At 68.9% G+C, this 56,561-nt stretch carries 55 protein-coding genes, 3 pseudogenes and 1 riboswitch (2 of these 59 cut by a window edge); of the genes and pseudogenes, 29 read left to right on the top strand and 29 right to left on the bottom strand.

What is annotated here, in order from left to right; genetic code table 11:
• Positions 1-1,655: the 5' portion of an MDR family MFS transporter gene (locus tag HQ306_RS14295; RefSeq protein WP_222632131.1), read on the bottom strand. It extends 61 nt beyond the left edge of the window; 1,655 of the gene's 1,716 nt are visible here — the first part of the coding sequence; its start codon is at positions 1,653-1,655; its stop codon lies beyond the left edge, outside the window.
• Positions 1,656-1,737: 82 nt separating this feature from the next.
• On the opposite strand from HQ306_RS14295, the gene HQ306_RS14290 reads away from it, so the two are divergent.
• On the top strand, positions 1,738-2,148 hold the full coding sequence (locus tag HQ306_RS14290) for a rhodanese-like domain-containing protein (RefSeq protein ID WP_027506210.1): 411 nt from the start codon (positions 1,738-1,740) through the stop codon (positions 2,146-2,148).
• Positions 2,148-3,353: an O-succinylhomoserine sulfhydrylase gene (locus HQ306_RS14285; protein WP_027506211.1), complete on the top strand. Its 1,206-nt coding sequence runs from the start codon at positions 2,148-2,150 to the stop codon at positions 3,351-3,353. The genes HQ306_RS14290 and HQ306_RS14285 overlap by 1 nt, the downstream gene beginning before the upstream one ends.
• A gap of 72 nt (positions 3,354-3,425) precedes the next feature.
• Here HQ306_RS14285 and HQ306_RS14280 read toward each other — a convergent pair whose 3' ends face one another.
• Both HQ306_RS14280 and HQ306_RS14275 read right to left on the bottom strand, forming a co-directional pair.
• Positions 3,426-4,511 carry an isochorismate synthase MenF gene (locus tag HQ306_RS14280; protein ID WP_222632129.1) on the bottom strand — a complete coding sequence of 362 codons (1,086 nt, stop codon included), beginning with the start codon at positions 4,509-4,511 and terminating at the stop codon, positions 3,426-3,428.
• The gene (locus tag HQ306_RS14275; protein WP_037186095.1) at positions 4,508-5,269 is read right to left on the bottom strand and encodes an HAD-IIA family hydrolase; all 762 of its coding nucleotides are present in this window, start codon (positions 5,267-5,269) and stop codon (positions 4,508-4,510) included. The genes HQ306_RS14280 and HQ306_RS14275 overlap by 4 nt, the downstream gene beginning before the upstream one ends.
• Before the next feature lie 163 nt (positions 5,270-5,432).
• On the opposite strand from HQ306_RS14275, the gene HQ306_RS14270 reads away from it, so the two are divergent.
• Positions 5,433-6,149: a GNAT family N-acetyltransferase gene (locus HQ306_RS14270; RefSeq protein WP_308115358.1), complete on the top strand. Its 717-nt coding sequence runs from the start codon at positions 5,433-5,435 to the stop codon at positions 6,147-6,149.
• Positions 6,149-7,348: a GNAT family N-acetyltransferase gene (locus HQ306_RS14265; protein ID WP_222632125.1), complete on the top strand. Its 1,200-nt coding sequence runs from the start codon at positions 6,149-6,151 to the stop codon at positions 7,346-7,348. The genes HQ306_RS14270 and HQ306_RS14265 overlap by 1 nt, the downstream gene beginning before the upstream one ends.
• Before the next feature lie 69 nt (positions 7,349-7,417).
• Here the strand turns inward: HQ306_RS14265 and HQ306_RS22210 are convergent, their stop codons facing one another.
• Positions 7,418-7,663 carry a hypothetical protein gene (locus tag HQ306_RS22210; protein ID WP_307109663.1) on the bottom strand — a complete coding sequence of 82 codons (246 nt, stop codon included), beginning with the start codon at positions 7,661-7,663 and terminating at the stop codon, positions 7,418-7,420.
• A gap of 54 nt (positions 7,664-7,717) precedes the next feature.
• Positions 7,718-7,822: pseudogene (locus HQ306_RS22205) on the bottom strand (DUF2510 domain-containing protein); the annotation flags it as partial.
• Between the two features lie 222 nt (positions 7,823-8,044).
• Between HQ306_RS22205 and HQ306_RS14255 the strand changes: the two are divergent.
• The 5 genes from HQ306_RS14255 (at position 8,045) to HQ306_RS14235 (ending at position 13,288) form a co-directional block, all read left to right on the top strand.
• Positions 8,045-8,956: an LLM class flavin-dependent oxidoreductase gene (locus tag HQ306_RS14255; protein WP_222632121.1), complete on the top strand. Its 912-nt coding sequence runs from the start codon at positions 8,045-8,047 to the stop codon at positions 8,954-8,956.
• Positions 8,953-10,263, top strand: coding sequence for an LLM class flavin-dependent oxidoreductase (locus HQ306_RS14250; RefSeq protein WP_222632118.1), 1,311 nt, complete (start codon positions 8,953-8,955; stop codon positions 10,261-10,263). The genes HQ306_RS14255 and HQ306_RS14250 overlap by 4 nt, the downstream gene beginning before the upstream one ends.
• Positions 10,260-11,381, top strand: coding sequence for an LLM class flavin-dependent oxidoreductase (locus tag HQ306_RS14245; RefSeq protein WP_222632117.1), 1,122 nt, complete (start codon positions 10,260-10,262; stop codon positions 11,379-11,381). Before HQ306_RS14250 ends, HQ306_RS14245 begins: the two co-directional genes overlap by 4 nt.
• The gene (locus HQ306_RS14240) at positions 11,378-12,172 is read left to right on the top strand and encodes a DUF1684 domain-containing protein (RefSeq protein ID WP_222632115.1); all 795 of its coding nucleotides are present in this window, start codon (positions 11,378-11,380) and stop codon (positions 12,170-12,172) included. Before HQ306_RS14245 ends, HQ306_RS14240 begins: the two co-directional genes overlap by 4 nt.
• A gap of 144 nt (positions 12,173-12,316) precedes the next feature.
• Positions 12,317-13,288 carry an isopenicillin N synthase family oxygenase gene (locus HQ306_RS14235; RefSeq protein ID WP_222632113.1) on the top strand — a complete coding sequence of 324 codons (972 nt, stop codon included), beginning with the start codon at positions 12,317-12,319 and terminating at the stop codon, positions 13,286-13,288.
• A 63-nt stretch (positions 13,289-13,351) separates the two neighbouring features.
• Here HQ306_RS14235 and HQ306_RS14230 read toward each other — a convergent pair whose 3' ends face one another.
• From HQ306_RS14230 to HQ306_RS14220, 3 genes are read right to left on the bottom strand one after another with little or no spacing between them, the layout of a single operon-like run.
• Entirely contained in the window at positions 13,352-13,627 is a 276-nt protein-coding gene (locus HQ306_RS14230; RefSeq protein WP_222632111.1) for an ANTAR domain-containing protein, read from the bottom strand.
• A gap of 54 nt (positions 13,628-13,681) precedes the next feature.
• The gene (locus HQ306_RS14225; protein ID WP_222632109.1) at positions 13,682-14,458 is read right to left on the bottom strand and encodes a 2-phosphosulfolactate phosphatase; all 777 of its coding nucleotides are present in this window, start codon (positions 14,456-14,458) and stop codon (positions 13,682-13,684) included.
• Positions 14,455-15,123, bottom strand: a complete 669-nt coding sequence (locus HQ306_RS14220; RefSeq protein WP_222632102.1) for a hypothetical protein — start codon at positions 15,121-15,123, stop codon at positions 14,455-14,457. The genes HQ306_RS14225 and HQ306_RS14220 overlap by 4 nt, the downstream gene beginning before the upstream one ends.
• Before the next feature lie 71 nt (positions 15,124-15,194).
• Between HQ306_RS14220 and HQ306_RS14215 the strand changes: the two genes are divergently transcribed.
• Positions 15,195-16,541 (top strand): HNH endonuclease signature motif containing protein, encoded by a 1,347-nt coding sequence (locus tag HQ306_RS14215; protein WP_222632100.1) that lies wholly within the window; start codon positions 15,195-15,197, stop codon positions 16,539-16,541.
• Between the two features lie 6 nt (positions 16,542-16,547).
• Here the strand turns inward: HQ306_RS14215 and HQ306_RS14210 are convergent.
• From HQ306_RS14210 to HQ306_RS14200, 3 genes and pseudogenes are all read right to left on the bottom strand, one after another.
• A pseudogene (locus HQ306_RS14210) lies at positions 16,548-17,466 on the bottom strand (TauD/TfdA dioxygenase family protein).
• Positions 17,467-17,479: 13 nt separating this feature from the next.
• Positions 17,480-19,300: an FAD/NAD(P)-binding protein gene (locus HQ306_RS14205; RefSeq protein WP_308115357.1), complete on the bottom strand. Its 1,821-nt coding sequence runs from the start codon at positions 19,298-19,300 to the stop codon at positions 17,480-17,482.
• Entirely contained in the window at positions 19,297-20,406 is a 1,110-nt protein-coding gene (locus tag HQ306_RS14200; protein ID WP_222632645.1) for an LLM class flavin-dependent oxidoreductase, read from the bottom strand. The genes HQ306_RS14205 and HQ306_RS14200 overlap by 4 nt, the downstream gene beginning before the upstream one ends.
• A 146-nt stretch (positions 20,407-20,552) precedes the next feature.
• Between HQ306_RS14200 and fgd the strand changes: the two genes are divergently transcribed.
• On the top strand, positions 20,553-21,566 hold the full coding sequence (gene fgd, locus HQ306_RS14195) for a glucose-6-phosphate dehydrogenase (coenzyme-F420) (RefSeq protein WP_222632096.1): 1,014 nt from the start codon (positions 20,553-20,555) through the stop codon (positions 21,564-21,566).
• On the opposite strand, the gene HQ306_RS14190 is transcribed toward fgd, so the two are convergent.
• Both HQ306_RS14190 and HQ306_RS14185 read right to left on the bottom strand, forming a co-directional pair.
• The gene (locus HQ306_RS14190; RefSeq protein WP_222632094.1) at positions 21,526-21,951 is read right to left on the bottom strand and encodes a MarR family winged helix-turn-helix transcriptional regulator; all 426 of its coding nucleotides are present in this window, start codon (positions 21,949-21,951) and stop codon (positions 21,526-21,528) included. The genes fgd and HQ306_RS14190 overlap by 41 nt on opposite strands.
• Positions 21,952-21,988: 37 nt before the next feature.
• Positions 21,989-23,440: a DHA2 family efflux MFS transporter permease subunit gene (locus tag HQ306_RS14185; protein WP_374197688.1), complete on the bottom strand. Its 1,452-nt coding sequence runs from the start codon at positions 23,438-23,440 to the stop codon at positions 21,989-21,991.
• A gap of 114 nt (positions 23,441-23,554) precedes the next feature.
• Between HQ306_RS14185 and pta the strand changes: the two genes are divergently transcribed.
• Together pta and HQ306_RS14175 are read left to right on the top strand one after the other, a co-directional pair.
• A complete protein-coding gene (gene pta, locus HQ306_RS14180) occupies positions 23,555-25,672 on the top strand; it encodes a phosphate acetyltransferase (protein WP_222632092.1) in 2,118 nt (705 codons plus the stop codon).
• On the top strand, positions 25,669-26,856 hold the full coding sequence (locus tag HQ306_RS14175) for an acetate kinase (RefSeq protein ID WP_222632090.1): 1,188 nt from the start codon (positions 25,669-25,671) through the stop codon (positions 26,854-26,856). The genes pta and HQ306_RS14175 overlap by 4 nt, the downstream gene beginning before the upstream one ends.
• On the opposite strand, the gene HQ306_RS14170 is transcribed toward HQ306_RS14175, so the two are convergent.
• From HQ306_RS14170 to HQ306_RS14160, 3 genes are read right to left on the bottom strand one after another with little or no spacing between them, the layout of a single operon-like run.
• Positions 26,857-29,178, bottom strand: coding sequence for a serine/threonine-protein kinase (locus tag HQ306_RS14170; RefSeq protein WP_051613448.1), 2,322 nt, complete (start codon positions 29,176-29,178; stop codon positions 26,857-26,859).
• A gap of 2 nt (positions 29,179-29,180) precedes the next feature.
• Positions 29,181-30,152 carry a glutamate ABC transporter substrate-binding protein gene (locus HQ306_RS14165; protein WP_027506227.1) on the bottom strand — a complete coding sequence of 324 codons (972 nt, stop codon included), beginning with the start codon at positions 30,150-30,152 and terminating at the stop codon, positions 29,181-29,183.
• Positions 30,152-31,462 (bottom strand): hypothetical protein, encoded by a 1,311-nt coding sequence (locus tag HQ306_RS14160; RefSeq protein ID WP_051613449.1) that lies wholly within the window; start codon positions 31,460-31,462, stop codon positions 30,152-30,154. Before HQ306_RS14160 ends, HQ306_RS14165 begins: the two co-directional genes overlap by 1 nt.
• 118 nt (positions 31,463-31,580) lie before the next feature.
• Between HQ306_RS14160 and HQ306_RS14155 the strand changes: the two genes are divergently transcribed.
• Complete coding sequence (locus tag HQ306_RS14155; RefSeq protein WP_056441389.1) at positions 31,581-32,273, top strand: NUDIX hydrolase; 693 nt, start codon at positions 31,581-31,583, stop codon at positions 32,271-32,273.
• A 3-nt stretch (positions 32,274-32,276) separates the two neighbouring features.
• Here HQ306_RS14155 and thiE read toward each other — a convergent pair whose 3' ends face one another.
• Complete coding sequence (gene thiE / locus HQ306_RS14150) at positions 32,277-32,960, bottom strand: thiamine phosphate synthase (RefSeq protein WP_056442251.1); 684 nt, start codon at positions 32,958-32,960, stop codon at positions 32,277-32,279.
• A gap of 105 nt (positions 32,961-33,065) precedes the next feature.
• Positions 33,066-33,173: riboswitch (TPP riboswitch) on the top strand.
• Between thiE and thiO the strand changes: the two genes are divergently transcribed.
• The 7 genes from thiO to HQ306_RS14115 all read left to right on the top strand — a co-directional run bounded on the left by thiO (position 33,166) and on the right by HQ306_RS14115 (position 39,451).
• Entirely contained in the window at positions 33,166-34,260 is a 1,095-nt protein-coding gene (thiO, locus tag HQ306_RS14145) for a glycine oxidase ThiO (RefSeq protein WP_222632086.1), read from the top strand. (Overlaps the previous riboswitch by 8 nt.)
• A gap of 9 nt (positions 34,261-34,269) precedes the next feature.
• On the top strand, positions 34,270-34,476 hold the full coding sequence (thiS, locus tag HQ306_RS14140; RefSeq protein ID WP_027506232.1) for a sulfur carrier protein ThiS: 207 nt from the start codon (positions 34,270-34,272) through the stop codon (positions 34,474-34,476).
• Complete coding sequence (locus HQ306_RS14135) at positions 34,469-35,227, top strand: thiazole synthase (RefSeq protein ID WP_027506233.1); 759 nt, start codon at positions 34,469-34,471, stop codon at positions 35,225-35,227. Before thiS ends, HQ306_RS14135 begins: the two co-directional genes overlap by 8 nt.
• Before the next feature lie 102 nt (positions 35,228-35,329).
• A complete protein-coding gene (locus HQ306_RS14130; protein WP_056442255.1) occupies positions 35,330-36,289 on the top strand; it encodes an ABC transporter ATP-binding protein in 960 nt (319 codons plus the stop codon).
• Positions 36,286-37,080 carry an ABC transporter permease gene (locus HQ306_RS14125; RefSeq protein ID WP_027506235.1) on the top strand — a complete coding sequence of 265 codons (795 nt, stop codon included), beginning with the start codon at positions 36,286-36,288 and terminating at the stop codon, positions 37,078-37,080. Before HQ306_RS14130 ends, HQ306_RS14125 begins: the two co-directional genes overlap by 4 nt.
• 25 nt (positions 37,081-37,105) lie before the next feature.
• A complete protein-coding gene (locus HQ306_RS14120) occupies positions 37,106-38,590 on the top strand; it encodes a M28 family peptidase (RefSeq protein ID WP_222632084.1) in 1,485 nt (494 codons plus the stop codon).
• Between the two features lie 42 nt (positions 38,591-38,632).
• Positions 38,633-39,451 (top strand): adenylate/guanylate cyclase domain-containing protein, encoded by an 819-nt coding sequence (locus HQ306_RS14115; protein ID WP_197027813.1) that lies wholly within the window; start codon positions 38,633-38,635, stop codon positions 39,449-39,451.
• Here HQ306_RS14115 and thiD read toward each other — a convergent pair.
• A complete protein-coding gene (gene thiD, locus HQ306_RS14110) occupies positions 39,413-40,267 on the bottom strand; it encodes a bifunctional hydroxymethylpyrimidine kinase/phosphomethylpyrimidine kinase (protein WP_027506237.1) in 855 nt (284 codons plus the stop codon). The genes HQ306_RS14115 and thiD overlap by 39 nt on opposite strands.
• A 209-nt stretch (positions 40,268-40,476) precedes the next feature.
• Between thiD and HQ306_RS14105 the strand changes: the two genes are divergently transcribed.
• Complete coding sequence (locus HQ306_RS14105; RefSeq protein WP_056442260.1) at positions 40,477-40,803, top strand: GNAT family N-acetyltransferase; 327 nt, start codon at positions 40,477-40,479, stop codon at positions 40,801-40,803.
• A gap of 87 nt (positions 40,804-40,890) precedes the next feature.
• Entirely contained in the window at positions 40,891-41,271 is a 381-nt protein-coding gene (locus HQ306_RS14100) for a GNAT family N-acetyltransferase (RefSeq protein ID WP_222632082.1), read from the top strand.
• Here HQ306_RS14100 and HQ306_RS14095 read toward each other — a convergent pair.
• From HQ306_RS14095 to HQ306_RS14085, 3 genes are read right to left on the bottom strand one after another with little or no spacing between them, the layout of a single operon-like run.
• The gene (locus tag HQ306_RS14095; protein ID WP_056441401.1) at positions 41,178-42,011 is read right to left on the bottom strand and encodes an exodeoxyribonuclease III; all 834 of its coding nucleotides are present in this window, start codon (positions 42,009-42,011) and stop codon (positions 41,178-41,180) included. The two genes, HQ306_RS14100 and HQ306_RS14095, sit on opposite strands and share 94 nt — an antisense overlap.
• Positions 42,012-42,022: 11 nt before the next feature.
• Entirely contained in the window at positions 42,023-42,946 is a 924-nt protein-coding gene (locus HQ306_RS14090; protein WP_222632080.1) for a GNAT family N-acetyltransferase, read from the bottom strand.
• A complete protein-coding gene (locus HQ306_RS14085) occupies positions 42,943-43,539 on the bottom strand; it encodes a peptide deformylase (protein ID WP_027506240.1) in 597 nt (198 codons plus the stop codon). Before HQ306_RS14085 ends, HQ306_RS14090 begins: the two co-directional genes overlap by 4 nt.
• Before the next feature lie 271 nt (positions 43,540-43,810).
• Here HQ306_RS14085 and HQ306_RS14080 point away from each other — a divergent pair, with 271 nt between their 5' ends.
• The 4 genes from HQ306_RS14080 (at position 43,811) to HQ306_RS14065 (ending at position 46,661) form a co-directional block, all read left to right on the top strand.
• Positions 43,811-44,119, top strand: coding sequence for a DUF3263 domain-containing protein (locus tag HQ306_RS14080; RefSeq protein WP_027506241.1), 309 nt, complete (start codon positions 43,811-43,813; stop codon positions 44,117-44,119).
• 129 nt (positions 44,120-44,248) lie between these two features.
• On the top strand, positions 44,249-44,725 hold the full coding sequence (locus HQ306_RS14075; protein ID WP_222632640.1) for a LytR C-terminal domain-containing protein: 477 nt from the start codon (positions 44,249-44,251) through the stop codon (positions 44,723-44,725).
• Between the two features lie 47 nt (positions 44,726-44,772).
• Entirely contained in the window at positions 44,773-45,504 is a 732-nt protein-coding gene (locus HQ306_RS14070; protein ID WP_027506243.1) for a superoxide dismutase family protein, read from the top strand.
• Positions 45,505-45,545: 41 nt separating this feature from the next.
• Positions 45,546-46,661, top strand: coding sequence for a glutamate--cysteine ligase (locus tag HQ306_RS14065; RefSeq protein ID WP_037186102.1), 1,116 nt, complete (start codon positions 45,546-45,548; stop codon positions 46,659-46,661).
• A gap of 30 nt (positions 46,662-46,691) precedes the next feature.
• Here HQ306_RS14065 and mnhG read toward each other — a convergent pair whose 3' ends face one another.
• From mnhG to HQ306_RS14035, 6 genes and pseudogenes are all read right to left on the bottom strand, one after another.
• A complete protein-coding gene (mnhG, locus tag HQ306_RS14060; protein ID WP_027506245.1) occupies positions 46,692-47,039 on the bottom strand; it encodes a monovalent cation/H(+) antiporter subunit G in 348 nt (115 codons plus the stop codon).
• Positions 47,040-47,134: 95 nt separating this feature from the next.
• Positions 47,135-47,386: pseudogene (locus HQ306_RS14055) on the bottom strand (monovalent cation/H+ antiporter complex subunit F); the annotation flags it as partial.
• Complete coding sequence (locus HQ306_RS14050) at positions 47,383-48,048, bottom strand: Na+/H+ antiporter subunit E (protein WP_261769895.1); 666 nt, start codon at positions 48,046-48,048, stop codon at positions 47,383-47,385. The pseudogene HQ306_RS14055 and the gene HQ306_RS14050, both read right to left, overlap by 4 nt.
• Positions 48,045-49,688, bottom strand: a complete 1,644-nt coding sequence (locus HQ306_RS14045) for a Na+/H+ antiporter subunit D (protein ID WP_037186104.1) — start codon at positions 49,686-49,688, stop codon at positions 48,045-48,047. The genes HQ306_RS14050 and HQ306_RS14045 overlap by 4 nt, the downstream gene beginning before the upstream one ends.
• Positions 49,685-50,254 carry a Na(+)/H(+) antiporter subunit C gene (locus HQ306_RS14040; protein WP_027506246.1) on the bottom strand — a complete coding sequence of 190 codons (570 nt, stop codon included), beginning with the start codon at positions 50,252-50,254 and terminating at the stop codon, positions 49,685-49,687. The genes HQ306_RS14045 and HQ306_RS14040 overlap by 4 nt, the downstream gene beginning before the upstream one ends.
• Positions 50,251-53,076: a Na+/H+ antiporter subunit A gene (locus tag HQ306_RS14035; protein ID WP_222632078.1), complete on the bottom strand. Its 2,826-nt coding sequence runs from the start codon at positions 53,074-53,076 to the stop codon at positions 50,251-50,253. The genes HQ306_RS14040 and HQ306_RS14035 overlap by 4 nt, the downstream gene beginning before the upstream one ends.
• A gap of 135 nt (positions 53,077-53,211) precedes the next feature.
• Here HQ306_RS14035 and HQ306_RS14030 point away from each other — a divergent pair, with 135 nt between their 5' ends.
• Positions 53,212-53,622, top strand: coding sequence for an NUDIX domain-containing protein (locus tag HQ306_RS14030; protein ID WP_222632076.1), 411 nt, complete (start codon positions 53,212-53,214; stop codon positions 53,620-53,622).
• Between the two features lie 11 nt (positions 53,623-53,633).
• Here the strand turns inward: HQ306_RS14030 and HQ306_RS14025 are convergent, their stop codons facing one another.
• On the bottom strand, positions 53,634-55,022 hold the full coding sequence (locus HQ306_RS14025; protein WP_222632074.1) for a hypothetical protein: 1,389 nt from the start codon (positions 55,020-55,022) through the stop codon (positions 53,634-53,636).
• A complete protein-coding gene (locus HQ306_RS14020) occupies positions 55,019-56,269 on the bottom strand; it encodes a hypothetical protein (RefSeq protein ID WP_222632072.1) in 1,251 nt (416 codons plus the stop codon). Before HQ306_RS14020 ends, HQ306_RS14025 begins: the two co-directional genes overlap by 4 nt.
• Positions 56,270-56,336: 67 nt before the next feature.
• Here HQ306_RS14020 and HQ306_RS14015 point away from each other — a divergent pair, with 67 nt between their 5' ends.
• On the top strand, positions 56,337-56,561 hold the start of the coding sequence (locus HQ306_RS14015; protein ID WP_027506251.1) for an isocitrate lyase/phosphoenolpyruvate mutase family protein. Its footprint extends 525 nt past the window's final position; the window shows 225 of its 750 coding nt (coding positions 1-225); the start codon lies at positions 56,337-56,339; its stop codon lies beyond the right edge, outside the window.

The following is a 56,561-nucleotide window of genomic DNA, read 5'->3' as shown; positions in this document are numbered from 1 at the left end:
GTGCGCAACGGGACCTCTTTGTAGAACAGGTTGATCACGAAGGCCAGCGCCAGCACGAACCCGGCCACGACGAAGACCGAGTCCATCGCGTCGGAGAATCCGATCTGGAACGGCGCCGCCACCGCGTCGGGCAGCTTCTGGATGAAGGACGTGTCGTCCAGGATGCCCCCGGCGGCCGACCCGTTGCCCTGCACGAGCCCCTGCGCGAGGCCGGACACCGCGGGATCGGTGCTGGACGCGGCCTGACCCACCGCCTCGCGGAACTCGGGAGTCTCCGCGGCGGAACGCAGAGCCGACGCGATGGCGTCGGTCACGCGCGAGAAGAGCAGGGACAGGAACACCGCGACGCCGATGGTGCCGCCGATCTGCCGGAAGAACGTGGCCGACGAGGTGGAGACGCCCATGTCCTGCGGCGGCAGTGCGTTCTGGATCGCGAGGGTCAGCGGCTGCATCAGATTGCCCAGGCCGAACCCGAAACCGAACATCGCGATCATGATCATCCACAGCGGTGTGTCGTACTCGATGAACGAGAACGCGAACATGCAGACCGTCATGAGAGTCGTGCCGATGATGGGATACGGACGGTAGTGGCCCGTGCGGGAGATCATCTGGCCGGAGAAGATCGACGCGACCATGATGCCCAGCACCAGCGGGAGCATCTGGAACCCGGCGAGCGTCGGCGACGAGCCCTTGACCACCTGCAGGTACTGGGGGAGCAGCGTGATGCCGCCGAACATCGCCGCACCGGTGATGACCGAGAGCACGAGTCCGACGCTGAACGTCGAGTTGCGGAAGAAGCGCATCGGGATGAGTGCGTTCGTCTTCATCCTGATCTCGATGGCGATGAAGGCCGCGATGCCGAGGACGCCGATGGCGTAGCAGATCATGGCCCGCCCGGAGCCCCATCCCCACGTGCGTCCCTGCTCGGCGATGATCAGCAGCGGCACCAGTCCGACGGCCAGCGCCGCGGCGCCGCCCCAGTCGACGACCGCGCTGCCGTGTCGACGCGGCAGATTCAGCACCTTGGCGACGACGAACAGAGCGACGATGCCGATGGGCACGTTGACGAAGAACACCCAGCGCCAGCCGGTGATGTTCAGGATCTCGGACTGGCCCGACAACACGCCGCCGATGACCGGACCGAGCACGCTGGACGTGCCGAACACGGCGAGGAAGTAGCCCTGGTACTTGGCCCGCTCCCGCGGCGGGACGATGTCGCCGACGATGGTCAGTGCGAGCGTAAACAGGCCGCCGGCACCGAGGCCCTGGAACGCGCGGAAGGCCGCGAGTTGGTACATCGACGTGGCGAAGCCGCACAGCGCCGATCCGATGACGAAGATCGTGATCGCGGTCAGGAAGAACTGTTTGCGCCCGTAGATGTCCGAGAGCTTCCCGTACAGCGGCGTGGAGATGGTGGCCGTGATCAGGTACGCCGTGGTGACCCACGCCTGAACGGAGAAGCCCTGCAGGTCGTCCGCGATGGTGCGGATGGACGTCGAGACGATCGTCTGGTCGAGCGCCGCCAGGAACATGCCGAGCATCAGACCGGAGATGATCGTCATGATCTGGCGATGGGTGAACTGCCCCGTGTCGCCGCTCGTGTCCGGCTGTGGTGAGCCGGCGCCCGTCGCAGGGCGCAGTGTGTCGTCCGTCATCGGCTCATCTTGCCCCCTCGAGGCCGTACGCTGCGACTATCGGACATATCGGGCCGAGCCGACCATGTGAGAAACTGGGGTCGTGAGCTACGCAGGAGACATCACGCCCGAGCAGGCCTGGGAACTTCTCAGCACCGATCCGGAGGCCTCGCTCGTCGACGTCCGCACCCACGCCGAGTGGAGCTACGTGGGTGTCCCGGACATCTCGTCGCTGGACAAGCCGACGGCCTTCGTCGAGTGGGTCGCCTACCCGGACGGCGCGAAGAACGAGAACTTCGTCGACGAGGTCCGTGCCGCCGGGGTCGACAAGGGCCCTGTGGTCTTCCTGTGTCGCTCCGGTCAGCGGTCCATCGGTGCCGCCGAGGCCGCGACCGCTGCGGGGCTCGGACCCGCCTACAACGTGCTCGACGGCTTCGAGGGCGCGACCGACGCCGAGGGACACCGCGGCAGTGCCGGGTGGCGCGCCGTCGGACTGCCCTGGCGGCAGAAGTGATCCCCACCGGCGGCGGGTTCTCCAAGCCCCTGCCCGACGGGGTCGGGCAGGGAACTCTCGGTGTCCGCGGCGGTCTGAACCGCTCGGGGTTCGAGGAGAACGCCGAGGCCCTCTATCTCAGTTCGGGTTTCGTGTACGAGAGTGCCGAGGCCGCCGAGCAGGCGTTCACCGGCGACATCGACCATTTCGTCTACTCGCGCTACGGCAACCCCACCGTCACGATGTTCGAGGAGCGGCTGCGGTTGCTCGACGGCGCTGAGGCGGCCTTCGGCACCTCCAGCGGGATGTCCGCGGTCTTCACCGGGCTCGGCGCCCTCCTGAAGGCCGGTGATCGACTCGTCGCGGCGCGGAGCCTGTTCGGCTCGTGCTTCGTCGTGTGCAACGAGATCCTGCCGCGCTGGGGAGTCGAGACCGTGTTCGTCGACGGCGACGACCTCGACCAGTGGGAACAGGCGCTCGCCGTACCCACCACCGCGGTGTTCTTCGAGACGCCGTCCAACCCGATGCAGTCGCTCGTCGACGTCCGGCGCGTGACCGAGATGGCGCATGCGGCCGGCGCGAAGGTCGTGCTGGACAACGTCTTCGCGACGCCCGTGCTGCAGCGCAGCTTCGACCTCGGTGCCGACGTGGTGGTGTACTCGGGGACCAAGCACATCGACGGACAGGGGCGCGTGCTCGGGGGCGCCATCCTGGGATCGAAGGAGTACATCGACGGTCCTGTGCAGACGCTCATGCGCCACACCGGTCCCGCGCTGAGCCCGTTCAACGCCTGGACTCTGCTGAAGGGTCTCGAGACGATGCCGCTCCGCGTGCGGCACATGAACGCCTCGGCGCTGGCCGTCGCGGAGTTCCTCGAGGCGCAGCCGGGTATCGGATGGGTGAAGTACCCGTACCTGCCGTCGCACCCCCAGCACGATCTCGCGGTCTCGCAGATGAGCGGCGGCGGTACCGTCGTCACGTTCGAGCTCGAGGGCGGCAAGGCGCGCGCCTTCGAGTTCCTGAACAAGCTGCGCATCATCGACATCTCCAACAACCTCGGCGACGCGAAGTCGATGACGACGCACCCCGCCACCACCACCCACCGGGCCATGGGTCCGGAAGGCCGTGCGGCCGTGGGCATCACGGACGGAGTCGTGCGCATCTCCGTGGGCCTGGAGGATCTCGAGGACCTGCTCGGCGATCTGGCGGGAGCGCTCGCCCGGTAGAGCCGAGTGCATCAACGGCCGGCTTCGGTGCGCTGAGCCGCGGTATCCGCGGCTCGGCGCACCGGATCGACGTCAGAGGCCGAAGGGCCTGAGCACCGTCGCGAACTTCGCTGTCGTCTCCTCCAGCTCGGCGCTCGCGTCCGAGGCGGCGACGATGCCGCCACCCGCGGTCGCGACCCCGCTGAGGCCGTCGGCGGCGATGTCCAGGCAGCGGATGGCCACCATCCACTCACCGTCGCCCGACGCGTCGCACCACCCCACCATGCCGGCGTAGAAGTCGCGGTTGCGTCCGGACTCCAGCAGATCGATGGTCTGGAGCGCCAGGTCGGTGGGGCTGCCCGCGACCGCGGGTGTCGGGTGCAGTGCGAGCGCGAGATCCAGTGCCGTGGTGGCGGGGTCGGCCAGTGTCGCGGTGATCGGGGTCGCCAGATGCCACACGGCCGGCGTGCTGGTCAGCGTCGGCCCGTCGGGGACGGACACCTCCGAGCACAGTGGCGCCAGGGCCTCGGCGATGGCGTCGACGACGAAGCGGTGCTCGGCCAGGTTCTTGGCGCTGGCGAGCAGGTCGGCGCCCGCCTGCTCGTCCGCCACCGGATCCTGTTGTCGTGCAGCAGTTCCGGCGAATGGTCGGCAGATCACCTCGGTTCCGGTGCGCCGCACCAGCAACTCCGGCGACGAGCCCACCAGGTGGCGGCCGAAGTACGGACCACCCGCCGCGGTGAGATCGACGGCGAAACCGTTGTGCATCGGATTCGCCTCGATGAGCGTGTCCGCGAACGCTGTCGGGGACAGCGGGGCATCGAACACCAGCGTGATCGACCGCGCGAGAACCACTTTGCGTAGTGCGGATCCGGGATGGTTCAGCACCGTCAGGGCACGCTGCACCCGCGCGACGTGCTTGTCGGGTGGCGGGTTCTGGGAGGCGATCACAGCTCCGGGCAGGGTGCTCTGCTCCGGTGTCCGCGGCTCGTCGCGACGGTCGAACGTCGACGGTTCGACGAGTGCACACCGCGTGGACGCTTCGAACCCGATGGCTCCCACTAGAACCCGCGCCGACACGTCCTCGAGAGCCTCGCGCGCGTCGTCGATGTGATCGAACGCCTGCCGGGTGCCCGTCGCCTCGACGCTGCGGTCGGGCCGGGAGTAGACGAATCTCATCCGAACGGGTTCGCGGTGTGCCCGATGAGGTCGGCGACCGACTCGATGACACGGGTGGGGCGGAACGGGAACATCTCGACGCTGGCGGGGGTCGAGATACCGGTGAGCACGAGGATGGTCTGGAGACCGGCTTCGAGCCCGGACACGATGTCGGTGTCCATGCGGTCACCAATCATCAGCGTGTTCTCCGAGTGCGCGCCGATGGCCCGCAGAGCGGACCGCATCATCAGCGCGTTCGGCTTGCCCACGTAGTACGGCTCACGTCCGGTCGCGCGCGTGATGAGCGCGGCGACGGATCCGGTGGCGGGCAGCGATCCCTCGCGTGACGGGCCGGTGGCGTCGGGATTGGTGGCGATGAAACGGGCTCCGCGTTCGACCAGCCGAATGGCGGTGGTGATGGCCTCGAAGGAGTACGTGCGGGTCTCGCCGAGCACCACGTAGTCGGGATCGATGTCCGTGATGATGTAGCCGATGTCGTGCAGGGCCGTCGTCAGGCCGGACTCTCCGACCACGTAGGCGGTACCGTTCGGCCGCTGGTTCCCCAGGAAGGTGGCGGTGGCGAGTGCCGACGTCCAGATCGACTCCTCGGGGATCTCGAGGCCGGTCCGTCGCAGGCGTGCCTGCAGGTCGCGACGGGTGCGGATCGAGTTGTTCGTCAGGACGATGAACGGGGTGTTCGTGTCCTGTAGTTCCTTCAGGAAGCGGTCCGCTCCGGGGACGAGGTGCTCCTCGTGCACCAGGACACCGTCCATGTCCATCAGGTACGTCCACGGGGGTGTCCCCGTCGTGGACGGAGCATCGTCAGGTCGCACGGCGTCGTCAGGACTCACTCTGTCGGGGCTCACGACACCATTCTGCCCCTCCGGAATCGTCGCGAGTACAACGCGCCGCGGCGTCGGAGCCGACCCTTACAGTGGCCTGGTGCAGTGCGACGACCGAGTTCCGGTGATCCCGACCCTCCCCGACGCGCATCCGCTGGACGATCCCATCCGATCGTCCCTCGTCGGCGCCCACTCCCGGTTCGCCGAATGGCGGGGCCGGATCGCGCGCTACCACCCCGAGGTGGCCGGGTTCTTCGGTCACCCCGAGGACATGACGGCGGAGGACTGGGCGGATCTCGGCGCCCTGCTCCCGGTGGGTGAGCAGGCTGCACTGCGGGGCGACGGCATCACCCCGCCCGCCGGGTGGCGCGTTCTCGACCGCATCGGGCTGCTGCAGTTCGACGGATCCGCGCTGGTGGTCGAGCCGGAACCGGCCGCGCAGGTGCTCACCGCCGACGACGTGCCGGAGATGCTCGATCTCGTGCACCGCACCCGGCCGGGACCGTTCCGCTCGCGGACCGTCGAGATGGGCACGTACCTGGGCGTCCGGGACGGGTCGCGGCTCATCGCCATGGCCGGGGAGCGCATGCATCCCGACGGCTGGACCGAGATCAGCGCCGTGTGCACCGACCCCGAGTACCGAGGGCAGGGCCTGGCCACCCGCCTCATCCGCGCTGTCGGGTACGGCATCCGGGAGCGGGGCGAGGTGCCGTTCCTGCACACGAGTGTGACCAACACCCGCGCCGTCGCGCTCTACGACACCCTCGGATTCGTGCTCCGCCGACAGACCACCCTGACGATCGCCGAGGTCGCCTGATGGTCGACATCCGCATTCTCGAGTCGCGGTCCGACCTGCTGGAATCGCAGCGCGTCTTCCGTGCCGCGATGGTGGGACTGCCCACGCTGCAGGTCACCGAGGACGAGATCGCGAGTCTGCGCGAGCCCGGTCGGACCTACGGCGCCTTCGACGGCGATCGACTCGTCGGGACCACCGATTCGGCCCGCGGAACCCTGACGCTGCCGGGCGGCGCTCGGGTTCCCCACCTGGCCGTCACCCATGTCGGGGTGTTGCCGACCCACACCCGCCGCGGTGTCGTGTCCGCTCTGCTGCGGCGCCAGCTGCGGGACGCGCGCGATGCCGGGGACGTCGTCGCCACGCTCCGTGCGTCGGAAGCTGTCATCTACGGCCGCTACGGCTACGGCGTCGCCACCTCGTCCGTGTCCGCGGAGGTCGTCTCCGCCCGTGCGTCGGTGCGGGAGGAGGCCGTGTCCAGCGGCACCGTCCGCCTCGTCGACGACGGGGACGTGTTCGACGTGCAGGCCGGCATCGTCGCGTCGCACCCGTCGAGTCGACCGGGCACCATCACCCGACTGCCCGTCTGGTGGAACGCGTCGAGGCTGCGTGGGCGGACCGACACCGGTCCGGTGTGGAACGCGGTGCACTCCACCGGCGGGGTCGACGACGGATACGTCCGGTACCGCCCGCGCGACCCGCGGACGTGGTGGTCCGGGAACGACCGTCGGGTGGTCGTCGAGGACCTCCATGCGCCCGACGACGCGGTGTTCGCCGACCTGATCCGCTTCCTCCTGCGACTCGACCTCGTCGACCGCATCACGTTTCCCGCACTGCCCGTCGACACCGTGCTGCCACTGCTGATGCACGATCGCCGATCCGTACGGCTCGATCGCACCGAGGACGAGACCTGGCTGCGCATCCTCGACGTGTCCGCGGCACTGTCCGCGCGCACGTACGGGCCCGGGGACGCTGTGACCATCGCCGTGCAGGACCCGGACCTGCCGGAGAACGCCGGGACCTACGCCGTCGCACCGGACGGCGTGCGGGTGGTCGACGCGGCGCCGGATCTGACGGTGCACGTCCGAGATCTGGCGTCGGTGCTGCTCGGCGGGACGTCGTGGGCGGCTCTGGTCACCGCCGGTCTCGCGGAGGGTGAGGCATCGGCTGCCGACGAGCTGTTCCGGACTCCGCAGGCCCCCTTCGCCGGAGTGGGCTTCTGACCTTCCGGATCTTGGTGTTCGGTTCCCGTCGCCAGTACGGCGTGCCCTACACACCGACGTGAGGGTCGATTACTGATCGAACACACGCGACAGTTCGCCGCGTCTTTCCGACATCTCGTTCTCGATAGTCACTGCGTTCACTACACCCAACACCAGAGCTAACACCGCGAGAAGGCGCACGATCGTTGAGGCTCCAAGGAAGAAGGCCAGAGCCGTTCCCACAGCGATGACCGCGACACCTGTCCAGATGGGCCCGGAGCCGGTGAGGAGGCTCACCGATTGCATGGACATGAGTAGCCCGATGGCGACGAGCACGAAAGCACCGAAGTTGGCGGCTGCCCTACGGCCCTTGCCTGTCGGGCCTGCTGCTGCTGGACCGGCGGGCCCCACCCACGAACGTCCATCCCAGTACATGTGGCGACTCGCGTCGGATGGATCGGGATACCACCCTGGTGGTGGAGGGGCTGGGTTCATCGGCTGAGATTATCAAGATGACCGCCCGGTTTATTCGCAATCCGAACACGCCCGGGCTTCGATTCGAGGCGCCACTGAGCGCAGCGGAGCACTGTCGTCGAGTGAGTTCATAACGAACAGGTGGCGAAGCATTCCCCTCCGATCTCTGCGATTCCAACCCGTGTGCCGGGTGGGGATCCCTCCTAACCTCGGGTGTCCGGGGGCGATACGAGGGAGCGCACGATGACCAGGACGGTGACACTCGGCTTCGACGTCGGGGTCGGTTCGGCCGACGGACGAGCCGTGGCCGCCACGGTGACCGCGGCCGAGAACGCAGGATTCGGCTACGTCACGTTCGACGACGGCGATCTGGCGACGGGTGGTGTCGACGCCGTCACGCGCGCGGCCTTCGTCGCCGCGACCACCAGCACGGTGGGCCTCGTCGCCACCGCCAGCACCACCTACGCGGAACCGTTCCATCTGTCGTCGCAGCTCGCTTCGCTGGACTACGCGTCCCGCGGCCGGGCGGGATGGGTGGCGGCCCGGTCACTGACACCCGACGTCGCCGCAGCATGGGGCCGTGAGGTCGTTTCGACCGACGTCGATCTGGCGCGCGAGCAGCGTGATTCGGTGACGGTGGCGCGCGGGCTGTGGGACTCGTGGGAGGACGACGCGGTGATCCGCGACTTTCCGACGGGGCGGTTCCTGGACCAGCAGAAGCTGCACTACGTCGACTTCGTCGGGGAGAAGTACTCGGTGAAGGGCCCCGCGATCGTGCCTCGCCCGCCGCAGGGTCAGGTGGTGGTGTTCGGCCGGTTCGGCGAGATCGACACCGACCTGCTCGACGTCGTCCTGGTGGAGACCGAGGTGGACGCGCGCGCCGTGACCGGGGCGCACGTCGTTCTCGACGTCGAGGCCCCCGGAAGCCCGGCGGCTGCAGCGGCTCTCGTCGAGCGCATCGCTGCCCTCGACGACGCGATCGGCGGGATCAGGTTGCGTCCTGACCTGATCGACGACGATCTCCGCGTCGCCGCACGCTACGTCCTTCCTCAGCTGTTCGAGCGGGACCTGGCCCTTCGGCCGGTCCCGGCCACGACGCTGCGTTCCACTCTGGGCCTGGCCCGCCCCGTCAACCGATTCGAGGCTGCGCGATGACCGCTCACTTCCGTCCCGACGCCACCGTCCACCTGGGTGTCTTCTTTCAGGGCGTCAACCACACGACGATCTGGTCGGACCCGGCCAGTGGCTCGCAGATCGACTTCGAGACGTTCCGTCGTCTGATCACGACCGCCGAGCGCGGACTGTTCGACGCCTTCTTCCTCGGTGAAGGGCTGCGGCTACGCGAGCAGGGCGGCAAGATCCTCGACCTGGACATCGCCGGTCGTCCCGACGCCATCACACAGTTGGCGGCGCTCGCCGGCATCACCACGAACATCGGACTGGTGGCCACCCAGAACACCACCTACAACGAACCGGTGGACCTCGCGCGTCGACTGTCGGGACTGGACGTGCTGTCCGGTGGTCGCGTCGGCTGGAACGTCGTCACGACCGACAACGCGTGGACCGGCGAGAACTTCCGACGCGGCGGCTACCTCGACCACGCGGACCGGTACGTGCGCGCCGGCGAATTCCTCGACGCCGCCAGAGCCCTGTGGAACGCAGGAGGCGCGCCCGACTCCGTGCGCATCCAGTCCTCGCAGTTCGACATCGCCGCTGCTGCACCGATTCCCCGCAGTCCGCAGGACCACCCGGTGATCTTCCAGGCGGGAGATTCCAGCACCGGCCGCGACTTCGCCGCCCAGCACGCCGACGTGATCTTCTCCGCGCACGGCACCCACTTCGACGACGCTCTCGACTTCGCGAACGACATCCGCGCGCGACTCGTGGCCCGGGGGAGACCGGACGACGACATCAAGATCCTGCCCGGCACGCAGATCGTCCTCGCGGACCACGAGCGGGACGTGGACGAGAAGGTGCGCTGGGTCAAGGAGGGTCAGTTCACCGGCCCGACGACGCTGTCGATCGCCGGCCAGGTGTGGGGGCGCGATCTGTCCGATCGTGATCCCGACGGACCACTCCCCACCGAGGACCCGATCGTCAGTGGTGTCGTCGGCGCTCGCGGGTCGGCGTTCAACGGCATCGACGTGGATGCGCGTGTACGAGAGTGGCGGTCGCTCGCCGAGGCGAAGAACCTGTCGCTGCGGCAGGTCGTCATCGAGACGTCGGCGCGTACCGGATTCGCGGGTACGCCGAGCCAGGTCGCGGACGAGCTCACCCGGTGGGTCCGCGGAGGGGCGAGCGACGGCTTCAACATCACGCCGTACCTCGTGCCGAGCGGGCTCGACGACATCGTCGTCAAGCTGGTTCCCGAACTGCAGGAACGTGGTTCGTACCCGGCCGCCTACGAGGGGTCGACCTTGCGGGAGCACCTCGGACTACGTCGACCCCGCATCGGCGAGTGAGATTCCACTGGTTCCTCCCCACCGGGGGTGACGACGAGAGGCTCGGTGCGCGCTCGCACGGAGTCGCCATCGGCGGTGGGGGCGCCTCGGCAGCGGGTGCGGGACATCGGGACGCGACACTCGACTACCTGACCGAATTGGCCGTGACCGTCGAGGAACTCGGTTTCGAGGCAGTGCTCACTCCGACGGGCGGACACTGCGAGGACGCGTGGTTGGTCACCGCGGCGCTGATCCCGGCGACCACTCGTCTGAAGTTCCTGGTGGCGTTCCGGCCGGGCCAGGTCTCGCCCGTGACGTCGGCGCAGATGGTCAGTACATTCCATCGACTGTCCGGTGGCCGAGTGCTCCTCAACGTCGTCGTGGGCGGTGACGACGCGGAGCAGCGCGCCTACGGCGACACGCTGTCGAAGGACCAGCGCTACGCGCGCGCAGACGAGTTCCTGGGCATTGCGCGTGCGGTCGGTGACGGTGCTCCCGTCACGGCGTCGGGCACGTACTTCACGGTGCATCGTCCGGACGGCGGCGGATTCGCAGGCCAGGCACCCGTCCCGCTTCCCGACGTGTATTTCGGCGGATCCTCCGACGCTGCGCTCCGCGTCGCGGCCGAGCACGCGGATGTGTACCTGACCTGGGGTGAACCGCCCGACGCCGTCGCAGAGAAGTTGGCGCGCGTGCGCTCGCTCGCCGCGGAGCACGGGCGAACGGTGCGGGGCGGGCTGCGCATCCACGTCATCACCCGCGACACGGCCGACGAGGCATGGGCCCGCGCCGAGGAGCTGATCGCCGATGTGGACGACGCGACGATCGCAACGCGGCACGCCCAGTTGTCGGCACTGGGGTCGGAGGGCCAACGCCGCATGTCGGCCCTGCACGGCGGAGATCGCCGCGCCCTGATCGTCGCCCCGAATCTCTGGGCAGGCATCGGGCTGGTCCGCGGCGGCGCAGGAACCGCGCTGGTCGGCAGCCACGACGAGATCGTGGAGCGCCTCGAGGAGTACCGCGATGCCGGGGTCGACGAATTCATCCTGTCCGGCTATCCGCATATCGAGGAAGCGCGGCATGTCGGCGCCGTCCTGAGCAGAATCAGATCTCACGAGCAGAAGGAGTTCGCGTCATGACACTCTCACTCACGTCGTTCGAGCAGGACTGGCATGCCTGGCATGCGGATCGGGAGGCGTACTTCCGAGATCCGTTGGGATGGGTTGCGCTGACGGGCCTGTTCTGGCTCACCGATACCGACGCCGCCGTCGACGACCTGCCCGGCCTGTGGCGTGCCGACGACGATGCGGTGTATGTCGGTGCCGATATCTCCGAGGGCTTGTCGGTCGACGACGTCCCGGTCGACGGGACCACGGTGCTGCGTCCCGTCGAGGGTGCACCGGGGCTCCTCGTCGCGGCCGGTGATCGCCGCATCGAGGTCATCCGCCGCACGGGATCGGTCGCGTTGCGGGTGCACGATCTGAAGGCGCCGACCCTGTCTACCTTCGGCGGCATACCCACGTTCGAGCCGGACGAGAGCTGGCTCGTAACAGGGACGTTCACCCCGTTCGACGATGTGCGCACCATCACCACCGGTGCCGTGGTCGAGGGGCTCGAACACCATCATGCGGGTCTCGGAGTCATCGATTTCGAGCTGGCCGGAGCGCCGCGACAGCTCGTCGCGTTCCGTGGCAAGGCGAGCGGCTTCCACATCCTCTTCACTGACGAGACCAGCGGCGTCACCACGTATCGGGCGTGCAGATCGCTCGCCGTGGAGGATCCGGACAGCGACGGCCGTGTGACCCTCGACTTCAACCGCGCATCCAACCTGCCGTGCGCTCTCACGGACTACGCGACGTGCCCGGTGGCGCCGCCCGAGAACCGGTTGTCCGTCGCGGTCGAGGCCGGCGAGAAGCTTCCGATCCGGTGACGGCCGGACGAGGTGGGTTCTAGCCCGACGGGTGGTGATTGTGCTCCTCTCGACGGAAACCCGCGCGGGATCCCGCCGATTCTTCGTGCGAAGGGAGCAGAACCACCGGCTGGACCGGGTCCGTAGGCGAACGACAGGACGACGATGACAGCTCTGCCCGTTTTCGACATGTCGACCACCGATGTCGACGAGTTCCGCTCGGCGCTGCGCGAAGCAACGCACGAGTTCGGGTTCTTCTACCTGACCGGTCATGGTGTCGATCCTGAGCTCGTGTCGACCGTCCTGTCGCTGGCGCGCACCTTCTTCGCGCTGCCGGCGGACGCCAAAGACGAGATCAGCCAACTGAATTCGCCGCAGTTCCGGGGTTACACGCGGTTCGGTGGTGAACTGACGAACGGCGCCGTCGACTGGCGTGAACAGATCGACATCGGACCCGAGCGCGACGTGATCATCGGCGCCGAAGGGTATTGGAACCTGCAGGGCCCCAACCAGTGGCCGTCGGCGTTGCCCGAACTCCGCGCCACCTTCGAGATCTGGGACCGGGCGCTGTCGGAGGTCGGGTTGCGGCTCCTCCGGCACTGGGCAGTATCACTCGGGGCGTCGGAAAGCATCTTCGATGCCGCGTTCGCGGACCTCCCCGCCACGCTGATCAAGGTGGTCCGCTATCCGGGAAGTGCCGAGAATCCGCAAGGTGTGGGCGCGCACAAGGATTCCGGTGTGTTGACACTGCTGCTCGTGGAGCCGGAGTCGCAGGGTCTGCAGGTGGAGTTACGCAACGGCGACTGGATCGACGTCCCGCCCGTGCCGGGAGCGTTCATCGTCAACGTCGGCGAATTGCTCGAGGTGGCGACGGGTGGCTACCTCAGGGCCACACGGCACCGCGTGGTCGCGCCGACGCCCGGGTCCGACCGCATCTCGATTCCCTACTTCCTCAGCCCGGCCCTCGACGCACGCGTGCCGGTGATCGATCTGCCGACCGATCTGAAAGCCCGCTCACGCGGGGTCGAAGCCGACCCGGACAACCCGATCTTCACGACGTACGGCGAGAACGCGTGGAAGTCCCGCACTCGGGCGCATCCCGATGTGGCAGAACGGCATCACGGAATCATGCGCTGAGAGCGTCCGACCCACCGCTGACTGGAACGCCGTAGTCTTTCAAGGCGGAGAAGCCACGGCCTTTCAGGCTGCGGGGGTGTGTACGGCCGGTGATCGGTGGTTCAGCGCCGATCCCCACCGACGTTCGGCTGCGCGTCCTGCCGGGGTGTCGGATCGGTGACCGCGTGCGAGAGCCACCGTGGCGCGAGCGCTGGGTACGAGACCCGATCCGGTCGAGCGAGCATGGTCGGCCAGCTCGACGAAAGCGTCGCCCTCGCTGACCGATCGGAGCGCGATGAGTACGCCGACCGCGAGATCGATCTCTCGGCGGTGGACGTTGGCATCGGGTGTGTAGCTCATGGTCGCTCCTGCTCTCCGTCGGGATTGCTGCGCACAGTCTTGCTCGTCGTGGCGCTACCGGCGATGGTTCGGATCGGCGTGATCGGAGTCGACGAACAGTCCGCCCCGGACGATGGGCACGCACGTGCTCTGGTCGACTTCCGCGGCGACTGTGACATCGTCGCCGAAGCCGATCGCCTCGAGTTCTCGGCCGGAGCTGCAGTCTCGCAACGCTGTTGTCGCGTCACCGCGGATCGACAACCACGCCGCCCGTGCCGAGAGGGCCTCGGGCGACGGCGAGTACAGGCCGCGCTCCGCGTCGAGGGCCGCGAGCACAGCCCCCGCACCCCATGAATCCTCGATCGCCGGACGCAGCGACCCGTCGGGCCACTTCTCACCCGCCGCGACGACGGCGACCGTGGCATCCGGTGGTGCCGTCCGGGCGATCCATCGAGCAACCGCGGTCGCCGTGCGAAGGGACGCAGCGATCACTACGGGGGCGGCAGCCAAGGCCTCGGCAATGGTCGATCCGTTGGGGGAGGGAAGGACCAGACGTTGCGGAACCGGGTCGGCCGAACGGATCGACGATGCGGACAACGTGATTCGGCCGGGGCCCGACTGCGAGCGAGGGACGGCTACTGCTGCGTCGAAGCGTCGGGCGACCGCTTCGGCGTCACTCCACCGATGGGGCACCACCTGGATACCTCGGTCGAGCGCGACACTGACCGTCGTGGTGAACGACAGCACGTCGACGACAACGGCGATGTCCGCGTCGGCGGCTATGGCGTCGGCGCCGCGTAATCCCCACTCGAGACGCTCGCGGTATGCATGCTGGCGATGTGCGGGGTTCACGGCTGCTCGGCCAGTTCGGTTCCGCGTAGCTCGTACGACTTCACGGCCCAGTAGATGCCGAAGGTCGCCACGGCTACGGCTTCGACGACGAGCACCGCCAACGCGCCTTGGCGGAGAACGAGCACCAGCGCGAGCGCCGAGACCGGAGCGACGACAACGATCACGGCCACCGCCCGGTAGGCCATGCGATAGCGGCGGATGCGGGCAGCAGAGTCCCGGGACGTGTCGAGAGTGTCGTCGGCGCACCACCACACGGACGCGGCGAAGCTGACGAAGAATCCGACGGCCGCTGCGGCATGGACCGCCATGCGGAGCCCGAATTCGCTCTCTCCCGGTGGATCAGTGGGGACCAGCGCGACCACGACGAGAAGCGAACCGGCCACGTTCAGCAGTCCGTTCTCCAGCGGGCCGTACCCGCGATAGCCGATCAGCGTGATCCCGGTCCCGACGAGCACGCCGACGAACACGTCGCGCACGGGGCTGTAGTAGTACTCGCTCATGGACCCGAGGACGGGCAGGTCGGCGTCGAGAATCGACCACCCGACGAGGACTATCGGCAGTCCGACCGCGAGGACGGACAGCGCCGCGCGAAGGGCGAAGTACGTGCCGACGATGTGCCGAGCCAGTCGGTCGGTGGGGTCGTTCGCGGCGGGAAGCCTGCTCATGGGACGACTCTAACGATCGTGTCGGACCCTTGGTCTACCTTCGGGTGGACTCAGGGATCCGGGGGGAATTCATGATCGAATCTGCAGTGCTCGAAGCACCGACGGTGGCCGAGATACGCCGGTTCGCAACGCGATTGAGCCTTGTCGACGACTACGAGACGGCCGCATCGGGTATCGACGCCGTGAGGGCTCTGGAAGAGTTGAAGTCGGTGGGGGCCGCGGCGCAGGCCTCGGTGACCGATCATGTCTCCGCGGTCATTCGCGCCGATCGCCGCGATCGTGGGGTGGCGCAGAACAAATGGGACGCCGGCATCGCGTCGCAGGTGGGTCTTGCGCGCCGTGAATCCCACCATCGAGGCGGCACCTATCTGGGCCTGGCGCGGGCGGTGGTGCAGGAGATGCCGCACACCCATGCCTTGATGCGCAGAGGCCTGCTGAACGAGTATCGAGCGACGCTCCTGGTCCGGGAGACCGCACACCTGTCGGCGGAGGATCGGCGCGAGGTCGACCGGCGTCTGTGTGCCGAGGCGGCGACCCTCGACGGGAAGGGAGACGCGCATATCGTCGCGATGGCCGCCGCCGCCGCACAGGAGTTGGATGCGGCGTCGGTGGTGAAGCGCAATGCTCGGGCGAAGTCTCAGCGTCGGGTGAGCGTGCGGCCCGCACCCGAGTTCATGGCCTACGTGAATGCTCTGATGCCGATGGATCAGGCGGTGTGCGTCTACGCGACGCTCCGACGAGACGCCGACGCGATGGTTGGGTCCGGTCTGGCGGGAGATCGGACCAGGGACCAGGTCATGGCAGACCTGCTGTTCGAGCGGGTGACCGGAGCCTCCGCGGCACAGGGCGCCCCCGTGGCCGTGCAGATGGTCATGTCCGACGAAACGCTGCTCGCGGGCGGCGACGAGGCTGCTTACGTTCCCGGCTACGGCACCGTTCCTGCGGCGTCGGCCCGCAAACTCGTAGCGGACAGCGTGGACACCGGCGGGGCCGGTGCGACCTTGCGGCGGGTGTACGCGAACCCGACCACCGGGCACCTGACGGCGATGGAGTCCAGTGCGCGCACTTTCCCGGCAGGGCTGGCGTTGTACATCGACATCCGGGACCGGACGTGCAGGACGCCGTGGTGCGATGCGCCGATCCGCCACCACGACCACATCACCCCACACCGGTTCGGTGGACCGACCACCGCCGACAACGGCATAGGCCTCTGTGCTGCCTGCAACTACGCCAAGGAAGCGGACGGATGGGAGACGACGAGGATCCGAGAGGATGTCGTCGGCCCGCACATCGTCCGCTTCCGCACCGCGACAGGCCACACCTACGACTCCGCGGCACCGGCACCGCCGCGCCCGATGTCCTCGTCCTCCGTGGAAGTTCGACTCGAGGAACTGCTGACCGAGAGGTGGGCTGGATAGGTGTCGTCAGACGGCGACGAGGGTCGGCTTGTCGAGCGGCGAGTAGTGCGACGCGTCTCCCGCGATGACCCGGCTGCTTTCGCCGTGAACAGAGACCGGGACGTCGCCGGCCAGAGTGATGCGCTCGAGTCGTCGGTGCTGGTCGCCCCAGTCCGCGACGGCATAGTGCTGCGTCGCGCGGTTGTCCCAGATCGCGACGTCGCCCAGCTGCCACTGCCACCGAACGGTGTTCTCCAGCTTCGTCACTCGGTCCTGCAACAGGGTGAACAGTGCGTGGGACTCCTTCGTGGACAGTCCGACGAAGCTCTTGACGAAGTGGCCCAGGAGCAGAGTTCGTTCACCGGTCTCGGGATGGACGCGCACGACAGGGTGCTCCGTCTCGTAGTGGGTGGACTGGAACTCGCGGCGGTACGCAGCAGAGTTCTCGTCGCGCACAGCATCGGCAGCCGTGGCGGAGTAGTCGTACGTGTTGGTGTGCACTGCCCAGAGATTGTCCACCAGTGCTCGAAGTGGTTCCGGCTGAGACTCGTACGCGGCTACCTGCGATGCCCACGTGGTGTTGCCGCCGTACTCGGGCAGCGTGACTGCACGAAGGATCGACGCTTTCGGGATGCGATCGACGAAGGTGACGTCGGAATGCCAGCTGTTCGCCTTGCCGTACGTCGAGTCGATGGCAAAGAGTCTTCGTGCCGTGCGATGTCACGGTGGGATGGGGCGTGATCGGGGCTCCGAGCAGCTCGGCGAACGCGTACTGGGACTCGTCGTCGAGGTGATCCTGGCCGCGGAAGAAGATCACCTTGTGCTGCAGTAGGGCACGGCGAACGACGTCCACGGTGTCCGCGTCGAGATCCCCGCCGAGGCGGACCCCGTCGATACGCGCTCCGATGTGGGCGCCGAGTTTGGTGGTGGTGATGTGAGTTGTCATGCGACACACAACATCACACGGCGCGTCGGTCCTGAGCGTTTGTGCTCGAGCTGATTAGATCAGCGGCGATGCCGTCGTTGTGGCGGGAGAATCCTGCGTCGATGCCGGGGCGGGCGAACGCCCCGGACCAGGCGTGTCCGGCGACCCAGGCTCCGACGGCGTATCGACGTGGGTGAGCTGTGCCCGACGCGTCGACGACGCGTGACGACCCGTCGACGGCCAGCTTGGCAGGGCTGGTGGGCGACGCGCGAACCTCGCGCACCTCGCCGCGCTCGTGCAGCGATCGGAGCAGCACGTCGGCACTCGCGGAGATGGAGGCGGCCGGCAATCTGGCCTCGATCAGCGTTCCCGCCCGCACGATGTCCGGGTGTGCGGTCGACGTGGCCCGGAACCCGTCGGCATCGACGTCGAAGCGGACGTTCGGGCCGAGGTAGCGGATCACCCCGGCCCTGCCGAGCGCGAGCAGTTGTTCGAGTCGTTGGGGCGGGGGGCCACTGGCGATGAAGCTGAAGAACGAGTGCAGATTCCCCTCCACCTGCGTGGCGACGTCGGTGGGCGCGAGACGCTGCGTACGCACCAGCTCGCCGACGGTGCGATAGACCGACAGCAATCCGGTGAAGACGGCGGCATCGGCACTGAACCGTGGGTCCCGCCGACGCCGGAGATCCGCGTCGATATAGGCATGTACCCGGTCGGCCGACTCCTCCAGCGAGTCGAACTGCTCGTGCTGCAACGGCCGGTCGAGCACGTCGATGTCGAACCGATCGGCAGGGTCGGGAACCATCCGCTCGACGAGGTCGCCGACGGCCGCAGCGCCGGCCCTTTCCAACGCCGAGTCCAGGTCGGCGAACGACCCACGAACCGCGTCGGGATGGGACGCGAACAACTCGTAGTAGTGGGCCCACGCCAGTTCGGTCACTGCGAGCGGCCAGATGTCCGCGCGGAAGTCGAGAATGTCGGTGCCGGGAAATGCTTCCGGAACGAAGAAGCGCGGCAACGGGGGAGCCGCGTCGGCGATGGAGTAGGAGATCTTGGAGTGGTAGGGCACTCCGCGTCGGGAACCGGCGTACACCAAGGGCTCCCGTCCGGACGGGGTGTAGACGAGGGTTCCGTCGTCCGACCGGAAGAATGTGCCGCCCCGTGACTCGGCGAGCAGCACCATCCAGTCGACGAAGGCGAGCCCCAGACCGGAGACCAGCACCGGTTCACGCTCGGGGACGACGGTCGGATCGAGGTCGGCGGTGTACCCGGGTCCGATGTAGCGCAGACCGTGGTCGGCGGCGAAGTGCGCGAACGCGGCGACGTCCGCGGGAGGCTCCGTGTCGGGCTGTCCCTGCGCGAGCACGACGTCGTCGACCTCGAGCACCTCGCCGGAATCCAACGACAGTCGTTGCAGCCCGGCATGTTCGGACAGGTCGAGAACGGTGGCTCGGTGCACGTGGACCCGCACCTTGTCCGGGCGGGCCTTGACGGTCGACTCGAAGACGTGGGCGAGGTAGTGCGATTGCAGAGACCGGGACGCGAACGACGAGGGCGTGAATCGTCCGATCTCGTCACGCAACGCAGGATCGGTGACCAGGGTGTCCCGATTGGCCAGCACCCATTCGGCCAACGTGGGGCCGCCGGACCCGTCGGGCAGCATCGCGACGTCGGCCGCGACGGAGTTCATCCACAGCAGCGGGTCCTGGTCGCGCCGCCAGATCCGTCCGGCTCCCGGAGCGTGCGGATCGATGACATGGACGTCGACAGGTTCGGTGAGGTCGTCGGCGCGACCGACGATCCGTTCCAGGATGCCGGTGGCGCGGGGGCCGCCGCCGACGAAGGCGATGCTCACGACCACCACTCCGCGGTGAAGCCCACAGCGCGCCGGTCGTCCCGCTGGCTCCACAGCAGCGGCTCGGGAATTTCTTTGCGTACGCGGGGGATGACGTCCTCGGCGAACTGCCGGAGGATGTCCTTCTGGTGCTCGGGATCGAGCAGGTGATTGATCGAGACCGATTGCAGCACATGGCCGTAGGACTGGTGGTAGTCGATGATCTTCTCGGCGACGCGTTCGGACGATCCGACCAGTGACGGTCCGCGGTCCACCGCCTCCTCGACGGTGCGGAAGCTCGTCACCTTGCCCTTGGCCGCGGGATCGTGTCGACGCTTGTCGGCCTGCGCGACGGCGCCCTCGTACAGCGGCCGGAACTCCTCGATCGCCTTCTCCGTGGTGTCGGCGAGGAACAGGCCTCCGGAGCCGGACCCGACGAAGGCGTAGTCCGGGTCGTGCCCGTACTCGGCGTACTTCTCGCGGTACCTGTCGATGAGGACGGCATAGTTCTCGCGCGGCTGGAACGCGTTGGCCGAGACGATCGGGTCGCCCCACTGCGCTGCCAGATCCACCGCCTCCGTCGACGTCGCCGAGCCGTGCCAGATTCGGAAGGGCCCGGCGTAGGGCCGCGGGAGGGGGGTCGCGTCGGTGAGGGGGCTGCGGTGCTGCCCGGACCAGTCGACGTTCTCCTCGCTGATGAGCCGTCGGAACAACTCGTAGTTCTCGGTGAGGTACTCGTACTGCTTCGCGATGTCCTTGCCGAACAGCGGGTACTGCAGCACCTCGTTGCCCTTGCCGATGACGACTTCGAGCCGACCGCGGCTGAGCTGATCGACGGTGCCGAAATCTTCCGCGAGCCGCACAGGGTCGAGGACGGACAACACCGTGACGCCCGTCGACAGCAGGATGCGGCTCGTGGCCTGAGCCAACGCACCGAGGATCACCGTCGGACTCGACGACAGCACGTCACCGGCATGCCGCTCACCGACGGAGTAGGAGTCGATGCCCAGTTCGTCGGCAAGGACCGCGAGCTCGACGACGCGATCGAACCGGTCGGCCGCGGGCACGGACTCGCCCGTGACGGGGTGCGGCGGGTTGAAGATGATGTCCAGGATCTGGAAACGCACAGCGGACTCCTCGTTCTCGAGCAACCGTTCCACGGTGCCGGAGAGGAGCCCGGGCGCACAGGGTTGCGCGCACGACGATTCGAACGTCGTTACTGATAGACATGACAGGAGTCGGATCCCTACCGGCGAAGAGACAGGAGTTCGGTGTGGCACAGGCATTGAAGCTGGGATACAAGGCATCGGCCGAGCAGTTCGGCCCCCGCGAGCTCGTGGAGATCGCCGTTCTCGCGGAGTCGTCGGGCATGGATTCGGCGACCGTGAGCGACCACTTCCAGCCCTGGCGCCACGAGGGCGGCCACGCCCCGTTCTCGCTCGCGTGGATGACGGCCGTCGGTGAGCGCACGAAGACCCTGCAGCTGGGCACGTCGGTGATGACCCCGACGTTCCGCTACAACCCGGCCGTGATCGCCCAGGCGTTCGCGACGATGGCGTGCCTGTACCCGAACCGGATCATGCTCGGTGTAGGCACCGGTGAGGCCCTCAACGAGATCGCGACCGGATTCGACGGCGAGTGGCCCGAGTTCAAGGAGCGGTTCGCTCGCCTGCGCGAGGCTGTGTCGCTGATGCGCGAGCTGTGGCTGGGCGATCGCGTCGACTTCGAGGGTGAGTACTACAAGACGAAGGGCGCATCGATCTACGACGTGCCCGAGGGTGGCGTTCCCGTCTACATCGCGGCAGGTGGCCCGGTGGTCGCGCGCTACGCGGGACGCAGTGGTGACGGCTTCATCTGCACCTCGGGCAAGGGCATGGAGCTCTACACCGACAAGCTCATTCCGGCCGTCGCCGAGGGTGCGGCGAAGATGGAGCGGCCCGTCGAGGACATCGATCACATGATCGAGATCAAGATCTCGTACGACACCGATGCCGATGCGGCGCTGGAGAACACGCGCTTCTGGGCGCCGCTGTCACTGACGCCGGAGCAGAAGCACTCCATCGACGATCCGATCGAGATGGAGAAGGCCGCGGACGAGCTGCCGATCGAGCAGGTGGCGAAGCGGTGGATCGTCGCCTCCGATCCCGACGAGGCCGTCGAGAAGGTCAAGCCGTACGTCGATGCAGGCCTGAACCACCTGGTCTTCCACGCGCCGGGTCACGATCAGCGTCGGTTCCTGGAGCTGTTCAAGACCGATCTGGAGCCCCGTCTGCGCCGTCTGGGCTGACGACGCCAAAGGACACCGCGCCCGACAGGATCCGGTGCAGCACCGCGGCGTCCTCGTCGCCGAGGTCGGCGAGCGAGTCGGGTACCGGGTCGGTGATCGCGTGCACGCGATCCATCAGGGCGCGGCCGTCGTCGGTGATCGTGACGCGCTTGCTGCGACGATCGCTGTCGTCGACGGTGCGGCGGACGTAGCCGCGAGACTCGAGTTCGTTGACGCACACCGTGGTCGCCGGTGCGTCCATCGCCGCCGCGGTGGCCACCGCGCTCATCGTCAGCGGTCCGTCGACCAGGCGCCGTAGCACCCGCACCCGGCTGAACGGCATGTCGACCTCGGCCGCCACCCGTCGGCGCCAGGTGTCGCGGTTCTCGAAGACCAGCGAGGTCATCGCGGCCCAGGCCTCGTCTATCGGTCGGCTCCGGCGGTCAGGCACGGGCGGGCTCCGGTGTGCGGAACAGTGCGGCCACGTCGTCCGCGGTCCGCGTGGCCCGCCTGCTCGCGCTGACCAGCCCGAGGCCCGCGACGATCAGACCGATGGCGGCCAGAGCCCACCAGACCGTGTGTGTGGAGGCGGCGAACCCCGCGTCGATGCCGGCCGCGGCGCCCGCGGTGGTGAGGCTCCCGCACAGCGCGACGCCGATGCTGACACCGATCTGGCGGCTGGTCGACGCGACTGCCGACGCCGCACCCGCGCGATCGCGGGGCATCCCGCCGACGGCCGCGTTGGTGATGGGGGCGTTGACCAGCCCGAAGCCGACCCCGAAGATCGCGAACATGACCAGTAGTGCGCTGACGGGGGTGGTGGCGGAGAGGCGGGTGAGGGTCAGGCCCGCGACGGCGACGACCACACCGGCGATGGTCATCGAGGGGCGGGCACCCCACCGAGCCACCATCCGCCCGGACAGCGGCGAGCAGATCAGCGTGGCGAGTGCGAGCGGCAGGAAGGACGCTCCCGTGCCGATGGCGCTGAAGCCGCGCACCTCCTGCAGGTACAGCGACATGAGGAACAGGAACGCTCCGTATCCGCCGAAGGCGCACACGGCCACGATCGTCGCCGACGAGAACGGGATGCTGCGGAAGAAGCGCAGATCGATGAACGGATCGACGCGCCTGTTCTCGTAGCGGACGAACGCGACGAACGAGCCGGCGGACAGGGCGAACACCGCGAGGGTGATGGGCGACGACCATCCGAGCGAAGGACCCTCGATGAGGCCGAACACCAGGGAGGCCAGCATGACGACACCGAGCAGCTGACCGACCGGATCGAACGCGCGCACGACGGGCGACCGCGACTCGGGGACGAACACGGCGGCGAGAACGAACGCTGCGAGGCAGACCGGGATGTTGATCCAGAAGACGGACCGCCACCCGGAGATCTCGATCAACAGTCCGCCGAGCATGGGACCGAGGGCCATGGAGATGCCGACCACGGCGCCCCACATACCGATCGCCCGGGCACGCTCGGCCTTCCCGGTGAAGACCTGCGTGATGATCGACATGGCGACGGGGTTGAGCATCGACCCACCGATCGCCTGGATCATGCGCGCGAGGATGAGGACCGGGGCGGTGGGGGCGAGGCTGCAGAGCAGCGAGCCGACGGCGAAGCTGACGAGTCCGATCTGGAAGACACGGCGCCGCCCCACACGGTCCGCGGTGGTGCCGGACAGCAGCAGCAGACTGGCGAGCACCAGTGTGTAGACGTCGATGGTCCACTGGAGCTGGGACACGGATGCGCCGAGTTCGGTGCGGACGGCGGGCAGCGCGACGTTCACGATGGTGGCGTCCATCGAGACGATGAGCAGGCTGAGGCAGCACGTGGCCAGCACGATCATCTTGTGACGCTGGTCGAGACCGTCTGACGCGACAGTTGTGTTCACACAAGTATTATGCTTGCGTAGGCTAAGAAAGTGCGGAGTTGTTCCCGGGATCACAGCCCGACCGCGGGACATCGTCTCGGACGATCGCGGCGGCGCGCCCATTAGGCTGAGACCATGGTCGCCGCGCCCGCAGACACGCCCAGTTCGCCCGTCTCCAGCATCTACATCGCGTCGCCCGAGGGGGACACCGGCAAGTCGACCATCGCGTTGGGGCTGCTGCGCATGCTCGGTGCCTCGACGGCTCGGGTCGGTGTGTTCCGGCCGATCGCTCGGTCGTCGTCCGAGACCGACTACATCCTCGAGCTCATGATCGACCACACCACCGCGGACACCACGTACGAGCAGTCGCTCGGCGTCACCTACGACGAGGTGCACGCGGATCCCGACGCCGCGCTCGCCGAGATCGTGCGCCGCTATCACGACGTTGCGTCCCAGTGCGATGCCGTGGTGATCGTGGGCAGCGACTACACCGACATCGCCAGTCCCAGCGAGCTGGGGTTCAACGCGCGCGTCGCCGTGAACCTGGGCGCCCCGGTGCTCCTCGCGCTGCGTGGCTCCGAACGCACGCCCGAGGAGATCGCCCACCTCGCCGACGTGTGTCGATCGGAACTGTCGACGCACCGCGCCCATCTGGCCGGCATCGTCGCCAACCGGTGCGATCCCGACGCGTTGGACGACGTCATCGCGCAGCTCTCGACAGAGGACGTGCCGGCGTGGGCTCTGCCCGAGGTACCGCTGCTGGTCGCACCGACCATGGACGAACTGCTGCACGCGATGAAGGGCGAACTCTACAGCGGCGATGCCGAACTGCTGCAACGGGAGGCCCTGCGCGTGATGGTCGGCGGCATGACGGCCGAGCACATTCTCGAGCGACTCACCGAGGGAGTCGTCGTCATCGCTCCGGCCGACCGCTCCGACGTCGTGCTCGCGCTCGTCAACGCCCACGAGGCCGAGGGGTTTCCGTCGCTCGCCGGCATCGTCATGAACGGCGGACTGACACCGCATCCCATGATCGCCAAGCTCATCGAGGGTCTGCAGCCCCGACTACCGATCCTCACCACCGAACTCGGAACCTTCGACACCGCGAGTGTGGCCGCGTCCACTCGCGGGCGGGTGGCCGTCGGATCGCAACGCAAGGTCGACACGGCGCTGGCGCTCATGGAGCGCCACGTCGACGCCGCCGCGATCCTGGGCCGCCTCGACGTCGCGATGCCGTCGGTGGTGACGCCGCAGATGTTCGAGTACCAGCTCATCGACCGGGCCCGCGCCGACCGCAAGCACATCGTGTTGCCCGAGGGGTCGGACGACCGGATCCTGCGCGCGGCCGGACGACTGCTGCAACGGCAGGTCGCGGATCTGACCATCCTCGGCGACGAGGCGGCGATCACGCGCAGGGCCGGGGAACTGGGGGTGGACCTGTCCGAGGCCACCGTGCTGGATCCGACCAACTCGGAGTACACGGACGACTTCGTCGCGGAGTACGTCGAGCTGCGCAAGCACAAGGGCATGACCGAGGACAAGGCCCGCGACATCATGTCCGACATCTCGTACTTCGGAACCATGATGGTGCACAAGGGTATTGCCGACGGTATGGTCTCGGGCGCCGCGCACACCACGGCGCACACCATCAAGCCGTCCTTCGAGATCATCAAGACCATGGATGGGGTCTCGACGGTCTCGAGCATCTTCCTGATGTGTCTCGCGGACAAGGTGCTCGCCTACGGCGACTGCGCCGTGGTTCCCGATCCCACGTCGGAACAGCTCGCCGACATCGCCGTCTCGTCCGCGGCCACCGCATCGATGTTCGGCATCGAGCCGCGCGTGGCGATGCTGAGCTACTCCACCGGCGATTCCGGATCGGGTGCCGACGTGGACAAGGTCCGGACGGCGACCGACCTCGTCCGCGACCGGGCGCCGGATCTGCTGGTGGAGGGGCCGATCCAGTACGACGCGGCCATCGACCCGTCGGTGGCGAAGTCCAAGCTGCCCGACTCCGAGGTGGCGGGCCGGGCGACCGTGTTCGTCTTCCCCGACCTCAACACCGGCAACAACACGTACAAGGCGGTGCAGCGCAGCGCCAACGCCGTGGCGGTGGGACCGGTCCTGCAGGGACTGCGCAAGCCCGTCAACGATCTCAGTCGAGGAGCCCTGGTGCAGGACATCGTGAACACCGTGGCGATCACCGCCATCCAGGCCCAGTCCGGTACCGACGGTCTCGAGGTCGCGAAGTGAGCACGGTGCTGGTCGTCAACTCGGGATCGTCGTCGGTGAAGTTCCAGGTGGTGGACCCCGACTCGGGACACAGTGTCCTGCAGGGCATCGTCGAGCGCATCGGGGACGCCGACGGGCGCGTGGCCGTCACCCGCGGCGACGACTCGACGGAGAAGACGACCGACATCCCCGATCACGTCACGGGCCTCCGGCTGGCGTTCGAGATGATGGCCGACGCGGGACTGCCCCTGGCGGAGGCGGGTATCACGGCAGTGGGGCATCGAGTGGTGCACGGCGGCACCGTCTTCAGCGAGCCCACCCTCATCGACGACTCGGTCGTGACCACCATCGACGAGCTCAGTGCGCTGGCGCCCCTGCACAATCCGGCCAACCTGCGCGGGATCGAGGTGGCGCGACGGGAGCTGCCCGACGTGCCGCAGGTCGCTGTGTTCGACACGGCGTTCTTCCACACCCTCCCCGCCGCCGCCTCGACGTACGCCATCGATGCGGCCACCGCCGCCGAACACGACATCAAGCGGTACGGGATGCACGGCACGTCCCACGAGTACGTGAGTGGCCGTGTGGCAGAGCATCTGGGACGGTCGCCGTCGGACGTGAACCAGATCGTGCTGCACCTCGGCAACGGCGCCTCGGCATCGGCCGTGCGCGGCGGCGTCGCGGTGGACACGTCCATGGGCCTCACCCCGCTCGAGGGGCTCGTGATGGGAACCCGCAGCGGCGACATCGATCCCGGCATCGTGATGCACCTGCGGCGCAGTGCCGACATGGACGTCGATGCCATCGACGAACTGCTCAACCGCCGCTCCGGTATCAAGGGATTGAGTGGTGTCACCGACTTCCGTGAGCTCCGGCGCCTCATCGACGACGGTGACGAGGCCGCGGCCCTGGCCTTCGACGTGTACGTCCATCGCCTGCGGCGCTATCTCGGCGCGTACATGATCGAGCTGGGCCACGTGGATGTCGTCACGTTCACCGCCGGCGTGGGCGAGAATTCGGCCGAGGTGCGCGCAGCGGCCCTGGCGGACCTCGAGATGTACGGGATCGAGCTGGACGAGGAGCGTAATGCCGAGCGCGGCAAGCGAATTCGTGTCATCTCGACGGACGATTCCCCGGTGACGGTCCTCGTGGTACCCACCAACGAGGAGTTGGCCATCGCCCGCGCCGCGGTGGCCCTGATCGGCTGATCAGAAGAGGGACTTGGGCCGCACCGCGTTGGCCAGGTCCACCAGGGCGAAGCGGTGCGACCGGGTGCGCGCGGTCCGGGCGAGGGATCGCAGGGCGGTCTCGGCGCCCGTACGGAGGCCGTCCCGCGTGAAGGGCACGCCGAGCAGCGGCACCGTGGACTCGGGCGTGTGCCCGGATTCCATCCATTCGAGCGCGGTGCCCAGGACGACCGTCCGCAGTTGCAGCGCACGGGGTTCGCGCGCCGGCAGCGCCTCGACGCGCCGCGCCGCCTCGTAGAGCGCACCCTCGTCCATGTCGGCCGCGGAGCCGGAGAGCAGTGTGAGTACGCCGGTCATCCGTGCCATCGAGTAGTGCCGTGACGTGGCGGGCACCAGATCGAGAGTCATGATGGCGTCGAGCAGCGCACCCCGTTCCGCGAGCCTGCGGGCGAGACCGAACGCGGCGCTGACGATGGTGCGATCGGTCCGCCACACCGTGGTGTACATCGTCTCGGCCAGGGCGCACCACGTGTCGTGGCCGTCGTCGGAGGTCTGCTGCGCCAGCAGTTCCGCCGTCGCCGCGAGCGCGAGCTTGGGTGCGACCTCGCCGGGCATCGCGGAGAGCACCGAGTCGAACTTGTCGGCGGCGTCGACGAAGTTACGGCACAGCAGCGCGATGGTGCCGCGGTGCCAGTCGACGCGCCAGTTGCCCGTCACGTCGTCCAGCCTGCGCATCACCTCGGCGGCCGAATCTCCCTCGCCCAGATCGAGATACGCGCGGGCCTCGGTCAGCACCGCTTCCACGGACCCGACGGAGTCGTCGCCCACGGTGCGATCGAGGCCGTTCTCGCGAGCGAGGCGCAGCGAGTCGAGCGTCTGGTGCGGTTCGCTGTGCACGGCCGCGGCGATGAGCTGCGCGCTCGGGTCCGACGTGTCGATCAGGGGGACCGGAAGCGCGGCCACCACGTCGCGCGGATCCAGCCTGGCCACGCGGTGCCGTCCGTCGATGTACACGTCGGTGACGGCGACCTGCTCGTCGGTGCCGAAGGTGGTGCGCTGCGGGCTGAACACCGACGACAGCGACGGGTGGCTGTCACCCGTCTGCTGCGAGAGGATCTCGCGCAGAACACCACTGAGCTGACTCGCGGCCTCGTCGGCGCTGCGGAACCGGGTGAGCGGGTCGGCGGCCGTCGCGCGTCGGAGCAGCCGGGCGAAGAACTGGTACTCCTGCAGGACGGGCGCGTCCTCGGGGATGCCGTCCACGTACCGCCCGTGCTCCGAGGCGATCTCGAGCGTCAGGACCGCGAGAGTGCGCCCCACGGTGAAGATGTCGGACGCCACCGTGGGTCCGGTCCGCACGATCTCCGGTGCCTGGTACCCGGCCGTGCCGTAGAGGTACCCGTAGTCCTCGAGCTGGCTCACCGCGCCCAGGTCGATCAGCTTGATCTGGTCCTGCGTCACCATGACGTTCTCGGGTTTCAGATCGTTGTACGCCAGACCGATGGAGTGCAGGTAGGCCAGCGCGGGCATCACCTCGAGGAGGTAGGCGATGGCTTCCTGCACAGGCAGTTTCGTGCGCGTCGGGTTGTCGGTCATGATCTGGCGCAGCGTGCGACCGCCGACGTACTCCATGACGATGTACCCCGTCGACGACGGCGCCTCCTGCGAGCCGGGCGCGAGGGGGCGGGGGTGCTCCACGAAGTTGTAGATCTTGACGATGCCGGGGTGGGTCACCTCGGCGAGGAACTGGCGTTCCGCCATCGCCACCGCGTGTGCCTCGGCGTTGCCGAAGTGCAGCAGGCCCTTGAGCACGACCCAGCGATCGCTGACGTTGCGATCGATGGCGAGGTAGATCCACCCGAGTCCGCCGTGCGCGATACACCCCTGCACCTCGTACTGCCCGGCCACCATCTCACCGGGTTCGAGCAGCGGGGAGAAGTCGAAATGCGTTCCGCACCTGTCGCAGTCACCCGACGGATGGGCGGGCCGGCCGTCGACGCTCCGCCCGACGGGGGCGTTGCACTTCCAGCAGAACCGCTTGCTCTCCGGGACGCGGGGGTCCGACATGACAGCGGTCGCGGGATCGACCTCGGGAATGCGCGGCAGTTCCACCAGCCCACCACCGAGGCGACGACGCTTTCCGGTTCGTACGCGGCGGCTCGGCCGGGAGGTGCGCCCCGTGGTGTCCTCCCGCAGCGCGGCCCGCGTCGCATCGTCCTCCTCGGGGCGCACCGAGGCCCTCGTCGCGTCGGAGTCCTGCTCGCGCAGGGCGGCGCGGGTGGCGTCGGGATCCTCGTCGCGCAACGAGGCCCGGGTCGCCTCGAGATCGGGTTCGGTACTCATGATCAGCCGTTGTAGACGGGAAAGGGCGCGCCGGGAGACGGGCCGAGGACGGACAACCACTGGGTGTAGATGCGGTTCCAGGTGCCGTCGCCGCGAATGCGTTCGAGCGTCCTGTTGACGACGCGCACGAGGTCGTCGTGACCCAGCGTCACGCCGATCCCGTACGGCTCCGCGGCGATGGAGAACCCGACGATCTCCAGGTACGGATCCTGGGCGGCGAGTCCGGCGAGGATCGCGTCGTCGGTGCTGACGGCGTCGACACCGCCCTGCTGCAGCACCACGAGACAGTCCGCCCAGCTGGGTACGCTGACGATCTGGGCACTGGGCTGCAGACGCTGGATGCGCAGCAACGACGTGGTGCCCGCCGCGGCGCACACGCGCCGACCGCCGAGGTCACCGACACCCGTGATGCCCGAGCCCTTGACGGCCAGAACCCGTTGATCCGCCTGGTAGTACACGGTGGAGAAGGTCACCCGTTCGCGCCGGGCACACGTGATGGTCATGGTCTTGACGACGATGTCGACCTCGCCCTCGGCCAGGGCGTCGATCCGCTCGGCGGACGCGAGGATGCGGTACTCCAGCCGGTCCGGGTCCCCGAACAGATCGCGGGCGACCTCGCGGGCGATGTCGACGTCGAAGCCGACGATCTCACCGCTCACGGGATCGCGGAAGCTGAACAGGTTGCTGCCGGTGTCCAGCCCGACGACGAGGCGCCCGCGGGCGCGGATCGCGTCGACGTTCGGAGCGGGTACGGGTGCGCCGTCGGGCGCGGCGTAGTTGGGCCGCAGGCTCGCACGGGGGTCGCCGCAGTCCTCTGCCGGTGGCATCGGTGCGCCCGGGGTGACGCCGGTGGCCCCGTCGGGCAGCGGTTCGGCGACGGTGGCGCGGTCCGGCGCCTCCGGCACCGGCGTGGTGTCCGCGCAGCCGGTCAGGACGAGGATGAGCGCGGCGGCGATCACGGCCGCGCGGCGCATCACAGGTACTCCCGGATACGCGACCACATACCGCCCACGACGGCGAGCACGGCCAGGCCGCACACGATGCCGGTGCCCACGGTGAGGCCGGCCAGCACGCCCGACGCACGCTGGACGTCGTCTCGCAGGGACGCGCGGGACGCCTCGATCTCCTCGACGAGAGCCGAGTCGAGCCGACCGAACACGTCGCTGGAGTCGCCGGCAGCCGTTCCGGTGGCGATGGTGACGGCAGTGTCGAAGTCGCCGACGTCCAGCGACGCGTTCATCCGGTCGTGCGAGCTGGTCCAGAGCGACACCAGCGCACGGGCGTCGTCCATCCGGGGACTGTGCGTGTCGTCGTCGTGCGCGAGTGTGCCGAGGGTGTCGGCGAGGCCGGACACCGCGTCGGAGTACGACTTCTCGTAGTCAGCGAAGCCGCCGCGCCGCGTCATGCCGATGGTCTCGTCGGCGCGTGCCTGCTGGGCGAGGATCCGGCTGGTGGTGAGCAGGTCCAGGGGCTCCGCGCCGCGCACCAGAGCGCGGTCGGTGGCGGTCGAGGAGATGAGCCCCGCGACGAGCATCCAGCCGAGCAGCAGTACGACGCCCACCGTGGCACCCGCGAAACCGACGTTGACGGTGCGCTTGGTCTTCCGGCTCAGGAACATCTGCGCGCCGACGAGCACGAGCACGGTGATGCCCAGCACGACGAACGCCGACCAGGGTGGTGTCGCGAACTGGCGCTGCGCATCCGACACGTCACCGGACTTCTCCGCGTGCAGTTCCTCGGCCCACGGCAGGATCGTGTTCTGCATGAGGGTCGACGCCTCGGCCAGATACGCGGAACCCACCGGATTGCCGACGCGGTTGTTCGTCCGCGCGGTCTCGATGATGCCGGCGTACAGCGGCAGGTTCGTGGAGATCGTCGCCAGCAGTTGCCGCGACGTCGCGTCGTCGCTCGCGAGTCCGGTGGACGCGCGGACCACCTCGCCCGCCGCCGCTCCGAGCGAGTCCGTGTACCGACCACGGACGTCACCGGGTTCCAGACCGCCCGAGAGGAAGGCCGTCGCCGCCGTCGCGTCCGCGACCGACAGCTGCACGTACAGGTTCTGCGCCGCATCGGACAGCGGCTCGGTGCGCGCGAGCAGAAGTTCGAGGGTGCGCTGGCGGTCCGACACCGACAGCGTCGTCACGAGAGCGGTGGTCACGAGCGTCGCGACCACCAGTAGACCCACCGCCAACAGCCGGACGGGAGTGGAACGGAGGAACTCCGACCGTTCGGAGCGGGTGTCGACGGGCGCGCGCAGAGTCAGCGCACTCGTCTGCTGTGACACCTCGACCCCTTCCCGCGCGATCGGTCGCCCTCATGTCCGGATTCGAGCATAGGCCCACCGTGGTCCGAGCACAGGCAACGCGAGGAGCAATAAGGTGGGGGAATGCGGACGGTGAACCATGCGCGGTGACGGGGACGGCTGGGTCTTCAGCAGCGACGGGAGCCGGCACTGGGGACGACACGGCGCGGCCGGTCTGCTGTTGCGGGCTCCGACCGGGTCGGCGGGCTCCGTGGTGTTGCTGCAGCACCGTGCGGCCTGGAGTCATCAGGGCGGGACGTGGGCGCTGCCCGGTGGTGCCAGGGACAGTCACGAGAGCGCCGTCCACGCGGCCGTACGCGAGGCCGGCGAGGAGGCGGGCATCACCGACGACCTGCTGACCGTGCGGGACGAGCACGTCACCAAGGTCGAGGACTCGGGGTGGTCCTACACCACTGTGATCGCCGATGCGGAGCGCGAACTCGACACGGTTCCCAACGGTGAGAGCACCGAACTGCGCTGGGTCGCCGAGCACGAGGTGGACTCGCTGCCGCTGCACCCCGCCTTCGCCGAGAGTTGGCCGTCGCTGCGCACCGTGCCCGTCCGCGCCGTCCTGGCCGCCGACGCCCCCGACGACCTCCCGGCGCGCACCGTACGACTGGCCGTCGGCAGCTTCGGGTGGATCGTCGACACCGTGCGGGCCGAGAACGTGGACGCGGCGCTCGCCGCCGTCCGGAACGACACCGACCTGCGCGTCGTCGTCGTGACGGCCGACGACGCAGTGCGCTCGGCGGTTCCCGCCGACGTCACCGTCCTGTCGCCGGACGGACTCTGACGGTCAGACCGACGGCAGCAGATCGAGCAGTCGACGGGCCGCCGCCTCGGGGTCGCGAGCCTGCGTGATCGCCCGCACCACCGCGATGCGGGACGCGCCCGCCTCGAGCGCCTGCGCGACGTTGTTCTCCTCGACCCCGCCGATGACGAACCACGGCCGGGTGGGATGCGATTCGGCGACCTCACGCACGACGTCCAGGCCCGCGGCCGAACGGTTCGGCTTGGTGGGAGTCGCCCACACCGGTCCCGTGGCGAAGTAGTCGACGCCGTCCTCGATGTCGGCGAGCGTGGCCTGTGCCCGGTTCTGCGTGGAGCGCCCGATGACGACGTCCGGGCCCACGATGCGGCGCGCGTAGTGAACCGGCAGATCGTTCTGGCCGAGGTGCAGCACGTCGGCGCCCGAGGCGAGCGCCAGATCGGCACGATCGTTGACGGCCATCAGCGCGCCGTGACGGCGGCACGCGGCGGAGATGACCGCGAGAGCGGCGAGCTCGTCCTTCGCCTCGATGGCGCCGTACTTCTTCTCGCCCGCCGACCCCTTGTCGCGGAGCTGCACGATGTCGACGCCCCCGGACAGCGCCGCGTCCACGAACTTGGCCAGGTCGCCGGTGTCTCGGCGGGCGTCGGTGCAGAGGTACAGACGGGCGGTGGCGAGCCGCTCGCGGGCGGTGGTCCTCGAAGTCGTCACGAGTGTGAATGTAGTACCCACCTTTTCTGCGGGAAGGCCGGAGGCCGGTCGGGTGATGGCGGGAAGGCCGGAGGCCGGTCGGGTCATCAGCCGGTTAGGGTGAAGGGGAACGAACGCGGGAGTCCCGGACGGGGCTGAGAGTGGGCGAGGCCGCCCAGACCGTAACCACCTGACCCGGGTCATGCCGGCGGAGGAAGTGAGTTTCATGCAGCGATCCGTCTCCGTCGTGGGCGGCGGGGTGATCGGTCTCTTCTGCGCCCGCGCCGCCGCGGCGGCGGGATGGTCCGTCACCCTGCACGACCCGACGTTCGGTGCACGCGCTGTCGGCGACGGCGCCGCCAGCTGGGTGGCGGGCGGCATGCTCGCGCCGCTGTCCGAGGGCTGGCCCGGCGAACACGCACTCCTGGCACTCGGTTCCGCGTCGCTGCGGCGATGGCGCGATCCGGTGCTGCTCGCGGACCTGGAGGGTCGGGGCGTCGTCGTGTCGAGTGGGTCGTTGACCGTCGCGTTCGACTCGGCGGACGCGGCGGACCTGCGCACTGTCGCCGACTGGGTGGGTGCGCAGGGCCACGATCTCGAGATCCTCTCGCGCAGCGAGGTGCGCACTCTGGAGCCGTCACTGTCGCCGCGCGTTCGTCTGGGCCTGTCGGCGCCGGGGGAGTTGTCAGTGGACAACCGGGCGTTGGTGCTCGCGTTGGAGTCCGCGGTCCGCGACCGGGGAGTGCGGATCGAGCGTGCTCCCGTCACCGACCTCGACGCGCTCACCACCGATCGTGTGGTGGTCGCCGCGGGGTGGTCGACGTCCCGTCTGCTGCCGGACGTCCCGGTGCGGCCGGTGAAGGGCGAGATCCTGCGCCTGCGTGCGCGCCCCGGCTCGGCGAGTGCGCCGACGCGTACCGTCCGCGCGAGCGTCAACGGTCGCGCGGTGTACCTGGTCCCCCGTGGCGACGGTCTGGTGGTCGGTGCGACGCAGTACGAGCACGGTGACGACACCGCCGTGACCGTCGCCGGTGTCCGCGACCTCCTGGCGGACGCCGAGGCCGTGTTCCCGGCCGTCGGTGACTACGAGTTGGCGGAGACGGCGGCGGGCCTGCGGCCGGGGAGCCCCGACAACATCCCCGTGGTCGGGCGGTGGGACGACCGCGTGATCGTCGCCGCCGGGCACGGTCGCAACGGGGTGCTGCTCGCGCCCGTCACGGCGGACGCCGTGGTGGCAGAACTGGAGGGCGAGCCGTTGACGGAAGCGGTATGCGCTCTCCCCGAACGATTTTCGAGTCTCACGCGGACTCGGGCACGGTAGGAGACGAACATGACCGCAGTGGGTGTCACCGTCAACGGTGCGGATCACGACCTCGAGCCCGGCACGACGGTGCAGGACATGCTGACCCAGCTGGGTCTTCCCGAGAAGGGCATCGCCGTGGCGGTGGACGGAATCGTGCTGCCGCGCTCGCGGTGGGGCGAGGACGTGGGCCGCGGCTGGACCATCGAGGTGCTGACGGCGGTGCAGGGTGGCTGATCAGCTGACCATCGCCGACCGTACCTTCACGTCTCGCCTGATCATGGGGACCGGGGGCGCGGCCAACCTCGCGGTGCTGGAGGAGGCCCTCGTCGCATCGGGGACGGAACTCACCACCGTCGCTCTGCGCCGCGTCGACGCCTCGGGCGGCACCGGGGTGCTCGATCTCCTCACGCGCCTCGGCATCGCCCTGCTGCCCAACACGGCGGGATGTCGCGGCGCCGCCGAGGCCGTGCTCACCGCGCAGTTGGCGCGAGAGGCGCTGGAGACCGACTGGATCAAGCTCGAGGTGATCGCGGACGAGCGGACCCTCCTGCCCGACGCCATCGAGCTGGTGCGCGCCGCGGAGCAACTCGTCGACGACGATTTCGTCGTGTTGCCCTACACCACCGACGATCCGGTGCTCGCGCGTCGCCTCGAGGACGTGGGGTGCGCCGCCGTCATGCCGCTCGGATCGCCCATCGGGACGGGGCTGGGCATCGCGAATCCGCACAACATCGAGATGATCACCTCGGCCGCAGGGGTTCCCGTGGTGCTCGACGCCGGCATCGGCACGGCGAGCGACGCGGCACTCGCCATGGAGCTGGGGTGCTCGGCGGTGCTGCTCGCCACCGCGGTGACACGCGCTCGTGATCCGCGAATGATGGCCTCCGCCATGGCCGATGCGGTGCGCGGCGGACGATCGGCGGCGCTGGCGGGCCGGATCCCGAAACGGTTCTGGGCGCAGGCGTCCTCGCCCGACGTCGACTGATCACCCCGGGGGCGGCTCAGGGTCGCGTCATCCCTTCGGATGACCCGGGTCGAGACCCGGGAGCGATGTGGTCGGTGGTCCAGCTCGGGCATCCTGATGCACATGATCGAAGTGACAGGTTTGACCAAACAGTTCGGCGCGAAGAAAGCCGTGGACGATCTCTCCTTCACGGTGCGCCCGGGTATCGTGACGGGCTTCCTCGGCCCCAACGGTGCCGGCAAGTCCACCACGATGCGGATGATCCTCGGGCTCGATCAGCCCACGTCCGGAACGGCACTCATCGAGGGTCGGCCCTACCGTGAGCTGAAGAATCCCATTCGCACCGTCGGCGCTCTGCTCGACGCGAAGTGGGTGCACCCCAACAGATCCGCGCGCGCTCACCTGCAGTGGATGGCGGCCTCCAACGGCATCGCCTCGTCCCGCGTCGACGAGGTGCTCCGCCTCGTCGGTCTGTCCGAGGTGGCCAAGCAGAAGGCCGGCGGGTTCTCCCTCGGCATGTCGCAGCGACTCGGTCTGGCCGGTGCGTTGCTCGGTGACCCGAAGGTCCTGATGTTCGACGAGCCGGTCAACGGACTCGATCCCGAGGGCATCGTCTGGATCCGCAAGTTCATGCAGCGCCTCGCCGCCGAGGGGCGGACCGTGCTGGTGTCCTCGCACCTGCTCTCCGAGATGGCGCTCACCGCAGAACAACTGATCGTCATCGGCCGCGGTCGGCTCATCTCGGACTCGTCCGTGCAGGAGTTCGTCGACCGCGCCTCGGAGGCGTCGGTCCGCGTCCGCAGCCCCCAGCTCGACGCCCTGCGCAGCGCGCTCACGTCGGCAGGTCTGACGGTCAAGGAGCCCAGCAGCCTCGATCAGGTGCATCCGACCCTCGTGGTGGCCGAGTCCACCACGGAGGCGATCGGCGAGATCGCCGCGCGCCACAACATCGTCCTGCACGAGCTGGCGTCCCAGCACGGTTCGCTCGAGGACGCGTTCATGAAACTCACCGGTGACGACGTGCAGTACCACGGCGCCGGTACCGGTACCGATACTGACGTGATGGGAGGGGCACTGCGATGAGTGTGCTTGCAGCGGAACGAATCAAACTCACCTCGACGAAGTCGCCGTGGTGGTGCACCGTCATCATCGTGGCGCTCGGGCTGGGCATCGGTGCCGTCATCGGCATCACGGCCAAGTCGACGGTCACCACCGTGCAGAACGACATCGCCGCCGGAAACGACCCCGGCTTCGAGCCGTACCTGCCGACCCTCGCGGACGCCGTCGCCGGCGTCAGCGGGTTCGGCGTTCTCGTGCTCATGATTCTCGCGGCGCTGTCGATCACCAGCGAGTATCGCTTCGGCATCATCCGGACCACGTTCCAGGCCATCCCCAGCCGTGCCTCGGTACTCGGCGTGAAGGCGCTGCTCATCGGCGTCTTCGGTGCGGTGTTGTCCCTGGTGCTCACGCTGGGCGCGTTCTACATCGCGAAGGCCACGGCCGGTCCCGATGCGGGCGCCGCACTCGTGCTCGAGGGTTCGGACGCGTGGCGTGCCATCTACGGTGTCCCGATCTACGCCTTCCTGTGCGTCGTCCTCGCCGTGGGAGTCGGTGCGCTGCTGCGACAGTCGGCCGCCGCGATCGCACTGCTGCTCCTGTGGCCGCTGCTGATCGAGTCGCTGTTCAACCTGTTCGGCAGCATCGGGCGCGACATCATGCCCTTCCTCCCGTTCATGAACGCGAACAACTTCCTCGGCTCGCCCGGTGGAGTGGAGTACCACTGGGGACCGTGGGGCAGCCTGGCCTACTTCGCGGCCTTCGTCGCCGTCGTCTTCGGCGCCGCAGTGGTGGTGGTGAACAAGCGAGACGCGTGACCGCTCTTTCGTTAGGGTGACGTTCATGCGGACGACACGATCGACCCTGTCCATCGCGATCTGTGCGGCGGGAGTGCTCGCGCTGTCGTCCTGCTCCTCCGGCTCGTCCGGTGAGGGAGCCGCCCCGTCCGAGGAACCCGTGGCCGCACCGGTCACGGGTTCCTCGCTGTCCGAGGCCGTCACCCTCGACGCGGTGGTGAGCCACCTGCAGGAGCTCTCCGACATCGCCGACGCGCACGACGGGAATCGCGCCGCCGGCACCGCCGGATACGACGCCAGCGTCGACTACGTGGCCGGCACACTGCGGGACGCGGGCTTCGACGTCGAGACGCCCGAGTTCTCGTTCGACAGCTACACCCTCGACTCGGTGGCGCTGCGCGCTGCCGACCGCGACGTGCCGGTGAGCGCGTTCACGTACTCACCGGCCACGCCCGCCGGTGGGGTCTCCGGTCCGATCGTGGCAGCACCTGCCGACGACTCACCCGGGTGCGAGGCCACCGACTACGACGGCCTCACGCTGACCGGCGCGGTCGCTCTGGTCCCGCGCGGGGTGTGCTCTTTCGCGCAGAAGGGGCAGATCGCCGCCGATCGCGGCGCCGCCGCGATCATCGTGTCCAACAACGAGGACGGTCCGCTCGACGCCGGCACGCTCGGCGCGAGGGAGGATGCCCGCATCCCGTCGGTGGGTGTCAGCCGTGAGGACGGTGCCGCTCTGGCCGCGGCCCCGACCACCGCGCAGATCACGCTCGCCGCGGAGACCGAGACCACGACCAGCCGCAACATTCTCGCGCAGACCACGACGGGATCCACCGAGAACGTCGTCATGGCAGGAGCGCATCTCGACTCGGTCCCCGAGGGCCCGGGCATCAACGACAACGGCACCGGTACCGCCGCCGTGCTCGAGTCCGCTCTGCAGATGGGTGGCTCGCCGGACGTGACCAACGCCGTGCGGTTCGGGTTCTGGGGCGCGGAGGAACTCGGTCTGGTCGGATCCACGAAGTACGTCGAGGGACTGTCCGACGAGGACAAGGCCGCGATCGCGCTCTACCTGAACTTCGACATGGTCGGGTCGAACAACGCCGGCTACCTCGTCTACGACGGAGACGACTCGGATCAGGTCGGCGAGCCCGCCGGCCCCACCGGCTCGGACGCGATCGAGCGAGTCTTCGAGGAGCAGCTCACGACGCAGGACGCCGACGGCACCGACTTCGACGGGCGCTCGGACTACGGCCCCTTCATCGAGGTCGGCATCCCCTCGGGCGGTGTCTTCAGCGGCGCCGACGACGTGAAGACCGAGGAGCAGGCCGCGCGCTGGGGCGGGACGGCGAACGAGCCCTTCGACCCGAACTACCACACCGCCGAGGACACGCTCGAGAACGTCGACCGGGAGGCTCTCGGCATCAACTCGAAGGCCGTCGCCTACGGCATCGGCACGTACGCCGAGTCGGTGACGGGCCCGAACGGCGTCCCCGTGGGTGCCGATCGAGACGCTGCCCGTCAGGCCGAGTGACGTTTACTGTCACTCGGAGTAACGACAAGATAAGGTCGAGCGGTGAAGATCAGCGCAGGTGACGCCGCCCGTCGGGCCGCCGACGCTGCCCGCACCGTCAACCGGACGCCGCGGGTGGTCGAACTGGTCCGCCGCGTACGCGGAGTGCTGCCCGGTGATCCGTCGTTCGGCGATCCGCTCTCGACGGCCGGACCCGGAGCCGCGCGCATGGTCGCGCGGGTCACCGACCGGCTGCAGGGCGACGCTCCCGGCGCCTCGAAGGAACTCTCGCTGGGTGCGCTGCAGGTGTGGCAGGCGGTGCTCGAACGCGCGGGCCGCGGGCGGGGCGAACGTGAGGTCACCATCGTCTTCACCGATCTGGTCGGCTTCTCCACGTGGTCGCTGTCCGCCGGTGACGCCACCACGCTGGTGCTGCTCAAGCAGGTCGCCCGTGCGGTCGAGCGGCCGATGCTCGATCGCGGCGGTCACATCGTGAAACGCCTGGGGGACGGGCTGATGGCCGTCTTCCCCAGCGCGGACAACGCGGTGCGGGCCGTCTTCGAGGCGCAGACTGCTCTGGCGCGTGTCGACGTGAACGGCTACACCCCGCGGATGCGCGTCGGCATCCACACCGGTTGTCCGCGCGCCGTCGGATCGGACTGGCTCGGCGTCGACGTCACCGTGGCCGCGCGCGTCATGCAGACCGGTGCCGACGGCAACGTCATGATCTCGAACGCCGCGCTGGATCTGGTGTCACCCGAGGTGCTGGACACCGTCGGGCTGGCCACCAAGCCCTACCGGCGCGGGTTGTTCTCGCCGAAGCTGACCGGTGTTCCGGAGGATCTACGCATCAGCCGACTGGTGCAGTCGCCAGAGCGGTGAGACCGGGCCGTGCCCGTGGCCGAGGTCGTACGCGGCCTCGAGCGACTTCGTGACCCACTCCTTCGCGAACTCGAACGCGTCCGGCACCGCGTAGCCGTGGGCGAGGGCGCACGCCAGCGCTGCGGCGAGGGTGTCGCCGCCGCCGTGATCGTTGCCCGTGTCGATACGAGGGTTCGTGAACTCGAGCATCCGCTCACCGTCGAAGAGCAGATCGGTGCTCGACGACGAGGTCCGCAGGTGCCCACCCTTGACGACGGCCCACTGGGCGCCGAGAGCGTGCAGTGCCTCGGCGGCCCGTCGCGCCGTCACCTCGTCCTCGACGTCGATGCCGGTGAGCAGTCGGACCTCGTCGAGGTTGGGCGTGACGATCGTGGCGAGGGGAATGAGTCTGGTGCGCAGCGCATCCAGAGCATCGGCGTGCAGGAGGGAATCGCCGTGCATCGACGCCGAGACCGGGTCCACGACGAGCGGTACCGAGCCACCGCGGCCGATCCCGACCTCGGTGCACACGTCGGTGACGGCCTCGATGATGGCGGTGGACGCCAGCATGCCGGTCTTGGCCGCGCCGATGCCGATGTCCGACACCACCGTTCGCACCTGGTCGGCCACCACGGCGGGTGGGATCTCGTGAAAACCGCTGACTCCCACCGTGTTCTGCACCGTCACGGCGGCGACCGCGACGCAGGCATGCAGTCCGCACAGAGCGATGGTGCGCGAGTCGGCCTGGATTCCGGCGCCGCCGCCGGAGTCGGTGCCGGCGATGGTGAGGACGCGCAGTGGCGTCGTCCCGGAAGGTGCCAGAGGCAGCGTTGTCACACGCCGAACTGTACTCGAGCGCTTTTCCAGTGAGTTCGCCACATATTCACCCGCTCCCCGGCGAAGACGCGAATCCTGTGCAATAGTGGTCTACGTCACATGCACCCATGTGATGCACACGACCGCGGCGACGAGGCTGCTCGTGTCCCGCCCCGCGCCCGGGTTCGCACAGGAACCGGGTGAGCCCCACGGCCGCCAGGAGAAGAATGATGCTGTCGGATGCGCCCGTCACCGATGTGACAGACAACCCGCACCAGAACCGGTTCGAGCTCCGGCTCAACGGTGACCTCGTCGGGATCGTCGGGTACTTCCCCGTCGACTCCGTCGGACGCGGTGCGCGTCGTCAGCCCGTCGTCAGCTTCATGCACGCCGTCATCACCGAGGACTTCGGGCATCGCGGCCTCGCCGCCATCATGGTCCGCAACTCCCTCGACGCTGCTCGCGGCTACGGCTGGAAGGTGAAGCCGGTCTGCACCTACGTGCAGCGCTTCGTCGCCGAGAACCCCGAGTACCGCGACATGGTGACCGCCGACTGATCTCGACACCGTGACGACTTCGTCGCGATTGCGCATCAACAGTCACAGGAACACCATCCGTCACAACATCGATGGTGAACTGTTGTCATGGACACCAGTCTCGTGTCGGACGATCCGAGCAACTCGCGCTTCGTCCTGACCGTCGGCGATGCGCTCGTCGGCATCCTCGCGTACGAGGTCGCACCCGACAGCGACACGGTCGTGCTCCAGCACACCGTCGTCAAGGAGAAGTTCGGCGACCACGGGTGGGCAGCGGTCCTCGTGCGCGGCGCCCTCGACATCCTGCGTATCGGTGACCTGTCGATCTGGCCCCAGTGTTCCTACGTGCGGCGATTCATCGGCGCGAACATCGAGTACCTCGACATGGTGGCCGATCAGGCCCCGGCCGGCTCGGTCACCGCGGCGTCCCCGCCCAGCTCGACGACGACCGGCGCGTGGTCGCTGGCGCCCTTCCCCTTGCGCTCCTGACGATCGATCGAGGCGTCGGTGACCTGCGCCGCGAGTGCGGGTGAGGCCAGCACGAAGTCGATGCGGAGCCCTTCGCGGCGCGGGAAACGCAGCTGCGTGTAGTCCCAGTAGGTGTAGACACCGGGGCCGGGGGTGAACGGTCGCACCACGTCCGCGAATCCTTCGTCGACGATGGCTCGGAACGCGTCGCGCTCCGGTCCCGAGGTGTGCGTGCGGCCCTCGAACAGCGCCGGGTCCCAGACGTCGTCGTCGGTGGGGGCCACGTTCCAGTCACCGACCAACGCGATGCGTGCCTGCGGATCGGCGGCGAGCCACGACCGGGCGTCGTCGCGCAGGGTCGCGAGCCAGTCCAGCTTGTAGCGGTAGTGCGGGTCCTCGAGGGACCGTCCGTTGGGGACGTACAGGCTCCAGACGCGCACGCCCCCGCAGGTCGCGCCGATGGCCCGGGCCTCGTCGGCGGGCGGGACCTCCGGGTCCTTGCTGAACCCCGGCTGGTTCTCGAACCCGATCTGCACGTCGTCGAGCCCGACGCGTGACGCGATGGCGACACCGTTCCACTGACTCGTGCCCACGTGCGCGACCTGGTACCCGATGTCGGTGAAACGCTGGTACGGGAACTGCTCGTCCTTGCACTTCGTCTCTTGAATCGCGAGAACGTCGACATCGGAGCGCTCGAGCCAGTCGACGATGCGGTCGACTCGCGAGCGGACGGAGTTCACGTTCCAGGTAGCCAGGCGCACGGTGAGCGACCCTAGCCCGGGGCGGTGACACCCTCCGGGCTCGCGTAGCGGTAGCGATGATGCTCCGTGAAGCCGAGGCGCTCGTACAGCGATCGCGCCTCGTCGTTGTCCACCTCGACCTGGACGTAGGCGTGCGTCGCGCCGTGGTCGGCACCCCACCGCATCGCTTCGGCACACACCGCGGACCCGTGACCGCGCCGACGCTCGTCGGGTCGAGTGGCCACCGCGGTGATGCCGACCCAGCGTCGTCCGGTCGGCGATGCGGTGACGGCAGCGCGGGCGACCGCCGTGTCGCCTCGTCGGAGAAAGATCACGACACCGTCGGCGACCGCGATGAGAAGGTCCGGACGATCCCGGTAGCGGGGATGGTGCGCCAGCCATCGGTCGTCGGGCGCGGCGATGCGCTCGGTGTCCGTGTCCGTGTCCGGCCCGGTCGACGACGGGATCGGCAGCGTCAGCACCAGTGCCTCGGCCGACAGGCTCCATCCCGCCGGCGCCCGGAGAAGTCGGTCCGGCAACGACAGTGAGGGTTGCAGGTCCCGGTCGCGGTACCAGGCCGCGACGGCCGGCAGGTCGACGGCGGACGCGTCGGGACGCAGGGGGCTCGCCGAATTGCCGCGTCGGGTCACGCCGGCGCCGGCGCGGAGCAGCCATCCACCGATCCACTCCTGCTCGAGGCCCGGCCACGCATCGGCCGCCGCACTCTCGAGACCGCGGATCTCCGAATTGCGGACGGGCCGAGGTGCCAACGCCTTGAGTGCGACGATGCGCTCGGCCGGCACGGTCACCGGGTCACCGGACTCCGGCTGCACGGTCACCGCGGTGCCGGACGCCGCGAGGATGCCGATCACGTCGGTGAACGGCGGGGTCGACCCGTCCGGCAGGCGGTACCGCAGCACCACCCGCGAGCCCGGAACCGGGGCGTCCCGAGTCACTCGTCGTCGTCGTGGCCGAACGGATCCGCGACGGTGCCGGGGATCCAGCTCAGCCCGGGTACGCCCCACCCGTTCTTCTTGATGGCCTTCTTCGCCGCCCGCGCGTTGCGTCCGACCAGCACGTCGACGTAGAGGAAACCGTCGAGGTGGCCCACCTCGTGCTGCAGCATGCGCGCGAAGAAACCGTGCCCCTCGATGTCGACGGGCTCACCCTTCGCATCGGTTCCGGTGACACGCGCCCACTCGGCCCGACCCGTCGGGTGCTGCTCGCCGGGAACCGAGAGGCACCCCTCGTCGTCGTCGTCCGGATCGGGCATCGTCTCGGGAATCTCCGACGTCTCGAGAACCGGGTTGATCACCTCGCCGCGGCGGCGCGTCACCGTGCCGTCCTCGCTGTGGTCGGGGCAGTCGTAGATGAACAGTCGGAGCGGTTCACCCACCTGGTTGGCGGCCAGTCCGACACCCTTGGCGGCCTCGAGCGTGTCGTACATGTCCGCGATCAACGTCTCGAGTTCCGCGGGCGACGCCGTGACCTGCTGGGTGGGGGTGTGCAGCACCGGGTCACCGACGATACGGATGGGGAGAATTGCCATGGTCCAGAAGGATACTGCCCGCCCGGTGGACGATTTCTGGTCCGGTCGGCCGGGCCGAGACGCGCCGCGGTGTCGCCGCATCCCGGAGCCCGGTCCGTGGTTAGATTGGCGGCGAACGACACGGATGTGATTCACCGCCGTGCGCGGACCTCTTCGGGTCCGGGGGACGCGCGAGAACACGGTCACGGCCGGGTTCACACGGCACAGCCCGAGGTCGACGGCAGAGCTCGCGAGACGCGATGCCGAGGGCGGCACAGACGACAGGAGTGAGATGGACAGCGCTGCAGCGCGAAGTCACGGGCGAGCCGACGGGGCCGACGAGCCGAGTGACGGACTCTCCCGCCGGGAACACGACATTCTCTCGTTCGAGCGCCAATGGTGGAAGTACGCCGGCGCGAAGGAAGAAGCGATCAAGGAACTGTTCGACATGTCGGCGACCCGCTACTACCAGGTGCTCAACGCCCTGGTGGACAAGCCGGAGGCGCTGGCCGCGGACCCGATGCTCGTGAAGCGCCTGCGACGTCTGCGCGCGAGCCGGCAGAAGGCACGGGCTGCGCGTCGACTCGGCTTCGAGATCTGACGGGTGTCGTCCCGCGCCGCCCCGGGTCACCCGGTTCGGCCGAGTCGCTAGGCTCGCAGCGTGACTGATCAGACCCCCGCGAGCACTCCGACCCCGGACTCGTCCGGCCCACCGTTGCGAGCGCTGGCCATGGTTCTGCTGTCGCTGGCCGTCGTCTTCGCAGGTCTCGGCTTCTTCTCCCTCACGGGCTCGGACGAGGACACGCCCACCTCCACCGCAGCGGCCGTGACCACCACCGCCGCTGCCGCAGCACCCGCCGCGCCGCAGTCCGACGCGAGCGCCGGGTCGGCCGCCACGACGACGACCAGTGCGCCGTCCTCCACCACGGCCGCGGCACAGTCGTTGCGCGTCCTCAACAACAGCAATGTCAGCGGACTGGCCGCCGAGGTGGCGCAGACGCTCGAGTCGGCCGGTTTCACGGTCGGCGAGACCGGCAACTACAGCAGCGGCACCATCGCGGCCTCCACGGTCTACTACGACCCGTCGGTGTCCGGTCAGCAGGCCGAGGCCGAACGCATCGCGACCACACTGGGCTTCGGTGTCGAACCACGTTTCGAGGGCATCGAGTCCTCCACGCCCGGCATCATCGTCATCGTCACCGGGTGACTAGAGTTCAGGTCAGCACGTCCCCACACATCTAGGAGACCTTCACCATGGCCAGCTGGAAGCGCAGCCGAGTCGCACCTCGCACCCTCGTCGTGGCGCCTCTCGCCGCAGTAGCCCTGTTCGGCATGGTGGCCTGCAGCAACGGCGAGGAAGCCAGCGACGTCGCCGGCACGACTCCGCCCGTCTTCACCAGCTCCGCCGCACCCGCGGGTTCCGAGCACGGCGAGGAGTCCCACAGCGCGGGCGGCGAGGGTTCCGAGGGCGGGGGCTCGGCGACCGAGGCCGCGATGACCGGCGACCTGCGCAGCCCCGAGGGCGAGACCATGGGCACGGTCTCCTTCGCCGAGGTCGACGGGCACCTCGAGGTCACCGTCGAGGCAGAGGGTCTGACCCCCGGCTTCCACGGCCTGCACATGCATCAGAACCCCGTGTGCGAGCCCGATTCGGTCGCTCCCACAGGCGGCGAGCCCGGCGCATTCCTGTCCGCCGGCGGTCACCTGCAGGTGAACGGCAACACCGGCCATCCGGCCAGCGGCGACCTGACCTCGCTGCAGGTGCGTGAGGACGGCACCGCCGACCTCACGACGACGACCGACTCGGTCACGCTCGACGACCTGCGCGGCGGCGTGGCCGTCATCGTCCATTCGGGCGCCGACAACTTCGCCAACATCCCGACGCGCTACACGCTGCCCGACGGCCAGCCCGTTCCCGACGCGACGACCCTCAGCACGGGCGACGCCGGCAGCCGCGTCGCCTGCGCGGTCGTCGAGTCCGAGTAGACGGGCACGTCCCCCTGAAGAACGAGTCGAGATCGACCACGGTGCCGTTCGCCGGGTCGGAGCGTCCGACCATCGGCGTCGAGTGGGAGATCGCGCTCGTCGACCGCGTGTCGCGGGATCTGTCGAACACCGCCTCCGAGGTGATGGACGGCGTCGTGGAACTCGCTGGAGCGCACACGCCGCGCGTGACGAAGGAACTCCTGCGCAACACGGTCGAGTTGGTGACCGACATCTGCGACACCGTCGGTGAAGCGATCGACGATCTGAGCGAGTCGCTGGATCTGGTGCGCCGCGCCGCGGATCCGTTGGGAGTCGACCTGTTCTGCGCCGGGACACACCCGTTCGCCGAGTGGTCGTCGCAACAGCTCACCGCGGCCCCGCACTACGACGAGCTGATCGAGCGCACACAGTGGTGGGGTCGGCAGATGCTGATCTGGGGCGTCCACGTCCACGTCGGACTCCGCTCGGCCGACCGGGTCTTCCCGATTCTCAACTCGATCCTGCTGCAGTACCCGCACCTGCTCGCGCTGTCCGCGTCGTCCCCGATGTGGGCCGGGTCGGACACCGGCTACGCCAGCAACCGCGCGCTCATGTTCCAGCAGCTCCCCACCGCGGGACTGCCGTTCCAGTTCGAGACCTGGTCGCAGTTCGAGGGTTTCGTGCACGACCAGATGAAGACCGGCGTCATCTCGCAGCTCGGCGGCATGCACTGGGACATCCGTCCCGTGCCGCGGCTCGGCACCATCGAGATCAGAGTGTGCGACGGGGTGTCCACCAAGCGTGAGCTCGGTGCCCTGGTCGCCCTGATCCACTGCCTCGTGGTGTATCTCGACGAACGGCTCGATGCCGGCGAGCCGTTGCTCACGATCCCGCCGTGGCACGTGCAGGAGAACAAGTGGCGCGCCGCGCGATACGGCCTGGACGCCGAGATCGTGCTCGACGCCGACAGCAACGAGCGGCTCATGACCGACGACCTGTTCGACCTCCTGGAGAAGCTCACCCCGATCGCCGTACGGCTCGGTTGTGCGGACGAGCTGGGCCGCGTCGCGGACATCCCGCGCCAGGGTGCGTCGTATCAGCGTCAGCGTGCCGTGGCGGAGAGGTCGGGGGGCGACCTCATCGCCGTCGTCGACTCGCTCATCTCCGAACTTCGCTGACCAGAACGTCGCTGACCAGAACGTCGATTATCAGGCTCGGTCGTTGCGCTCGTCCGCGCGCAGCTCGTCGACCATGAAGAGGTCGTCACGGCTGCTCTGCTCGCGATAGGCGACCTGGCCCACGGTGTGCGCGATGATCGGCGCCGTGAGCACCGTGAAGACGCCGACGAGGAAGATCATCCAGATGTCGACGTTGCCGCGCAGGCTGATGAACGCGCCGATGAGAATCAGGATCAACCCCACCACCTGAGGCTTGGTGGCGGCGTGCATGCGGGACAACGTGTCCGGGAAGCGGACGACTCCGATGGCCGCCGTGAGCGCGAGGATCGATCCCAGGATGATCATCGTGCCGCTGATGATGTCGAGGACGAGTGTCATGACTTCCCCTGCCGTCGGTCGCGGGACTCGTCTCCGCGGGGTGGGTGCGGGGTCCGCGCCGTGGCGGCGGCCGCGGCGCGCCGGGTCTCGGGTGTGTCGGCGACGCGGAACCGCGCCACGCTCACCGACCCGACGAAGCCCACCACCGACAGCGCGACGATGGACGGCACCAGCGTGGTGTCGCGGGAGTACACCGCCCACACCATCACCCCGCAGACCGTGAGCGCGATGAGCGTGTCGACGGCGACGAGGCGGTCGAGCGAGTTGGGGCCGGCGAGAAGGCGATACGCGGTGATGACGGCGGCGGACAGCAGCATCACGCCGGAGACGATCAGGACGACGGTCACGACCGGTCCTCCTTCCGGTCCGACCTGCGGGCGGACGAACTCTCGGCGCCGGACTTGTCGGAGTAGTCGGTGCTGATGTCGTCGACGGTGTCGGCCACGCTGTCCACGTCGGTGTCCGCCATCGATTCGATCTCGGTGGCCGGGTGCCATTCCGGGTCGCGCTCGAACGCGGAGATGAAGGCCGTCTCGTAGGCACGCACGATGGTGCGGAACTGGTCCACCGCATCGGGTTTCGCGACGTCCAGGACGTGGATGTACAGCACCCGATCCTCGCGGTCGATGTCGAGCACCATGGTGCCGGGCACCATGTTCAGCGCGTCCACCATGAACGTCAGCACCAGGTCGGACTTGATCTGCACCGGGTAGCGCAGCACCGCGTTGACGGGTGACGGTCCGGGACGGATCGCGGCCCAGGCGACCTGGACGCTGGACACCGCCGCGTACCAGACGAGCACGCCGATCAGTCGCACCACCGACAGGGGGTGCACCCGGCCCTCGACCGGAACGCGCGGGAGCGCGAGCACGGTCATCACGAACGTGCCGACCGCGAGACCGCCCAGGATGTTGGCCGCGGAGACGTTGCCCCACAACAGCACCCACACGCCGGTGAGCCATGCGAGCAACGCGGCCTTGAGGGCGACGTCGCGACTCATGAGGGTCATCGTCCTCCCTCCGCCGGTGCGTCGCGTCCGTCCGCGTAGGTGACGGGATCGTCGACGGTGCCCAGCACGGCCGAGATGTAGACGTTGCGGTCACGCAGGTCGTCGGCGGCGCGGTCGCTGATCCCGATGAACGGTCCGGCGAACACGGTGAGCGACAGTCCGACGAGCACCAGTCCCACCGTGGGGACGAGCATCCCGACCGGCATCCGGCCCGGATCGACGCGGCTGTCGAAGTCGACGTCGTTGGCGTTGTCGAGCAGCGCGGTGGGGGAGTCGTCCGACATCTCGCCGTCCGGGGCGTCGGCGCGGGCGCGCCAGAACGCCTTCGTCCACACACGGGCGACGACGTAGAGCGTGAGCAGGCTGGTGATCGTGCCGCCCGCGACGAGGACCCAGGCCAGCACGCTCGCCTTGTCCGCACCGGCCTGCAGCAGCGCCACCTTGCCGATGAAGCCGGAGAACGGGGGGATGCCGCCGAGGTTGAGCGCGGGAACGAGGAACAGGATGGCCAGGAGCGGGCTGGCCGCGGCGAGACCACCGAGCCGGCGCAGCGACGACGACCCGGCCTGGCGCTCGATGAGACCGACCACGAGGAACAGCGTGGTCTGCACCAGGATGTGGTGGGCCACGTAGTACACGGACCCGGAGAGACCGGCCTTCGTCGACAGCGCGACACCGAAGATCATGTAGCCGATGTGCGAGACCAGCGTGAACGAGAGCAGACGCTTGATCTCGCTCTGGGCGATGGCACCGAAGATGCCGATGACCATCGTGAGCAGACCGGCGACTAGCAGCACGTTGTCCATGGCGCCGTCCGGGAAGAGCAGCGTGTGGGTCCGGATGATCGCGTACACACCCACTTTGGTGAGCAGGCCCGCGAACACGGCGGTGACCGGCGCGGGCGCCGTCGGGTAGGAGTCGGGGAGCCAGGCCGACAGCGGGAAGACCGCGGCCTTGATGCCGAACGCGACGAGCAGGATCGAGAAGATCGCGAGCCGCGTGCCCTGCGGGATGTCGTCGAAACGCAGCGCGAGCTGGGCGAAGTTCAGAGTGCCCGTGGCCGCGTACGTGGCGGCGATGCCCGCCAGGAAGATCATCGACGAGACGACGGAGACCATGACGTACGAGACGCCGGCACGCACCCGTTCGGCGCTGGCACCGAGCGTCAGCAACACGAACGACGCGACGAGCAGGACCTCGAACCCCACGTACAGGTTGAACAGGTCACCGGCGAGGAACGCGTTGCACACACCCGCCGTGAGCGCCAGGTACGTCGGTAGAAAGATCGACACCGGCTGATTGGCGTCACCGTCGCGGATGCCCTGCCCGACGGCGTAGACGATGACGGCCAGCAGCACGATCGACGAGACCACCAGCATCAGAGCGGACAGGCGGTCGACCACCAGGGTGATGCCCATCGGCGCCTCCCACCCGCCGACCTGCAGCGCGGTGGTGCCGTCCCGGTCCGCCAGGTAGAGCAGGACGCACGAGACGGCGGTCACGGCGACGAGCGCGACGATGGTGACCGCCCGCTGCGCGCGTGGCTTCCGACCGAGCACGAGGCACAGGGCGGCCGCGAGCAGCGGGATGAGGACCGGGAGCGGGGTGAGGGTTCCGATGATGGTCGGCGACAGCGTCATCGGGAGTCACCCGCCGGCGTGGAGACGTCGTCCCGGTCACGGAACTTGCCCTCGTGGAGATCCTCGTAGCACTCGAGGTCCTCGCGGTTGGCGATCTGGTCGAGAGGAATCGGGTTTCCGTCCTTGTCGAAGGCGTCTCCGGCCTCGCCGGGCTCGCCGGTGATCGGATCGTCGGACTTGTCGCGGTCCGGAGCGTCCGCGAGGCTGCGACGCGTGAGCACCTTGGTGTCCTCGGGGTCGTTCTCGACGACGTCCGCGATGTTGATCGTGTACGACCGGTACGCCAGGGCCAGCACGAAGGCGGCGATGCCCATCGTGATGACGATGGCCGTGAGGATCAGGGCCTGCGCCAACGGATCCGCGTCACCGTCGGCGACCTCGGACACGCGTCCGACCACGGGTGGATTGCCCGACCCACCGCCGGAGGTGAGGATCAGCAGGTTCAGCCCGTTGCCCATCAGCAGCACGCCGAGCAGCATCCGGATGATGCTGCGTTCGATCAGCAGGTAGACCCCGGCCGCGATCAGCGCGGCGACGACCACGAGCATTCCGATGTTCGCGGTCACTGGCGGCTCATTTCGATCTGCGCGTCGAGGCGCGCTCCGAGGCTTCGAAGGACGTCGAGAACCAGTCCGACGACGATGAGATAGACACCCAGGTCGAAGAACAGGGCGGTCACCATCTTGATGTCGCCGAGGATCGGGAGCGTCACCTCGAAGGTGGCGGACGACAGCACCGGTGCTCCGAGGAACAACGAGGCAAGGGCCGTACCGCCGGCGAACAGGAGGCCGATGCCGAGAATCTTCCCGGCGTCGAACGGCACCGTCTCGCCGAGCTCGTAGCGGCCACCGGCGAGGTAGCGCAGCACGAGGGCGAGGCCGGCGGTGAGTCCACCCGCGAAGCCGCCGCCGGGCGCGTTGTGGCCGGCGAAGAAGAAGTAGATGGACAGCATCATGACCGTCGGGAACACCAGGCGAGTGGTGATCTCGAGGACCAGGACGCGGTGCTTGGGGTCGATGAGATCGCTGCCGCTGAGCCACGTGATCTCGGACGCGACCTGCTGGCCGTCCATCGCCGACGGGGCGTCGGACACGCGCGGCGCACTGCCGAAGCGACGATTGCGGAACACCAGGCTGGCGACGCCGGTGGCCGCGACGAGCAGCACCGAGATCTCGCCGAGGGTGTCCCAGGCGCGGATGTCGACCAGGATCACGTTGACCACGTTGCTACCGTCACCGAAGTTGTACGCGGCGTCCGGGAGCAACTCCGCGATGGGGCGGGTGCTACGTGCGTTCATCGCGAACGCTCCCACCAGCGTGACCGTGATGCCGACGAGCACGGCCAGGGCAGCGCGTGCAGGCTTGCGGCCGAACGCGCGCCCCTCGTCGATCTCCGCCGGCAGCTTGCGCAACACGAGAACGAACACGACCAGCGTGAGCGTCTCGACGAGGAACTGGGTCAGCGCGAGGTCAGGCGCACCGTGCACCGCGAACAGCACACCGCAGCCGTAGCCGGTGACACCGACGAGCAGCACCGCTGCCAGACGGTTCCTCATCACCACGGCGCCGATCGCGGCCGCGACCATGATGGCGCCCACGATGAGCTGGATCGGGGAGTCGGCGAGACGACTCTCGACGCCGGTACGGGTGTAGACGATCAGCGACACGAGCGGGAACAGAGCGAGGGTGGCGAGGATGGTCGCCTGCGTGCCGGGAAGCGAACCGCGCTGGGTGGTTCCGGTGAGGCGCAGCGACAGCAGGTCCATCAGGTAGAGGACGCGGTCGTACACCCGGTCGGCGTTCAGCGGCACGGCCGGGACCGTTCGCGCGATCGCCTTGTGCACTCGGTAGAGCAAGACGCCGACGAGGATGACGACGACGGTCAGACCCAGCGGGAGGTTGACGCCGTGCCACAGCGCGAGGTGGTAGTCCTCCGCGCCGTAGGACGGCAGGGTCTTGCTGTACGGCGCGATCAGGGTGTCGACGACCGGCGCGGCGAGGCCGGCCACTAGTCCGAGGACGGCGAGCAGCACGGGCGGGAAGAGGAAGAACCATCCCGGTGCGTGCATCGAGGCGACGGCGGCGCTGGGCTGCCGCAGCTTCTTGCGACCGAAGGCGCCCCACACGAAGCGCAGGCTGTAGGCGACGGTCAGGATCGAGCCGACGACCATCGCGGCCAGCACCAGCGCAGACGAGAGCGGACCCATCGCGTCCGAGTCGAGCGTCGACTCGAACGCGGTCTCCTTGCCGATGAAACCGAGGAACGGCGGAAGGCCCGCCATGCTCGCCGCTGCGATCACGGCCGTCGCGGCGAGAACGGGTGACCGGTCCCCGAGATGCGCGAGCTTGCGCACGTCTCGGGTGCCGGTCGAGTGGTCGATGATGCCCACCACCATGAACAGCGCGGCCTTGAAGAAGCCGTGGGCGAGGACCATCGCGAGGCCCGCGAGCATCGCCGTCCGCGAACCGATGCCGACGATGGCGACGAGGAAGCCGAGCTGGCTCACCGTGCCGAAGGCGAGCACGAGCTTGAGGTCGTATGCACGCAGTGCGCGGTAGCCGCCGACGAGCATCGACGCCAGACCGAGCGTGAGGATGGTGAAGCGCCAGGGCCCGGCGTCGGCGAAGCCCGGTGCGAGACGCGCCACCAGGTAGATGCCGGCCTTGACCATCGCCGCGGCGTGCAGGTACCCGCTGACGGGTGTCGGCGCGGCCATGGCGCCGGGCAACCAGAAGTGCAGAGGAACGATGGCCGATTTGCTCAGCGCACCGACCAGGACCAGGACCAGGGCGGTGCCCGCCAACCAGCCGCGCGGAGCCGCCTCGATGACGTCGGAGAGGTTGTAGCTGCCCACCATCTGGCCCAGCACGATGATGCCGACCAGCATGGCGAGACCGCCGGCCGTGGTGACCAGCAGAGCCTGCGTCGCGGCACGTCGGCTCGAGGCGCGCTCGGCGTAGTGCCCGACCAACAGGAACGACAGCACCGTCGTCAGTTCCCAGAAGATGTAGAGCATCAGCATGTTGTCGCTGGTGACCAGCGCGAACATGACTCCGGCGAACGCGACGAGCTCCGCGGCGAAGATGCCCAGACGGGGCTCGTCGTCCTCGAAGTAGCGAGCGCAGTAGAGCAGGATCAGTGCGCCGATGCCGAGCACCAGCGTGGACATGACCGCGGCCAGGGAATCGAAGCGCAGATCGATGTTCATGGAGAGTCCGGGGACCCACTCGATGGACAGTCGCTGCTCGGTGTTCCAGTTCGCGGCCACCCACACGAGCGAGGCGGCCGGCACCGCGGCGAGCGGAAGAAAAGCCTGTCGTCCCCACAGACGCACGAGAAGCGGCGCGATCAGCGCGGCCACCGTGTGGGCAACGAGAATGGAAAGCAAGAGGCACTCCGTCGTAGACGTCGGGGCGGCGGGGTGTCGGACGCACGAGACGTCGTCCACTCCATACTACCGGTGCGGGTCCACGCCCTCTCGGTCAGCGATACCCACCCCCGGTACGGGTATGGTCTCCGGGCGATGACCGAACCACTGCGCACCGCCGCCCTCGCCCTCGTCCGTGACGGCCGGATGCTGCAGGCCCGGTCGGTCGGCAAGCGTGCGTTCTACATGGTCGGCGGCAAGATCGATCCCGGTGAGACACCACTCCAGGCGCTGCACCGCGAGGTGCGGGAGGAACTGGGCGTCGACGTCGTCGAGTCGTCGGTACACCTGCTGTGTGTCGTCGAGTGCCCGGCGTTCGGCGACCCCCTCGGCCGTGATCTGCACATGACGTGCTTCTCCGCCGACCTCGCCGGCGAACCTCGGGCCACCAGCGAGATCGCTGATCTGCGGTGGTTCACCGTCGCCGAGTACGCCGCCATGCCGGACGTCGCGCCGGGATCGATGCGTGTCTTCCGGCACCTCCAGGCGCAGGGCCTGGTGATCTGAGCAACCCGTGCTCACGCATGGGGTGCAGGGGGCTCGGCGTCCGGCTCGGGGGCATCTGTGCGCCGGGACAGCCACACGATGCGCAGCGTGCAGAGCGCGGCGACCCCGAGCAGGAGGTAGGCGGAGGTGTGGTCGGTAGGAAGCGGCGGAAGCGAGATGCCCACCCCGGCATCCGGGCGAGCGTTGTCGAGCAGCTGATCGATGACAGCCTGGTCGAGCGACTCCAGCCCCGCGTACGCCGCCGGTACCGGCGCCGCCGCAGCGACGAGGATCGCGAGCCCTGGCAGCGCCGCCGCCAATGGCCGCACCGTCGCGTGCGGATCCGCGGTGACGGCGGTCAGGGCGATCGGAACGAGCGCGGCCACCACCCCGAGTGCTGCCGCCGATACCTCGTCGACGCTCACGAGGGCAGCGCCCATCGGCAGCGCGGTGAGTGCCAGGGCGGTGAGCCACGACGTGATGCGTCCGACCGGGAGCCGCCAGGCCAGGACGGCGCCGAGGACCAGTCCGACCACGCCCACCACGGTGAGCAGCCGGGAGTCGAGCAGGGTGCGGGCGCCCACGTTCCACATCGCGACGGCAGCGGCGGTGACGAGGATCGCGACCAGCACCGTTCGTGCATCGGCCGACTCCCACCGTGCGGCGACGCGGTCCACGACGACGAGTGCCACGATCAGCACGACGATCGCCTTCCACAGTGCGTACTCGCCGGTGCCGACGATCTCGACACCCACGCGGCAGACGACGGCGACGATCACCGCGTAGACGGTGAGCCGCACCAGTTCGCGGGCGGTCGGGTCCTCGTCGGGATCAGCGGCCGGTCGATGCAGAACGGCGGCGGCGATGCACGCCGCGAAGGCGGAGCCGATCAACCACCAGGCCGGTTCGCCGAACACACTGGTGCTGTCGAGACGCGTCGCCACGAAGGCGGCAGACGCGGCGGTCGTTCCGACGGAGGCGAGCAGCGTTCCGCCGAGCACGCCGGTCGCGAGGGCCACCCATCCGGCGGCGGATCGCCGGGTGGCGTGCAGGACGAGGCCGACCAGGACGCCGGCCGCGCACGACTTGACAATGTGCAGTGCGGTGAAGACGGCCAGGCTCGCCGCTTCGGGAATCGCCACCTTGGTGAAGGCGAGCACCACGACCAGCAGGGCCGCACACACCCAGGGGGCGATGCGTGTCGGCATCCGCAGTCCGACGGCCAGCGCGACGGTGACCACCACCAGCACCTGCCCGACCACGGTGGCGGTGGACTGGGTGGACGACCACCCGGTCAGATCGTCGACGGTGGCCGCGAACGGCCACGTGTCGCTGCGCGGGCCGGACCACGCGAGAGCGCCGAGAGCTCCGACGAGCGCGGCTGCGAGGAGTGAGGCGGCGAGGGCGATGTGGTGTCTCACCCGCGGCGCCGTCGGATCAGTTCGGCGCCGACGGCGCACAGAGCGAGGCAGGTCACCGTCACCAGTGTCCCTGCCGTGGGCTCGGTGAGGGTGACGGACCCCGACTGCAGGGTGAGGGGCGTGTACGCCGTCCAGCCGAAGTCCGCCGAGATCGGGGACGAGGGCATGGTCGTCAGAGCGAGGGGGACGAGCAGGCCGGCGCCGACGACAGCGGCGGGTGACGGCACCTCGACGGACGCGGCGCCGGCCCCGACGACGGCGCCGGTCGCGAGCGCCGCCGCGATGACGGCCACTCCGGTGAAGGACGTCCCGAGGTGGATCGCCGCCACCACGGCCGCGCAGCACAGGATGGCCAGCGGTGTGCCCACCGCGGGTCGTGCACGGGCGCCTGCCGCGGCGCCCACGGGGCAGGCGAGTGCGACCCCGACGACGAGGAGAAGGGGGAGGGCCGTGGTGCCCGCCGTCGTGAGGACGACGACGGAGGCCGGCCGCGTCGACAACCACAGCACGGCGCCCGCGACGACGAGGACGCCGCCGCTCGGCAGTGCCAGAGCGACACCGACGAGCACCAGCGTGACGACGATCGTCGACACCGACCACGCGGCCGTCGTGGTCACCGCGCCCAGCCCGGCTGCTCCGGCGGCGGCCGTCAGGTTCGTGACCAGCACCGGGACGAGTCCGACGAGGGCGACGATCACTGCCGTCAGGGCGGTGCGAGTCGAGGAACTCCGGGACGAGCGCTGCGTCCTCGACTGCAGACCGATCGCGAGCACTGTCACCACCATCGCGGCGACGAGTGCGATGGTGCGGGACGTCGTCGTGTCGGTGTCGACGTAGGAGGCGTAGCGCCGCGGTATCGCGACGACGGTGATGCTCAGGACCAGAGAGACGGTCGACGCGACTCCGAACGCGGCGACCCACAGGCGTCGGACCGAGGCGAGGACCGCGAGCACGCCGAGGACGACGCCACTGCCGAGCGCCCCCAGCAGGGACAGGGCGGCCGAGGATCCGAGAGTGCCCAGAACCAGCGCTGCGCCGCCGACGGCAGCGAGGACCGCGGGTGCGGCTCTGCTCGATCGTCCCGTGAGCAGCGCGGCCACGGCCACGGCTGCCACCACCGCTGCGGGGCCGTTGCCGGTGTCGGCGACGAGATCGGGCGACGTCACGGCATGCACGGCGGTGCCCGCACCGACGACGAGGGCGATCGGCGTCGACACGGCGTCGAGACGTCCACCGGATGCGCTCACGCGGCGAACCTATCGGTCTTCATCCGGTTTCGGGAATCGACAGCGGCCCCCCTCGGTTGCCCCGAGCATGACACTCGCAACGAAGGCCACGACCCTCCTCGAACTGCACGTCCCCGGAAACCCGGTGATCCTTCCGACCGTCTGGGACGCCTGGTCGGCGAACCTCGCGGTGAGCGCGGGTTTCACTGCCCTGACCGTCGGCTCGCACCCGGTGTCCGACTCGATCGGCAAGCCGGACAACGAGGGCATCACCTTCGACGAGTTGCTCACTCGCATCCGCCAGATCACTGCC

It is taken from the genome of Rhodococcus sp. BP-160 (genome assembly GCF_019836205.1).
Classification (GTDB): Bacteria; Actinomycetota; Actinomycetes; order Mycobacteriales; family Mycobacteriaceae; genus Rhodococcoides.
Note: the sequence above shows the minus strand (reverse complement) of the source record. Positions and strands in the feature narration are given on the sequence as shown.

What these genes read in the sequence shown, in the direction of transcription:
- HQ306_RS14050 (WP_261769895.1), bottom strand. Translation starts at nt 48,048, where the DNA reads ATGACCCTCATGAGTCGCGACGTCGCCCTCAAGGCCGCGTTGCTCGCA.
- HQ306_RS14265 (WP_222632125.1), top strand. Translation starts at nt 6,149, where the DNA reads ATGGTCGACATCCGCATTCTCGAGTCGCGGTCCGACCTGCTGGAATCG.
- thiO (WP_222632086.1), top strand. Translation starts at nt 33,166, where the DNA reads ATGCAGCGATCCGTCTCCGTCGTGGGCGGCGGGGTGATCGGTCTCTTC.
- HQ306_RS14120 (WP_222632084.1), top strand. Translation starts at nt 37,106, where the DNA reads ATGCGGACGACACGATCGACCCTGTCCATCGCGATCTGTGCGGCGGGA.
- HQ306_RS14105 (WP_056442260.1), top strand. Translation starts at nt 40,477, where the DNA reads ATGCTGTCGGATGCGCCCGTCACCGATGTGACAGACAACCCGCACCAG.
- HQ306_RS14080 (WP_027506241.1), top strand. Translation starts at nt 43,811, where the DNA reads ATGGACAGCGCTGCAGCGCGAAGTCACGGGCGAGCCGACGGGGCCGAC.
- mnhG (WP_027506245.1), bottom strand. Translation starts at nt 47,039, where the DNA reads ATGACACTCGTCCTCGACATCATCAGCGGCACGATGATCATCCTGGGA.
- HQ306_RS14130 (WP_056442255.1), top strand. Translation starts at nt 35,330, where the DNA reads ATGATCGAAGTGACAGGTTTGACCAAACAGTTCGGCGCGAAGAAAGCC.
- HQ306_RS14155 (WP_056441389.1), top strand. Translation starts at nt 31,581, where the DNA reads ATGCGCGGTGACGGGGACGGCTGGGTCTTCAGCAGCGACGGGAGCCGG.
- HQ306_RS14075 (WP_222632640.1), top strand. Translation starts at nt 44,249, where the DNA reads ATGGTTCTGCTGTCGCTGGCCGTCGTCTTCGCAGGTCTCGGCTTCTTC.
- HQ306_RS14280 (WP_222632129.1), bottom strand. Translation starts at nt 4,511, where the DNA reads ATGAGATTCGTCTACTCCCGGCCCGACCGCAGCGTCGAGGCGACGGGC.
- HQ306_RS14030 (WP_222632076.1), top strand. Translation starts at nt 53,212, where the DNA reads ATGACCGAACCACTGCGCACCGCCGCCCTCGCCCTCGTCCGTGACGGC.
- HQ306_RS14240 (WP_222632115.1), top strand. Translation starts at nt 11,378, where the DNA reads ATGACACTCTCACTCACGTCGTTCGAGCAGGACTGGCATGCCTGGCAT.
- HQ306_RS14165 (WP_027506227.1), bottom strand. Translation starts at nt 30,152, where the DNA reads ATGCGCCGCGCGGCCGTGATCGCCGCCGCGCTCATCCTCGTCCTGACC.
- HQ306_RS14070 (WP_027506243.1), top strand. Translation starts at nt 44,773, where the DNA reads ATGGCCAGCTGGAAGCGCAGCCGAGTCGCACCTCGCACCCTCGTCGTG.
- HQ306_RS14230 (WP_222632111.1), bottom strand. Translation starts at nt 13,627, where the DNA reads ATGAGCTACACACCCGATGCCAACGTCCACCGCCGAGAGATCGATCTC.
- pta (WP_222632092.1), top strand. Translation starts at nt 23,555, where the DNA reads ATGGTCGCCGCGCCCGCAGACACGCCCAGTTCGCCCGTCTCCAGCATC.
- HQ306_RS14100 (WP_222632082.1), top strand. Translation starts at nt 40,891, where the DNA reads ATGGACACCAGTCTCGTGTCGGACGATCCGAGCAACTCGCGCTTCGTC.
- HQ306_RS14125 (WP_027506235.1), top strand. Translation starts at nt 36,286, where the DNA reads ATGAGTGTGCTTGCAGCGGAACGAATCAAACTCACCTCGACGAAGTCG.
- HQ306_RS14235 (WP_222632113.1), top strand. Translation starts at nt 12,317, where the DNA reads ATGACAGCTCTGCCCGTTTTCGACATGTCGACCACCGATGTCGACGAG.
- HQ306_RS14190 (WP_222632094.1), bottom strand. Translation starts at nt 21,951, where the DNA reads ATGACCTCGCTGGTCTTCGAGAACCGCGACACCTGGCGCCGACGGGTG.
- HQ306_RS14220 (WP_222632102.1), bottom strand. Translation starts at nt 15,123, where the DNA reads ATGAGCAGGCTTCCCGCCGCGAACGACCCCACCGACCGACTGGCTCGG.
- HQ306_RS14085 (WP_027506240.1), bottom strand. Translation starts at nt 43,539, where the DNA reads ATGGCAATTCTCCCCATCCGTATCGTCGGTGACCCGGTGCTGCACACC.
- HQ306_RS14170 (WP_051613448.1), bottom strand. Translation starts at nt 29,178, where the DNA reads ATGAGTACCGAACCCGATCTCGAGGCGACCCGGGCCTCGTTGCGCGAC.
- HQ306_RS14255 (WP_222632121.1), top strand. Translation starts at nt 8,045, where the DNA reads ATGACCAGGACGGTGACACTCGGCTTCGACGTCGGGGTCGGTTCGGCC.
- HQ306_RS14275 (WP_037186095.1), bottom strand. Translation starts at nt 5,269, where the DNA reads ATGGACATGGACGGTGTCCTGGTGCACGAGGAGCACCTCGTCCCCGGA.
- HQ306_RS14250 (WP_222632118.1), top strand. Translation starts at nt 8,953, where the DNA reads ATGACCGCTCACTTCCGTCCCGACGCCACCGTCCACCTGGGTGTCTTC.
- thiS (WP_027506232.1), top strand. Translation starts at nt 34,270, where the DNA reads ATGACCGCAGTGGGTGTCACCGTCAACGGTGCGGATCACGACCTCGAG.
- HQ306_RS14215 (WP_222632100.1), top strand. Translation starts at nt 15,195, where the DNA reads ATGATCGAATCTGCAGTGCTCGAAGCACCGACGGTGGCCGAGATACGC.
- HQ306_RS14045 (WP_037186104.1), bottom strand. Translation starts at nt 49,688, where the DNA reads ATGACGCTGTCGCCGACCATCATCGGAACCCTCACCCCGCTCCCGGTC.